Source organism: Streptomyces sp. NPDC037083, assembly GCF_055606485.1.
In genome coordinates, this window is sequence record NZ_JBVJSQ010000004.1 from 378,647 (window position 1) to 435,967 (window position 57,321).

Annotated in this window: 46 protein-coding genes, 1 tRNA gene and 2 pseudogenes (2 of these 49 only partly in view); 28 read left to right on the forward strand and 21 right to left on the reverse strand. The window is 71.3% G+C overall.

The genetic code is table 11. The features are described 5' to 3' along the window. Positions 1-1,189, forward strand: the 3' portion of a protein-coding gene (gene dnaK, locus ACZ7DE_RS13790; protein WP_470760695.1) for a molecular chaperone DnaK. 713 nt of this gene lie to the left of the window's left edge; 1,189 of the gene's 1,902 nt are visible here — the last part of the coding sequence; its start codon lies off the left edge, out of view; it ends in the stop codon at positions 1,187-1,189. 195 nt (positions 1,190-1,384) lie between these two features. Here the strand turns inward: dnaK and ACZ7DE_RS13795 are convergent, their stop codons facing one another. From ACZ7DE_RS13795 to ACZ7DE_RS13825, 7 genes are all read right to left on the reverse strand, one after another. After that, complete coding sequence (locus ACZ7DE_RS13795; RefSeq protein WP_470760697.1) at positions 1,385-1,792, reverse strand: hypothetical protein; 408 nt, start codon at positions 1,790-1,792, stop codon at positions 1,385-1,387. Further along, entirely contained in the window at positions 1,789-3,507 is a 1,719-nt protein-coding gene (locus ACZ7DE_RS13800; RefSeq protein ID WP_470760699.1) for a right-handed parallel beta-helix repeat-containing protein, read from the reverse strand. Before ACZ7DE_RS13800 ends, ACZ7DE_RS13795 begins: the two co-directional genes overlap by 4 nt. Before the next feature lie 189 nt (positions 3,508-3,696). Continuing rightward, entirely contained in the window at positions 3,697-4,773 is a 1,077-nt protein-coding gene (locus ACZ7DE_RS13805) for a M12 family metallopeptidase (protein WP_470760701.1), read from the reverse strand. A 131-nt stretch (positions 4,774-4,904) separates the two neighbouring features. After that, positions 4,905-5,135, reverse strand: coding sequence for a hypothetical protein (locus ACZ7DE_RS13810; protein ID WP_470760702.1), 231 nt, complete (start codon positions 5,133-5,135; stop codon positions 4,905-4,907). 87 nt (positions 5,136-5,222) lie between these two features. Continuing rightward, a complete protein-coding gene (locus ACZ7DE_RS13815) occupies positions 5,223-6,155 on the reverse strand; it encodes a trypsin-like serine peptidase (RefSeq protein ID WP_470760704.1) in 933 nt (310 codons plus the stop codon). Positions 6,156-6,635: 480 nt separating this feature from the next. Next, complete coding sequence (locus ACZ7DE_RS13820; RefSeq protein ID WP_470760706.1) at positions 6,636-7,499, reverse strand: helix-turn-helix domain-containing protein; 864 nt, start codon at positions 7,497-7,499, stop codon at positions 6,636-6,638. Between the two features lie 111 nt (positions 7,500-7,610). After that, on the reverse strand, positions 7,611-8,444 hold the full coding sequence (locus ACZ7DE_RS13825) for a helix-turn-helix domain-containing protein (protein WP_470760709.1): 834 nt from the start codon (positions 8,442-8,444) through the stop codon (positions 7,611-7,613). Positions 8,445-8,809: 365 nt separating this feature from the next. Between ACZ7DE_RS13825 and ACZ7DE_RS13830 the strand changes: the two genes are divergently transcribed. The 3 genes from ACZ7DE_RS13830 to ACZ7DE_RS13840 all read left to right on the forward strand — a co-directional run bounded on the left by ACZ7DE_RS13830 (position 8,810) and on the right by ACZ7DE_RS13840 (position 12,068). Then, positions 8,810-9,115: a 4a-hydroxytetrahydrobiopterin dehydratase gene (locus ACZ7DE_RS13830; RefSeq protein WP_470760711.1), complete on the forward strand. Its 306-nt coding sequence runs from the start codon at positions 8,810-8,812 to the stop codon at positions 9,113-9,115. A 107-nt stretch (positions 9,116-9,222) separates the two neighbouring features. After that, positions 9,223-9,987 carry a class I SAM-dependent methyltransferase gene (locus ACZ7DE_RS13835; protein WP_470760713.1) on the forward strand — a complete coding sequence of 255 codons (765 nt, stop codon included), beginning with the start codon at positions 9,223-9,225 and terminating at the stop codon, positions 9,985-9,987. Between the two features lie 197 nt (positions 9,988-10,184). Then, positions 10,185-12,068 (forward strand): rhamnogalacturonan lyase, encoded by a 1,884-nt coding sequence (locus tag ACZ7DE_RS13840; RefSeq protein ID WP_470760715.1) that lies wholly within the window; start codon positions 10,185-10,187, stop codon positions 12,066-12,068. Positions 12,069-12,113: 45 nt separating this feature from the next. On the opposite strand, the gene ACZ7DE_RS13845 is transcribed toward ACZ7DE_RS13840, so the two are convergent. Further along, complete coding sequence (locus tag ACZ7DE_RS13845) at positions 12,114-14,783, reverse strand: cellulose binding domain-containing protein (RefSeq protein ID WP_470760717.1); 2,670 nt, start codon at positions 14,781-14,783, stop codon at positions 12,114-12,116. Between the two features lie 297 nt (positions 14,784-15,080). Continuing rightward, positions 15,081-17,996 (reverse strand): glycoside hydrolase family 48 protein, encoded by a 2,916-nt coding sequence (locus tag ACZ7DE_RS13850; RefSeq protein WP_470760718.1) that lies wholly within the window; start codon positions 17,994-17,996, stop codon positions 15,081-15,083. Positions 17,997-18,364: 368 nt separating this feature from the next. Between ACZ7DE_RS13850 and ACZ7DE_RS13855 the strand changes: the two are divergent. From ACZ7DE_RS13855 to ACZ7DE_RS13870, 4 genes and pseudogenes are all read left to right on the forward strand, one after another. After that, a pseudogene (locus ACZ7DE_RS13855) lies at positions 18,365-18,653 on the forward strand (cellulose-binding protein); the annotation flags it as partial. Positions 18,654-18,866: 213 nt separating this feature from the next. Further along, positions 18,867-20,603 (forward strand): glycoside hydrolase family 6 protein, encoded by a 1,737-nt coding sequence (locus tag ACZ7DE_RS13860; protein WP_470760720.1) that lies wholly within the window; start codon positions 18,867-18,869, stop codon positions 20,601-20,603. A gap of 506 nt (positions 20,604-21,109) precedes the next feature. Next, positions 21,110-22,036: a class I SAM-dependent methyltransferase gene (locus ACZ7DE_RS13865; protein WP_470760722.1), complete on the forward strand. Its 927-nt coding sequence runs from the start codon at positions 21,110-21,112 to the stop codon at positions 22,034-22,036. A gap of 150 nt (positions 22,037-22,186) precedes the next feature. After that, complete coding sequence (locus tag ACZ7DE_RS13870) at positions 22,187-22,906, forward strand: SDR family oxidoreductase (RefSeq protein WP_470760724.1); 720 nt, start codon at positions 22,187-22,189, stop codon at positions 22,904-22,906. A gap of 79 nt (positions 22,907-22,985) precedes the next feature. On the opposite strand, the gene ACZ7DE_RS13875 is transcribed toward ACZ7DE_RS13870, so the two are convergent. The 3 genes from ACZ7DE_RS13875 to ACZ7DE_RS13885 all read right to left on the reverse strand — a co-directional run bounded on the left by ACZ7DE_RS13875 (position 22,986) and on the right by ACZ7DE_RS13885 (position 27,061). Next, a complete protein-coding gene (locus ACZ7DE_RS13875; RefSeq protein WP_470760726.1) occupies positions 22,986-23,822 on the reverse strand; it encodes an aldo/keto reductase in 837 nt (278 codons plus the stop codon). Positions 23,823-23,979: 157 nt separating this feature from the next. Further along, positions 23,980-25,806: an AMP-dependent synthetase/ligase gene (locus tag ACZ7DE_RS13880; RefSeq protein ID WP_470760728.1), complete on the reverse strand. Its 1,827-nt coding sequence runs from the start codon at positions 25,804-25,806 to the stop codon at positions 23,980-23,982. Positions 25,807-26,128: 322 nt separating this feature from the next. Next, positions 26,129-27,061: a LysR substrate-binding domain-containing protein gene (locus tag ACZ7DE_RS13885; protein ID WP_470760730.1), complete on the reverse strand. Its 933-nt coding sequence runs from the start codon at positions 27,059-27,061 to the stop codon at positions 26,129-26,131. 140 nt (positions 27,062-27,201) lie between these two features. Between ACZ7DE_RS13885 and ACZ7DE_RS13890 the strand changes: the two genes are divergently transcribed. Next, on the forward strand, positions 27,202-28,218 hold the full coding sequence (locus tag ACZ7DE_RS13890) for a bile acid:sodium symporter family protein (RefSeq protein ID WP_470760732.1): 1,017 nt from the start codon (positions 27,202-27,204) through the stop codon (positions 28,216-28,218). Between the two features lie 90 nt (positions 28,219-28,308). On the opposite strand, the gene ACZ7DE_RS13895 is transcribed toward ACZ7DE_RS13890, so the two are convergent. Further along, positions 28,309-29,226 carry a quinone oxidoreductase family protein gene (locus tag ACZ7DE_RS13895; RefSeq protein ID WP_470760734.1) on the reverse strand — a complete coding sequence of 306 codons (918 nt, stop codon included), beginning with the start codon at positions 29,224-29,226 and terminating at the stop codon, positions 28,309-28,311. 83 nt (positions 29,227-29,309) lie between these two features. Here ACZ7DE_RS13895 and ACZ7DE_RS13900 point away from each other — a divergent pair, with 83 nt between their 5' ends. Continuing rightward, positions 29,310-29,747, forward strand: a complete 438-nt coding sequence (locus tag ACZ7DE_RS13900) for a MarR family winged helix-turn-helix transcriptional regulator (RefSeq protein ID WP_470760736.1) — start codon at positions 29,310-29,312, stop codon at positions 29,745-29,747. Positions 29,748-29,766: 19 nt separating this feature from the next. Continuing rightward, positions 29,767-30,294, forward strand: coding sequence for an isochorismatase family protein (locus ACZ7DE_RS13905; protein ID WP_470760738.1), 528 nt, complete (start codon positions 29,767-29,769; stop codon positions 30,292-30,294). Between the two features lie 119 nt (positions 30,295-30,413). On the opposite strand, the gene fdhD is transcribed toward ACZ7DE_RS13905, so the two are convergent. Then, complete coding sequence (gene fdhD / locus ACZ7DE_RS13910; RefSeq protein WP_470760740.1) at positions 30,414-31,262, reverse strand: formate dehydrogenase accessory sulfurtransferase FdhD; 849 nt, start codon at positions 31,260-31,262, stop codon at positions 30,414-30,416. A gap of 323 nt (positions 31,263-31,585) precedes the next feature. Here fdhD and ACZ7DE_RS13915 point away from each other — a divergent pair, with 323 nt between their 5' ends. The 10 genes from ACZ7DE_RS13915 (at position 31,586) to ACZ7DE_RS13960 (ending at position 42,792) form a co-directional block, all read left to right on the forward strand. After that, positions 31,586-32,920 carry an OFA family MFS transporter gene (locus tag ACZ7DE_RS13915; protein ID WP_470760741.1) on the forward strand — a complete coding sequence of 445 codons (1,335 nt, stop codon included), beginning with the start codon at positions 31,586-31,588 and terminating at the stop codon, positions 32,918-32,920. Further along, complete coding sequence (locus tag ACZ7DE_RS13920; protein ID WP_470760743.1) at positions 32,886-33,023, forward strand: MFS transporter small subunit; 138 nt, start codon at positions 32,886-32,888, stop codon at positions 33,021-33,023. The genes ACZ7DE_RS13915 and ACZ7DE_RS13920 overlap by 35 nt, the downstream gene beginning before the upstream one ends. Positions 33,024-33,204: 181 nt before the next feature. After that, positions 33,205-34,152 (forward strand): beta-ketoacyl-ACP synthase III, encoded by a 948-nt coding sequence (locus ACZ7DE_RS13925; RefSeq protein ID WP_470760745.1) that lies wholly within the window; start codon positions 33,205-33,207, stop codon positions 34,150-34,152. A 286-nt stretch (positions 34,153-34,438) separates the two neighbouring features. Then, positions 34,439-35,116, forward strand: coding sequence for a GntR family transcriptional regulator (locus ACZ7DE_RS13930; protein WP_470760747.1), 678 nt, complete (start codon positions 34,439-34,441; stop codon positions 35,114-35,116). A gap of 184 nt (positions 35,117-35,300) precedes the next feature. Then, the gene (locus tag ACZ7DE_RS13935) at positions 35,301-36,482 is read left to right on the forward strand and encodes an ROK family transcriptional regulator (protein WP_470760750.1); all 1,182 of its coding nucleotides are present in this window, start codon (positions 35,301-35,303) and stop codon (positions 36,480-36,482) included. Positions 36,483-36,799: 317 nt separating this feature from the next. Beyond that, complete coding sequence (locus tag ACZ7DE_RS13940) at positions 36,800-38,290, forward strand: sugar ABC transporter ATP-binding protein (RefSeq protein WP_470760752.1); 1,491 nt, start codon at positions 36,800-36,802, stop codon at positions 38,288-38,290. Then, positions 38,287-39,306, forward strand: coding sequence for an ABC transporter permease (locus tag ACZ7DE_RS13945; protein WP_470760754.1), 1,020 nt, complete (start codon positions 38,287-38,289; stop codon positions 39,304-39,306). The genes ACZ7DE_RS13940 and ACZ7DE_RS13945 overlap by 4 nt, the downstream gene beginning before the upstream one ends. Positions 39,307-39,323: 17 nt before the next feature. Beyond that, positions 39,324-40,385: a substrate-binding domain-containing protein gene (locus tag ACZ7DE_RS13950; RefSeq protein ID WP_470760756.1), complete on the forward strand. Its 1,062-nt coding sequence runs from the start codon at positions 39,324-39,326 to the stop codon at positions 40,383-40,385. A gap of 178 nt (positions 40,386-40,563) precedes the next feature. Then, positions 40,564-41,772 carry a Gfo/Idh/MocA family protein gene (locus tag ACZ7DE_RS13955; RefSeq protein WP_470760758.1) on the forward strand — a complete coding sequence of 403 codons (1,209 nt, stop codon included), beginning with the start codon at positions 40,564-40,566 and terminating at the stop codon, positions 41,770-41,772. A 21-nt stretch (positions 41,773-41,793) separates the two neighbouring features. Beyond that, positions 41,794-42,792, forward strand: coding sequence for a sugar phosphate isomerase/epimerase family protein (locus ACZ7DE_RS13960; protein WP_470760760.1), 999 nt, complete (start codon positions 41,794-41,796; stop codon positions 42,790-42,792). A gap of 223 nt (positions 42,793-43,015) precedes the next feature. Here the strand turns inward: ACZ7DE_RS13960 and ACZ7DE_RS13965 are convergent, their stop codons facing one another. Next, the gene (locus tag ACZ7DE_RS13965; protein WP_470761096.1) at positions 43,016-44,272 is read right to left on the reverse strand and encodes an OFA family MFS transporter; all 1,257 of its coding nucleotides are present in this window, start codon (positions 44,270-44,272) and stop codon (positions 43,016-43,018) included. Beyond that, positions 44,246-45,215, reverse strand: a pseudogene (locus tag ACZ7DE_RS13970) (thiamine pyrophosphate-binding protein); the annotation flags it as partial. The pseudogene ACZ7DE_RS13970 and the gene ACZ7DE_RS13965, both read right to left, overlap by 27 nt. 310 nt (positions 45,216-45,525) lie before the next feature. Between ACZ7DE_RS13970 and ACZ7DE_RS13975 the strand changes: the two are divergent. From ACZ7DE_RS13975 to ACZ7DE_RS14005, 7 genes are all read left to right on the forward strand, one after another. After that, positions 45,526-45,610: transfer RNA gene (locus ACZ7DE_RS13975), tRNA-Leu, on the forward strand. Between the two features lie 431 nt (positions 45,611-46,041). Continuing rightward, positions 46,042-47,214, forward strand: a complete 1,173-nt coding sequence (locus tag ACZ7DE_RS13980) for an ATP-binding protein (protein ID WP_470761098.1) — start codon at positions 46,042-46,044, stop codon at positions 47,212-47,214. Then, positions 47,211-47,612 (forward strand): roadblock/LC7 domain-containing protein, encoded by a 402-nt coding sequence (locus ACZ7DE_RS13985; RefSeq protein ID WP_470760762.1) that lies wholly within the window; start codon positions 47,211-47,213, stop codon positions 47,610-47,612. The genes ACZ7DE_RS13980 and ACZ7DE_RS13985 overlap by 4 nt, the downstream gene beginning before the upstream one ends. Continuing rightward, the gene (locus ACZ7DE_RS13990; RefSeq protein WP_470760764.1) at positions 47,609-47,986 is read left to right on the forward strand and encodes a DUF742 domain-containing protein; all 378 of its coding nucleotides are present in this window, start codon (positions 47,609-47,611) and stop codon (positions 47,984-47,986) included. Before ACZ7DE_RS13985 ends, ACZ7DE_RS13990 begins: the two co-directional genes overlap by 4 nt. Then, on the forward strand, positions 47,961-48,554 hold the full coding sequence (locus ACZ7DE_RS13995; protein WP_470760766.1) for a GTP-binding protein: 594 nt from the start codon (positions 47,961-47,963) through the stop codon (positions 48,552-48,554). Before ACZ7DE_RS13990 ends, ACZ7DE_RS13995 begins: the two co-directional genes overlap by 26 nt. 9 nt (positions 48,555-48,563) lie before the next feature. Further along, entirely contained in the window at positions 48,564-49,910 is a 1,347-nt protein-coding gene (locus tag ACZ7DE_RS14000) for a cytochrome P450 (RefSeq protein WP_470760768.1), read from the forward strand. 222 nt (positions 49,911-50,132) lie between these two features. Beyond that, positions 50,133-51,422, forward strand: a complete 1,290-nt coding sequence (locus tag ACZ7DE_RS14005) for a tryptophan dimethylallyltransferase family protein (RefSeq protein ID WP_470760770.1) — start codon at positions 50,133-50,135, stop codon at positions 51,420-51,422. A 418-nt stretch (positions 51,423-51,840) separates the two neighbouring features. On the opposite strand, the gene ACZ7DE_RS14010 is transcribed toward ACZ7DE_RS14005, so the two are convergent. The 5 genes from ACZ7DE_RS14010 to ACZ7DE_RS14030 form a co-directional block, all read right to left on the reverse strand. Continuing rightward, positions 51,841-53,127 carry a flavin-containing monooxygenase gene (locus ACZ7DE_RS14010; RefSeq protein WP_470761100.1) on the reverse strand — a complete coding sequence of 429 codons (1,287 nt, stop codon included), beginning with the start codon at positions 53,125-53,127 and terminating at the stop codon, positions 51,841-51,843. A 153-nt stretch (positions 53,128-53,280) separates the two neighbouring features. Then, positions 53,281-54,063 carry a GntR family transcriptional regulator gene (locus ACZ7DE_RS14015; protein ID WP_470760771.1) on the reverse strand — a complete coding sequence of 261 codons (783 nt, stop codon included), beginning with the start codon at positions 54,061-54,063 and terminating at the stop codon, positions 53,281-53,283. A gap of 102 nt (positions 54,064-54,165) precedes the next feature. Continuing rightward, positions 54,166-55,167, reverse strand: a complete 1,002-nt coding sequence (locus ACZ7DE_RS14020) for a proline racemase family protein (protein WP_470760773.1) — start codon at positions 55,165-55,167, stop codon at positions 54,166-54,168. 66 nt (positions 55,168-55,233) lie between these two features. Further along, positions 55,234-56,181: a dihydrodipicolinate synthase family protein gene (locus ACZ7DE_RS14025; protein WP_470760775.1), complete on the reverse strand. Its 948-nt coding sequence runs from the start codon at positions 56,179-56,181 to the stop codon at positions 55,234-55,236. Positions 56,182-56,257: 76 nt separating this feature from the next. After that, a protein-coding gene (locus ACZ7DE_RS14030; RefSeq protein WP_470760777.1) for an FAD/NAD(P)-dependent oxidoreductase crosses the window boundary here: on the reverse strand, positions 56,258-57,321 show its 3' portion. It continues 349 nt past the right edge of the window; the window shows 1,064 of its 1,413 coding nt (coding positions 350-1,413); the start codon falls outside the window, past its right edge; its stop codon occupies positions 56,258-56,260.

The window sequence follows — 57,321 nt, forward strand, 5'->3', positions numbered from 1 at the left end:
GCAACGGCTGCGCGAGGCCGCCGAGAAGGCGAAGATCGAGCTGTCGTCCTCCTCCGAGACGAGCATCAACCTCCCCTACGTCACCGCCTCCGCCGAGGGGCCGCTCCACCTCGACGAGAAGCTGACCCGCACTCAGTTCCAGGAGCTCACCGCCGACTTGCTGGACCGGTGCAGGACTCCCTTCGACCAGGCGGTCAAGGACGCGAAGGTGAAGCTGTCCGCCATCGACCACGTCATCCTCGTCGGCGGCTCGACCCGGATGCCCGCGGTGACCGAGCTGGTGCGGGAGCTGACCGGCAAGGACCCCCACAAGGGCGTGAACCCCGACGAGGTCGTGGCCGTCGGCGCGGCACTCCAGGCCGGAGTGATCCGGGGTGACGTCAAGGACGTCCTGCTGCTCGACGTCACCCCGCTGTCCCTGGGCATCGAGACCAAGGGCGGCATCATGACCAAGCTCATCGAGCGCAACACCACGATCCCCACCCGGCGTTCGGAGATCTTCACCACGGCCGCCGACAACCAGCCCTCGGTCGGCATCCAGGTCTACCAGGGCGAACGAGAGATCGCCGCGTACAACAAGAAGCTCGGTGTCTTCGATCTCACGGGGCTTCCGCCGGCCCCGCGCGGGGTCCCGCAGATCGAGGTGGCCTTCGACATCGACGCCAACGGGATCATGCACGTCTCGGCGAAGGACCTGGCGACCGGGCGCGAGCAGAAGATGACCGTGACCGGGGGCTCGGCGCTGCCCAAGGACGACATCGACCGCATGATGCGGGACGCCGAGCAGTACGCGGAGGAGGACCACCGGCGCAGGGAGGCGGCCGAGACCCGCAACCAGGCTGAGCAACTCGTCTACCAGACCGAGAAGTTCGTCCGGGACAACGAGGAGCGGGTGCCGGCGGAGACCCGTGCGGAGGTGGGGTCGGCGGTCGCGGAGCTCAAGGCCCTGCTGGAGCAGGACGCCGACACGGGCGCGCTGCGCGAGGGCGTGGAGAAGCTCGCCTCGGTCAGCCAGCAGATGGGCCAGGCCATGTACGCCCAGGCCCAGCAGCCGCCGACCGGGCCGGCCGCCGGGGAGCACACCTCGTCGGACAGCTCTGCCGACGCCTCGGGGCGGGACGACGAGCAGGTCGTCGACGCGGAGATCGTCGACGACGACGAACGGGACGCGAAGGGCGGAGCGGCCTGAGCCCGGCCGCGGCGCATCCGGTCCGCGGCGGATCCGGTCCGCGGCGGATCGGACGGGTCGGACCAGGCCGGTCGGACGGGGTCGGTCGGACGGGGTCGGTCGGATCGGCCGGGGGGCTCGGGCTCGGGCGGGGGCGCGGTGGAGGCGGGGTCGCCGAGGTCGCGGAAGGGGGCGGGGCGCCGGAGGGGGGCGGGTTCAAACCAGGCCGGTCAGGCCCCTGATCGCGTCCTGGGCCCACTCCTGCGCCCCCACCGCCGTTCCGGCGGCGATGCCGGTGGCCACCGGGGCCAGGGCTCCCCTGAGCCCGTTCAGGGCACGGCGCAGCCTGCCCGGCTCGGGGTCCCGCGGCCCGGTGATCTCCGTCAGCACGTCACGGGCGGCTGCCTCGGCGTCCTCGCGCTCGCGATCGGCGAGACCGGCCCCGGGCAGCTGCCGCAGCAGGTCGCCCACCAGCGTCGCGAGCGCTTCGTAGCCCGGCGCGACGGTGTTGTTGAGCTGCTGGTTCTGGGTGACGTTCTCGTTGTTCCAGGCGAACTGGGAGCCCGACACGGAGTGGTTGAACACCGGACCGTCGTAGTTGTTCACCTGCTGGGGGTCGTTCATCGACCGACTCCGTCCTCGTCGCTGTGGTGGGTCTGCTGCTGGACGACGTTGCTGTTGTTCCAGGCCAGTTGGGCATGGTGGACCGCGTCGTGGAAGACCGGCCCGTAGAAGTTGTTGACGACGGACGTCGGCTGCGGGGCCGGTTCGGCGATCCGCACGACGGGCAGGGACGTGCGCAGCGAGGCCAGGTCGACCCGGCCGTTGTGCTGCACGGCCGTGGCCCCCGTCCCCGTCACCGAGCACTCCACCAGCCGGCCGCCGCCCGAGCCGTCGAAGCGCATGCCCGTGGCCCCGCAGTCGTCGAAGCGGCTGTGCGCGACGTCGAGGAACGCCGAGCCCGTCACGCACACGCCGAACGACTGGGCGCCGGTGACCGTGAGGTGTGCGAGCACGAGTCGCGACGTGCCGTGCGCGAGGGCCCCGCCGGTGCTCACCGCCGAGACCTCGCAGTCGCGCACATGCAGCTGGGCCTCCTCGCCGGCGCTGAAGCCCAGCAGCCCGCGCTCCGCGGAAACCCCTTTCAGCGTCGCCCGGGACTGTCCGACGGCGGCCACGGCGGCCATGTCGAAGTCGACGATCCGGGCGTCGGTGAGCTCGGCCGTCGTGCCGCCGTTGCCCCGGGTCTCCAGGCCGAACGGACAGCGCTCGACGCGGACCTGCTCGAAGACGGCCTTGCTCTCGTCCCAGACCCGCAGTGCGACGCCGGTGAGGTCGACGACGTCGGCGCGGACGAAGCGGCCCCGGGCCTTGTCGGTGACGGCGATGCCGACGTTGCCGCCCGATACGCGGCAGCCGTTCACGAGCGGGGCGCCGCCGCGCGTCGACAGCACCCCGATGTTCCCGGCGCCGTGGATCTCGCAGTCCTCGAACGTGCCCCGGCCCGAGTCCTGGACGTGGATGCCGGTGTCCCGGCAGCCGGCGAACACGCAGCCGTGCACCCACGGGTCGGCGCCGCTCGCCACCAGGATCCCGTTCTCGGCGTCGGTGACACGCGTGCCGCGGACCGCGCCCCGGGACTGCTCGATGAACGCCAGCGCCGCCATCTGCACGGCGTGCACCGTGCAGTCCTCCACGGTCAACTCGGCCCGGGTGTCCGCCATGACGGCCGCCTTCCCGGTCCCGGTGACCTCGCAGCCGGCGAGGTGGGCCCACGCGTCGCTGACGCGCACGCCGTGGATCCGGCTGCCGTCGACACGGCTGTCCCGGGCCGTGACCCGAGCGCTCTCGATCACCGCGATCGCGTTGTCGGCGGCGTCGACGAACCGGCACCGTTCGACGTGCCCGGCCGAACCGGCGAAGACGACCCGGCCATACCGGAAATGACTGTCCGTCAGCGTAGCTGCCGTGTGCGGTCGTACATGCACGCAGACCGCGTCGTGCGCCCGGACCTCCACCCGGTCCAGGACGAGGGTGCCCGCCCGGCAGTCGACGACGCCCGCGTCGGCGTCCCGGCCGATCAGCACGAGGCCCCTGACCACGGCGGATCCGAGGATCTCGAGCACGGTGCCGCGGGGCCGGCTCACCACCACGGAGCCGGGCTCGCCGAGTGCGACCAGCTCGACCTCGCCCCGGACGGTGAGCTGTTCCTGGTAGTGGCCGGGCGAGATCTCCACCCGTGCGGCCCGGCCCCGGGCGGCCGCGGCGCGCAGCGCGGACCCGATGTCGGGATGGGCGCCACGACCCCCCTGCGGCGCGACGACGTACTTCTTGACCATGCCCGCTTCCCCCGCCGCGCCCGCCCGTGAAGGTTCGTCGACTCCCGGGGGCCGATGCTACCGGAGCGGGCCCGGGGGCCGGGGGTGCGGCGAGAGGCCTTCACACACCCCCGACTCCCCGTGATCCCCCGTCCGTTCCAGGCCCGGCGGCCGACGACGCGTACGAGGGATCACAGCTGCGCCACGCGGTCACCAGACCATGAGCGCGGCCTTCCCGGGGCCCCAGGCCGAGTAGAGCCGGGTGCGGAGCACATAGCGGCGTCCCTCGAAGAGCCTGACCTTCAGCCGGGCGTTCTTGTCGTCGCCGCTGTCGTCCTCGGCGGTGAAGTAGCGCAGTTCGCCGTCGACCTCCTCGAACAGCACCATGACGACGTCGGTGTCGCCGAGCGTGCCGATCTCGTACATCCGCGTCTCCGACGGGACGATGGCGAAGTCCGACTGCTCACCGGCGGCCAGGTCCAGCTCGACCGACTGGAACGGGCGGATCTCGGCCGGCTTGTCCTCCAGGGCCGGGTACCACCGCTTGACGTACGTCCTGTCCTGCTCGGAGATGGTCAGGGGATCCGGGATGCCGTCCCGGTGGTACTGCTCCGGCCGGAGGATCAGGCCGGGAGGGAAGGAGTACTCCATGATCGATGTCGGGTCCCAGGTGGATCCCTCGACCTCGCTGGTGGAGAGCTTGCGCAGGATGTTGTGGAAGGTCTGCTCCCGCGGCCAGTTGTTCGGGGGGCCGGCGAGTGTGGCGTAGACCTTCTCCTCGTCCCACTCGATGCCCGCGAACGGGTTCTGGTGTTCGTGGGCGAAGCCGATCGCGTGCCCGATCTCGTGCCTGGACGTGGCCTTGCCGTGCGGACTGGTCAGGTCCCAGCCGAAGTTCATCGTGCGCTCGCGCGTGCTGATGCCCAGCGCGTCCCGGCCCACGTAGGACCAGGAACCGTCGCCCTGGTGGAAGCCGATGCGGATCTCGGATTCCGAGGGCTGGTCCACCTCGCGGAACTTCAGCCCGATCCCGATGTCCATCCAGTCCTGGAAGGCCTGGCGGACCTCGTCGAGCTGCTCGGCGGGGGCGCCGTCCTCGCCGTCGAGGAAGCAGTAGCGCAGTTCCGTGCCGTTCACCCACTTGGTCCGGCTCAGCAGTATGGCACTGAGCCGGTCGGGGCTGAGGTCCGGGCGCAGAACCGGTTCGGTCACCGCGGGTTGTGCGCAGTAGTAGGGGGCTGTTCCCTCTGCCTCGCTCGTAGGCGCCTCGTTGTGGGTGACTGCCATGACTGTTCCCTTCCTATGGGTGCCGGGGGGCACACGTCGTCGGTTTCCTCGGGTGTGCTGAGGTCTCGGCGTCGGGGCCGCGTCGGGGGAGGGCTCGCCGTTGCCGCACGCCGGGTCGCCGGGGCACGGGCTCAGATCCGCAGGCGCACCCGCGTCGGCCGGTCGCCCCGTGCTGTCACCGCTGCCTCGGCGACCCCGCCGTCCGGTGTCGTGCTCCGAAGGATGTAGGCGCCCTCGTCGCGGACGGAGAGGGCGAAGCTCCCGTCGGCCGCGGACAGCGCGGCGACGTCGGGAAACGGGCCCGGTCCGGCGGTCAGGTACACGGTGGCGTCCGGTACGGGCCTGCCGTTGACGTCCTCCACGACTCCGGTGATCAGGCACGGAGGGTCACCTTGCGGCACCGGCGTCCTCACCGCCTTCGGCGACAGGGCGGCAGCCCGCGGAGAGCGTCACGCTCTCCAGGCCACCAGGTTGTCGTAGACGGGACGGGTGATCCTGGTCCCGGAGTTGGCAGTCGCCCCGCCGTAGGCGTGGACCGCGACCGCGTACCGGCCGCCGTCGACGATGCGGCACACGGCGCTGCCGCTCTGTCCGCCGGCGGTGTCGATGTCGTAGTACACCTTCAGCGCGTTCACCGAGCTGATGCCGCGGGCGTCGTACCACTGGGTGCCGGGGGGCTTGTCGCCCGGGTACCCGGAGATGTTGCCGGTGGTCTTGAGCAGGTCGGCGTCCGGCCACGCGCCGAACCCGAACCATCCGGTGGTGGAGCCCAGTTCGGTGGGGATGATGATCGCCCCGTAGTCGTAGTTCTCGTCGCCGGAGTTGATCCAGCCCGTCACCGAGCGGAAGTTGGTGCTGGTGACGGAGCCGTAGGGCAGCACCGTGTCGTCGCGACCGGGCATGACCTGGATGCTCTTGACCCATCCGTCGCGCCCGGGCACCCCGCTGTTCTTGATGTGCACCACATGGCCCGCGGTCACCAGCGTGTGGGGTCCGATGAACCACCCGGTCCCGATCCACCGGGAGTTGTCCGCGGCGGTGATGAGCAGCGACGCGTGAACCCGCCACGGATAGGCCGCCGTGTTCGTGATCCTGACCCGGTCGTCCACTCCGTGAACGGTCTCGGCCACGGGGGGCAGTGGGCCGAACGACGCCTCGCCGACGTCGCGCAGGTCCGCGGTGGGCGCCGTCCACACTTCAGCCGAGAGACGTTCGTATTCCGGACGCTGATAGTCGTCGACCTGCTCCATACCGTCGGAGCCGGGCTGACTCGCCAGTCCTTCCACCCCCTCCGACGGTCCCGTGACCGGAGCCTGCTCCGCTGCGAGGGCGGCCTGTTCTTCGGGCTGGTTCGAGACGCCCGTGTGCTGATCGCGTGTCATTTCCCTGAACCTTCCGATCTACTGGCAACACCGCAACGCCAAGAAGGAGTTGGACCTTGTGCCACGTGCTGACCACAGGGGCGGACCGCGTCTGCGGATGACGGTCTCGGCGGAGCCCGGCCCGGCGCTTGCGCCCTCCCGCGATCAGGCCTTGTGCCGCGGGAAAGGGCTGCGATCCTGCGCCCCGACGCGTGTCGCGCGGTGGGGAATGCGCACCAACGGCGCCCCCGAGGGAGTCAGCCGGTGCCACAACCCCTTACGTGCATATTCATCACGATACGGCCACCCGTGTCCTCCGGCATCAGGAGGAACGCCGCCGCCGACAACCGCACGGGAAGCCCGGCACACGATCTTGTCGAGGCGCCGCGGCCGGGGGTGGCCGGTGATTCCCGAAGGTCGAGAGGGAGGGACGGGAGGGAAGGGAGGAGGGACGCGGGCGTCGGGCCGGGCCAGGACGGGCCGGGCTCCGGCCGGGTCCGGCTAGAGGCTGCCGCGGACGTCGCGCAGGATCTTCTTCGTGCGCAGGGCGGACGCGGCGTGCGTCGTCATGTGGTCGAGGACCTCCAGATGCGCGGAGACCTCCTTGCGGTCGTCGAGGTACAGGGCGCCGGTCAGATACTCGGTGACGACCATGTCGGGCAGCTCGGGCTCGGCGAAACGGAACAGCGAGAACGGCGCGGACGTCCCCGGGTGCGGACCGGCCGCGAACTCGGAGACCTGCAGGGTGACCCGGTCGCGCTCGGCGAACTCCACGAGCTTGTCGAGCTGTTCGGCCATCACGGCGGCGTCCACGCTCACCGGGCGACGCAACACCGTCTCGTCCATCACCACCCACAGGTGGGGCGGGTCCTCGCTCTCCAGCAGCCGCTGGCGTGCCATGCGCAGCGACACGTGCCGCTCGATCGACTGCGGCGTCGTCCGCCCCACCGTGCCCGCCTCCAGCACGGCGTGCGCGTAGGCCTCCGTCTGCAGCAGCCCGGGCACGAAGTGCGGCTCGTACGAGCGGATCAGCCGGGCCGAGCCCTCCAGGCTCACGTACAGGCTGAACCACTCCGGCAGCACGTCGTGGTAGCGCTGCCACCAGCCCGGACGGTTGGCCTCCTCGGTGAGTGAGACGAACGCCTCGGTCTCGGCCTCGGGGACGCCGTACGCCTCCAGGAGCACCTGTACGTAGGGAACCTTGAGCGCCACGTCGGCCGTCTCCATGCGCCGTACGGTCGCCTGGGCCACACGCAGGGCGCGGGCCGCCTCCTCGCGGCTGAGGCCGGCCGCCTCGCGCAGCTCCTGCAGTCGCCTGCCGAGCACCACCTGGCCCACCGTGGGTGCGGGCCGCCGTTCACTCACGCCACGTCTCCCCTACGCGTTCGGGCACGCGGGCCAGTGTGTCACGTTCCGGCGTCGGTTCTCACGGTAACGGAGTCGAACATTCATCGGAGTCTGTGAACTGATGCACCATCAGCCGAGCAGTGACTGCAGGTACTTGACCGTCGCCGGGTCGGCGGGGAGGAACGTCTCGACGGCGAGCTCGGCGACGGTCACGTCCATGGGGGTGTTGAAGGTGGACACGGACGAGATGAAGGAGAGGATCCGCCCCTCGTGCTCGATCCGCATCGGCAGCGCGAAGTACGGCGCGGGTTCCGTCTGCTCCGCCTGATCGACCGCCTCGGCGGCGACCGGGTACGCGGCCACCTCTTCGTACAACTCCCTCAGCGGCGCGGAGCGGTCCAGGGCGATCTGGCGTTCCATCTGCGCCAGCAGGTGGCCGCGCCACTCGCGCAGGTTGCGGATGCGCGGTGCGAGACCCTGCGGGTGCAGCGTGAGGCGCATCGCGTTGAGCGGCGGCGCGAGCAGGGACTCCGGGACGCCGTCCAACAGCATCGTGATGCCCCGGTTGGCCGCCACCACGTCGTAGCGCACGTCCATCACCAGCGCCGGATACGGCTCGTAGCCCTGGATCAGCCGCTCCAGGCCCGTGCGCAGCGCGTCCAGCGCGGGGTCGTCCAGCGGGGTGTGCGGGTAGCGCGGAGCGTAACCGGCCGCGAGGAGCAGCGCGTTGCGCTCCCGCACCGGCACGTCCAGGCACTCGGCGAGCCGCAGCACCATCTCCTCGCTGGGCCGGGAGCGGCCCGTCTCGACGAAGCTGACGTGCCGCGCCGAGGACCCGGCGCTCAGCGCCAGCTCGAGCTGACTCATCCGCCGGCGCTCCCGCCAGGCCCGCAACAGCGGGCCGACGCCCCTCTCGACGGGGACGGCGGACTCGGCGTTCGTACCGGTTGGGACAATGGCCATACACGAAACCGTAGTTGAGGAGTGAGCGCAGGGACGACCGGTCGAAGACCTCCCTCGAACAGCCACTCCGGCGACGGCGGGGCCGGCGTGGGTGGAGGGCCGGGCCGCGATGGTCGTACCGGCGGACGACCTGGCGGCGGAGACCACCTGTCGAGGGGGGACGCCCCTCACTGACCACCGGGGGCCCTTCCGACCACCTGGAGCCCTTCTGATCACGACGTGCTCTTCCGAGCGACGAGTCCTGCTGACCACGGAGAGCCCCGCTGACCACGGGCGGCCCACGGGCAGCCCTTCTGACCAGGGCCGCCGCGGCCTTCCTGTGGCACGCTGGACAGGTACGCGACACCCAGGAAGGGAGCCGGGTCATGGCCGTCGAACCGCTGTCGCAGAAGGAGATCGAGGAACGACTGTCCGAGCTGCCCGGCTGGGCCCTGGACGGCGGGCGGCTCACCCGCTCCTACCGGCTCGCCTCCCACTTCGCCGCGACCGCCCTGGTCGTCCACGTCGCGCGGATCCAGGAGGAGCTCGACCACCATTCGGAGCTCACCCTCGGCTACAACACGGTGTCCCTCGCCGTGCACACGCACAGCGCGGGCGGCGCCGTCACCGACCTCGACGTCGAGCTCGCCCGCCGTGTGGAGGAAGCGGCCCCTGCGCACGGGGCACGCTGACCCGCCCGGCGCCCGCGGGCGGGGCGGCACGGGCGCGAGACGGAACACCGGTACGGAGACGGGTGCGGGCAGGCCGGGGTACGGCGACCGGGCAACGGGGAGGGCGCGTGCTGGACTACGACAAGGAAGCCGAACGCTACGACGCCTCGCGCGGCGGAGAGCCCAGGGCGGCAGCCGCCGCACAGGGCGTCCTGAGCCTCGTGCCGGCCCGGGCGCGCAGTCTGCTGGACGTCGCCTGCGGCACGGGCATCGTGACCCGGCGGCTGGCGGACGGGCGGGAGGGGCTGCGCGTGACGGGCGTGGACCGGGCGCCCGCCATGGCCAGGCACGCGGCCGTCCGGCTGCCCGGCGCCGTCCTCCTCGCAGACGGCCGCCGACTCCCCTTCCGTGACGGCCAGTTCGACGCCGTGAGCAGCGTGTGGCTGTTGCATCTGGTGGAGGATCCCGCGGACGCGCGGCGGATCGTCGCCGAGTGCGCGCGCGTGCTGCGGCCCGGCGGGACGTACGTCACCACGGTCGACAAGGGCGCCTCGCACAACGTGGGCAGCGACATCGATGTCGTCCTGGCCTCACGCCCGCGCCGGCCGGCCTCGGACACCGCCGGGACCGTGGAGTCCTACGCCCTCGGCTGCGGTCTGGTCCCGGCCGGGGAGGCACGCTTCCCGGGGCGGGGGCAGGGCCGCAGTCCGCGACGGGCGATAGCCGACCTGCGGCGCGGCTGGTTCGTCACCCTGCCGCCCGGCCACCCCCTCGCCGACGGCTTCGCCGCCCGCCTCGCGTCACTGCCCGACCAGGACCGGCCCCGAGCCGACCCCGTGTTCACCCTCAGGGCGTTCCGGAAACCGGTCCCCGATCCGATTCCGCAGGCGTGACGCCGGACCCGGGACGCCCGGAGGCATGACGCCCCCGACCCGGTCGGCCGGCCAGGTCTCGCCACCGTCCGACGAGAAGACCCCGCGCGCGGATCACGAGGACGGCGGCACAACCGGCCGCCGGACGCGGCAACTCCGCGATCGGCGGCGGCAACTGAGAGGACGGAACCCGTCCGTCCTTCCGGGAGGTACGTCTCGTGCAGCACTCGCACCCGCACCCGCCCAGGCCCCGCAGACGAAGGGTCGTCCTCTCCGCGCTGACCGTCACCGCGGCCCTGGTCGGCGCCGGACTGACGACGCTCGGCGCCGGCACGGCCGAGGCCGCCACGGCCCGCCAGGTCGAAGCCCTCGACCGGGGCGTCGTCAGCGTGCACACCGACAGCGGCAACCTGGTCAGCTGGCGCTGGCTCGGCACCGACCCCGACAGCGTCTCCTTCAACGTCTACCGGGCCGGCGTCAAGGTCAACGCGTCCCCGGTCACCGGCCCCACGAACTACTTCCACTCCGGCGCCCCCGCCCAGGCCGACTACACCGTCCGCGCGATCGTGGGCGGCGTCGAGCAGGCCGACTCGGTTCACGCGATCCAGATGCGCACGGGCTACAAGGACGTCCCGATCAGCCCGCCGGCAGGCGGCACGACCCCCGACGGCGTCGCCTACACCTACGAGGCGAACGACGCCTCCGTCGGCGACCTGGACGGCGACGGCGCCCTGGACATCGTCCTGAAGTGGCAGCCGACCAATGCCAAGGACAACTCCCAGTCCGGCTACACCGGCAACACGGTCCTCGACGGCCTCCGGCTCGACGGGACCCGCCTGTGGCGGATCGACCTGGGCCGCAACGTCCGCTCCGGCGCCCACTACACCCAGTTCCAGGTGTACGACTACGACGGCGACCGCAGGGCCGAGGTCGCCGTGAAGACGGCCGACGGCACGGTGGACGGTACCGGCGCGGTGATCGGCAGCTCCTCCGCAGACCACCGCAACTCCAGCGGCTACGTGCTGTCCGGCCCCGAGTACCTGACCATGTTCGACGGCCGCAGTGGCAAGGCGATGCAGTCCGTCGACTACGTTCCGGCCCGCGGCACGGTCTCGTCCTGGGGGGACGCGTACGGAAACCGCGTCGACCGCTTCCTCGCCGGAACCGCCTACCTGGACGGTTCCCGCCCCTCGCTGATCATGGCGCGCGGCTACTACACGCGTACCGTCATCGCCGCCTGGGACTGGCGAGGCGGCGCCTTCACCCGTCGCTGGACCTTCGACACCAATGCCTCCGCCAACACCGGCAGGGGCTACGACGGCCAGGGCTCCCACAGCCTCTCCGTCGGGGACGTCGACGGCGACGGCAGGGACGAGGTCGTCTACGGCGCGATGGCGGTCGACGACAACGGCAGCGGCCTGTGGACGACGAAGACCGGGCACGGCGACGCCCAGCACCTCGGCGACCTGGACCCCTCACACGCGGGCCTGGAGTACTTCAAGGTCTCGGAGTCGGCCAGTCAGCCCGCCGAGCTGTACATCGACCCGGCGAAGGGAACGGTCAACTGGAAACTGGCGGCCTGCTGCGACAACGGCCGCGGAGTCGCCGCCGACATCTGGGCGGGCAACGCCGGCGCCGAGGTCTGGTCGGCCTCCGACACCTCGATCCGTGACGAGGCGGGCGCGGCCAAGGGCCGGGAACCGTCCTCTGCCAACTTCCTGTCCTGGTGGGACGCCGACCCCGTCCGCGAACTCCTCGACGGCACCCACATCGACAAGTACGGCACGTCCTCCGACACCCGCCTGCTGACCGGCTCGGGCGTCCACTCCAACAACGGCACCAAGGCGACGCCGTCCCTGTCGGGCGACATCCTGGGCGACTGGCGGGAGGAGGTCGTCTGGCCGACCGGCGACAACACGGCCCTGCGCATCTACTCGACGCCGTACGAGACGACGACGCGGATCACCACCCTGCTCCACGACACGATGTACCGCACCGGCCTGGCCTGGCAGAACACCGCATACAACCAACCGCCGCACCCGAGCTACTTCCTCGGCGACGGAATGGCGGCGGCGCCGCGCCCGACGGTCCACACGCCCTGAGCGAGCGGGTGCGCGTCCCGTCCCCGGGGCGCGCACCCACGGTCGTCAGCGCACCGCGCAGCTCTGCTCACCCAGTTTGAACGCCGCCGGTTTCGCGTTCGACCCCGACCAGCTGCCCGTGAAGCCGAAGCTCACGGACGACCCGGCCGCCACGTTGGCGTTCCAGCTCACGTTCTTCGCCGTCACCGTCGAACCCGACTGCGTGTAGTCGGCGTTCCACAGCTGCGAGACGGTCTGCCCGTTCGGGAAGGCCCAGCTGAGGTTCCAGCCGGACCAGGCGCTCATGCCCGTGTTGGTGAGCCTGACGTCCGCCTGGAATCCCCCCGACCACTGGTTGGTGATGGCGTACGTCACCGCGCAGGCCCCGGTCGGCGTGGGGTCCGTCGGGTCGGTGGGATCCGTACCCCCGCCTCCGCCGCCGGTGTCCGAGGTGTCGCCGTAGACGACGCCCCGGCCGTTCGTCGACACGTACACCCGCCCGTACACCCTCGGGTCGCCCGTGATCGCCGCGCCCGTCCAGCCCCACTGGTGGGCGTCGTCGTTGACGCGGGTCCAGGTCGCGCCCTTGTCCGTGGAGCGGAAGATGCCACGGACACCGGCGATCTTCGCACTGGTGTAGAGGGTCTGGTACGACGCCCCCGTCGCCGCCTTGCCGAACCCGATCGTGTCGGCCTGCTCGACGTTCGACAGCTTGGCGAAGGTGGCGCCGCCGTCGGTGGAGTGCCACAGCCCGTACGCGCCGTCGCTCGCGCCGCCCGCCAGCCAGACGTCGCCCTTCGTGCCGGGCAATGCCTTGAAGCGCACGCTGTCGCCGCTGGGCAGACCGCTTGCCGCGGACGCGGTGAACGTCGCGCCGCCGTCCGAACTCACGTAGAACCTGCCGGACTTGAACCCGTAGAAGACCTTGGGGTCGACCCGGTCCGACTCGACGGCCGCACCGGCCGGGATCCCGCTCGAGGCCTGCCACGACGTGCCGAAACCGGTGGTGTACTGCACCGCGGCGCCCGCCGGACTCCACACGAACCGGGCGCCGTCCGCCGCCGCGGCGACCGTTCCCCCGCCGCTGACCCCCGAAGGGTCCGCCCCCGCGAACCAGTTGGCGCCGTTGTCCGTGGAGAAGGCCACATGCGGGCCGGAGTCCAGGTCCCCGACCCGCACCACCGTGTTCGGGTTCGCCTCGGCGAAGTCCAGGCCGGTCGTCGTCGTGAAGTTCGGCGAGGCGAACATCATCGACGGCACCTTCGTCAGATCCGTGTGGCGGAAGCCGCCGACGTCGCCGAGCGCGCTGAGCAGGGGCGCGCCGGACGGGGGAGAGGCGAGGTCGTTGACCGCCGTCTCCTCCAGCCCCTGCACCATAGGCTTGACGGTGAACCGGCCCCCGCTGTCCCAGTCGGCCAGGTTCTCCGTGCCGTAGATCGTCGCGCCCGTCCCGTACATCATCCGGCTGGAGTTGAACGGGTCGATCTCCAACGCCTCGGTCATCCAGCCGAGTTTGGGTGCCTGCTCGGGCGGCGACGGGTTGGCGCCCCAGGTCAGCCACGGCGACGAGGAGACGTCCATCGTGTACCGGTTCGCGCGGTCGGGGTACGACGTGTAGTCCCACGCCTTCGTCCAGGTGCCGCCGCTGTCCGTGGAGCGGAAGATCTGGGTGTCCGGCCACCAGGAGCTGTACGCCGTGGCCATGACGGTGCCGGGCTTCTGGCGGTCGACGGTCAGTCCGCTGAAGCCGTAGTACGTGTCGGCCTCCGCCACCGGACTGATGTCCGTCCAGGTCCCGGTCGCCGTCGCGTACCCCCACAGCCGGCCCTTGCCGCCGTCGTAGGGGCCGCCCTTGTCGCTGTACGCGATGTACAGATGGCCGTTGACGGCGTCCAGCACGCCCTTGTGCGCCAGGTATCCCGTCGGCTGTCCGGCCAGCCGCGTCCAGGTCGCCCCCGCGTCGGTGGAGCGGTAGACCGCGTTGTCCTTGTCCGCCACGCCGACGTAGAGGGTCTTCGTCGCCGTGCCCGAGGCGCCGGTCGACTCGTCGAAGGTGACCCACACGATGCCCTGGTTGTCGGAGGCGTAGCCGCTCGTGTCGGCCGGATCCTGCCGGTAGTCGCCGACGTTGGGGAAGTTCGTCACCTGCGACCAGGTGACGCCCGCGTCCGTCGACCGCCACAGGCCCCGGCCGCTCGGCGCGCCCAGGTACAGCACGCTGTTCCGGTTCGGGTCGACCGCGAGCCGCTCGCCCATGCCGCGGCCGGGCATGTTGCCGCCCAGCTTGAACGGCAGATCCGTCCTCTGCCAGCTCGCGCCCCGGTCGGCGGAGCGCAGCACGGCCCCGTTGCCCGGGTCCCAGCTGTTGGTGTAGGTGCCGACGGCCGCGTACACCCGGTCCGGGTCGACGGAGTCGGAGGCCAGGCTCACCACGCCGGTGTGTCCCCAGTCCGTCCAGCCGACCGAGTCCAGCAGCGGCGTCCAGGTCCTGCTCGGCTCCTGCCAGCGGTACGCGCCGCCGATGTCGGTGCGCGCGTAGGCGAGGTTCTTCTCCTTGCGGTTGAAGACGATGCCCGGCACGAAGCCGCCGCCGTCGATCCGGGCGTTCTTCCAGGTGTACGACTCGGCGGCGAGCGTCGCTTTCGGGTTGCCGTCCGCGGCCAGGGCGGGCGGGCCGCCCGCGAGCAGACCGGCGGCGAGCACCAGCGCGGCCGTGAGGATGCGGGTTCTTCGCACGGTGGGGGTCCTTCCTCGCGAATAGCCAGGGGGAGGAGTTCGGCGCGGGGGGAGGGGCGGGACGTGCGGTCGCGGGACGTGCGACTGCCGGGCGGCCCCCTGTGCGGGTGGGGGCCGCCCGGCCGGGGCCCCGTCGTCAGGTGACGGGGCCACGTACGCGGAACCTTCGAGCGACTCCGGCGACGGGCGGTGCCGACCCGCGCCCCGCAGGGGTGCGAGGGACGCGGGGGACCGCGCGACCGCCACGTCCGGCCCGCCGAGGGGTACCGTCCGACGCGCGGAGCCGCTCGGCGGGGGCTATTCCAGAAGCTCCGCGTACGAGCCCATGGCCAGGGCGATGTCCGCCTGGGCCCAGAACCGGTGGTACGTGAACACGGGCGCGGCGCCGCCCGCGAGATAGCTCTCGATCTTCGACCAGGCCGGGTCGCTCTTGTAGAAGGACCTCAGCGAGGCGAAGGTCGAGGAGGAGTTGATCGTGTCGCCGTTCGGCATCCTGCCGCTCCAGCCGCTCGGGACGTACACGCCGTCGTCGAAGCGGTTGTAGTCGGCGCGGGTCTCCGGGACCGCGATGCCCAGGGCGTCCTGGTTGTTCGCCCACATCCCGTCCAGGAGCGCCTTGGCGGTCGTCTTCGCCTCCGTGTCACCGGACTTGGCGGCGTAGTACGTCAGGGTCTTGGCGTACGCGGCGGCCACGCCGACGTCGTCGGTGTAGTCGGCGACGGTGACGTGAAGTCCCGTGTTGGCGCCGGGACTCGACGCGTTCCAGGTGTCGGGCTGGCCCGACCACTGGAGCGTGGAGGGGATCCGGAAGGTGCCGTCGGGGTTGATCGTGGTCTTGGACAGAGCCCAGTCGACCCACTTGTCGAGGACCGCCTTGGCGCTCGCGTTCCCCGTCTGCTGGTAGTACTCGGCGACCCGCTCCATCGACCACGCCTGGAAGCCGAACCACTGGTTGGACGGCGGGTCGTGGTAGACGGGCTGCTGGTCGTAGTACATGCCGTAGAAGGTCGACGTGCCGGCCGGGGGAGTCGCGTAGCGGCCCGCCCAACTGTTCGTCGCCCCGCCCGCGATGGCGCCCTCGCTGGACTGCAGCCAGCGGTAGAACTCCAGCTGCCGGCCCAACGACTTCGCCCAGTCCGCCTGGCCCGTCGACGACTTGGGCTTCAGGTCGGCGTAGCTGCTGAGCGCGTAGGCGGCCAGGGGGTTCTGGTAGCCGCCGTGGGTGTGACTGGAGCCGATGCGCCAGGCCCAGCCCGCGCTGGTGTCCGTGGCGCCGCCCCAGGCGTAGTACCAGGACAGCAGGTAGTGCGAGGCGTCCTTGCCGGTGCCGGCCGGGCAGGCGGTCGGTCCGACGCAGTTGCCGATCTTCTTGAAGTACTTGTCGTACATCGCGTAGCGCAGGTAGTCGCCCATCTTCGCGGCCTTGCCGACGGTCGTGGAGACGTCGCCGCCCTTGCCCTGCGCCGTGGCCCAGACGTCCGCCCAGTACGCGGCCTGCACCGCGCGCGCGTCGGCGTCCGGCGCGTTGGTGAACTTCCACTGCTTGGCGTAGGAGGAGTCGCCGGTGAACAGGTCCAGGTATCCGTTCGTGCCGCCGTACTTGAAGGCGTCGCAGGTCGGCTGCGGCACGGTCTCCCACACCGACTCCTGCGCGCCGCGCTGGAAGGTGTTGATGTAGGACGGGCCGGTGTCCGACGGTCCGGCCTCGCACTTGCCGGGGGCGTTGCCGTAGCCGTAGGTGTTGTCGACGTCCTGCAGCCAGTGCATGCCGTACACGTCGTCCGTGCCGTAGGCCGTCTTCAGCTCACCGGCTATCGGGTCCGATCCCACGGACACGCCGGAGTCCAGCTTCGCCGGATACTCGTTCGGGGTGTCCAGCTCGGGCGCGTACGTCGCCGGCTTGGATGCGTTGTAGAACGAGTTGGTCGGCTGGTCGGCGTGGGTGGGGATCATGTACTTCTCCATGATGTCCCAGGCGCCGTTGAACTTGGTCCAGTCGCCGGTGATCTTCCCGTACATCGCCTGGAGCCAGAGGAGGTAGCTGTAGGCCTCCGAGGTGGTCTCGTGGCCGTGGTCCGGGGCCTCGACGATCAGCGTCTCGACCGAGTGGTAGGGGATGCCCTCGGGGGAGAAGTAGCCGTTCGCGGGGTTGGTGATCTTGCCGTAGAGGTCGAGGAACCGGGCGTCGTACGCCTTGGCGCCCGCGATCTCGGTGGCGGTGACCGAGGCCTTCGCGTGTCCGGTGGCCGTCGACTCGAAGGTCGCCGCGCCGGTGCCGGAGGCGTTGGCGGTGATGGTCACGTTCTGGGCGGTGCTCCAGTTCGACGGCGTGAAGGTGAGGCTCGCGCCACCCGTCACCGTCAGGCCCGTGTTGCCGGTCGTCCGCGCGGTCGTGACGGTCACGTTGGCCGGCGGCCGAGTCGACAGCTTCAGTGAGTAGGAGCCCGTCTTGCCCTGCTGCACGGCCAGTTGGTTGGTGGAGGCGACCACGGCCGGTCCCGAGGCGACCGTGATGCCCACCGGCGTCGAGGACGCCGACGCGCCCAGGCTGTCGTAGGCCTTGGCGACCAGCGAATGACTGCCCACGGACAACCCGGAGGCGGACAGGGAGTACGGGGAGCTCGTGTCCGTGCCCAGCAGGGTCGTGTCGTCGTAGAACTCGATCTTGGTGATGGTGGCGTTGTCGGCGGCCGCGGCGGTCGCCGCGAGCGGCACGGCGTCGCCCTGGGTGTAGACGGCGCCCGCGGTCGGACTGGTCAGCACGGTGACCGGCGGCTGGTGCGCGCCGGCACAGGTGGTGCCGTTGACCGCGAAGCTCGAGGGAGCGGCGTTCGCGCCGCTGTAGGTGAACTGCGCGCCCGTGCTGACCGCGGCCCCGGCGGCGACGGTCCCGTTGTACGAGGCGTTGTTCACCGTGATCTTCTGGCCGGACTGGGCCCAGCTGCCGTTCCAGCCGTTCGAGAGCTTCTGGTTGCCCGCGTAGGAGTACGTCAGGGTCCAGCCGTTGATCGGATCGGTGCCCCGGTTGGTGAGGGTCAGATCCGCGGTGAACCCGGAGCCCCAGTCATTGGTCTTGTAGTCGACGCTGCACTGAAGTGCCGCCGCCTGGGCGGGGGTTGTGCTCGTGCTCAGCATGGCGAGGGGAAGCGCGAGGGCCGCCACGGCGGCGGTCCACAGCCGCCGCGCCCCGCGGCGTCTGCGTGAGGGATCCATGTGCTGGTTCCTCCTTGCGGCTCGGAGAAGTGGGGGGAGGAGCAACAAGCCTTGAACCAGTGGGAGCGCTCCCATAGTGGGGATGGGGGTGAACGCGGTCAAGGTGCTTGAAGAGTCGAAAACATTCGACGCGGCAAGTTGAGGGAAAGTCAGCAACCCCTCTGTTCTTTGCCAGCGCTTGGAGCTAACTTCGAGACACCAGTGGGAGCGGTTCCATCAGTCGACGCGTTCGTCGCGACGCGCCTGAGCTGCAAGGAGTCGCTCATGCGGCACCCCCCGCGTTCCGTGCTCACAGCCGTGTCCGGCTCGGTCGCCCCGTCGCGATCGCCCTGCTGCCGGTCGTCACGGCGCGGGGAGCCGCGTACGTCTTCAAGCGCAACGGCACGACCCGCGACGTCGACTCGGAACCCGCGCCGACGCCCACCCCACCACACCGCCCTCGACCGATCCGCCGGTCACCGGTGACGGCCCGCCCGTGTCGCGCGTCTCGGGGAACCGAGTCGTGGACGCCGACGGGAGGAGCCGCCGGCTGCTCGGCGTGAACCGGTCCGGCGGCGGTCCATGTGCGCGCGTTGCGTACCGGGCCGAGGCGACCGGGACGGGCCCGTCGCGGCCGCCGTCGAGGCGATCGCCGACTGGAACGTCGACACCGTCCGGAACCGCTCCTTCGGTCCGTCCCTGATCTCGGGCCGCGACGGCACGCCCGCGGTCCGGGGCGCCCGCCTGGGCGACCGCCTGCGCGCACCCGACGGGCAGGCGCCGTCCGGCTCCACCGCACCGAACCACCGGTCAGCACCACCGCACCGCACACCGATCGGAACCATCGAAGAAACGGACAACTCCCCGCAACCAAGAAGGAAACCCGCACTCATGAGCCGTAGCAGAACAGCGGTACTCGCCGCGCTGGCGCTGGTCGCCGGCGCCTCCGGGACGGCGCTCGCGGTCGTCCCCGGCGATCCGGGCATCGCCGCCATCCCGTGCAGCGTCGACTACAAGGTGCAGAACGACTGGGGCAGCGGCTTCACCGCCGCCGTCACCGTGACCAACAACTCGGCGGCCAAGTCGAGTTGGGCGGTGAAGTGGGCGTACGCCGGCAGCCAGAAGGTCACCAACGCCTGGAACGCCAAGGTGACCCAGTCCGGTACGGCCGTCACCGCCGCCAACGAGACCTACAACGGGACGCTGGCGAGCGGCGGTTCGGTCAGCTTCGGATTCCAGGGCACCTACAGCGGCACCAACGCGATCCCGTCGTCCTTCACCCTCGACGGCGTGACCTGCAACGTCGACAGCGGTACCGGCGGCCCCACCGATCCCGGCCCGACCGATCCCGGCCCGACCGACCCCGGCACCCCGTCCACCAAGGTCGACAACCCCTACGCCGGCGCCAAGGTGTACGTGAACCCCGAATGGTCGGCGCACGCCGCAGCGGAGCCGGGCGGCAGCCGTGTCTCCAACCAGCCCACCGGTGTCTGGCTCGACCGCATCGCCGCCATCAACGGCGCGAACGGCGGCATGGGTCTGCGCGCCCACCTCGACGCGGCCCTCGCACAGAAGGGCAGCGGCGAGGAAGTCGTCCAGCTGGTCGTCTACGACCTTCCCGGACGGGACTGCTCGGCCCTCGCGTCCAACGGCGAGCTGGGCCCGACGGAGATCGACAAGTACAAGACGCAGTTCATCGACCCGATCGCCGCGATCCTCTCCGACAGCAAGTACGCGGGCCTGCGGATCGTCACCACCGTCGAGATCGACTCCCTGCCGAACCTCGTCACCAACACCGGCGGCAAGGCCACCGCCACCCCGGCCTGCGACACCATGAAGGCCAACGGCAACTACGTGAAGGGCGTCGGCTACGCGCTGAAGAAACTCGGCGCGATCCCCAACGTCTACAACTACATCGACGCCGGTCACCACGGCTGGCTGGGCTGGGACGACAACTTCGTCCCCTCCGCCCAGATCATGTACCAGGCCGCCACCGCCGAGGGCGCCACCGTGGACGACGTCCACGGCTTCATCACCAACACGGCGAACTACAGCGCCCTGAAGGAGAACAACTTCACCATCAACGACTCGGTGGGCGGCAAGTCGGTCCGTGAGTCCAAGTGGGTGGACTGGAACCGCTACGTCGACGAGCTGTCGTACGCCCAGGCCTTCCGCAACCAGCTGGTGTCGACCGGCTTCAGGTCGAACATCGGCATGCTGATCGACACCTCCCGCAACGGCTGGGGAGGCGCCGCCCGGCCCACCGGACCGGGCGCCACGACCAGCGTGGACACCTATGTCAACGGCGGCCGCTACGACCGTCGCATCCACGTCGGCAACTGGTGCAACCAGTCCGGCGCCGGCCTCGGGGAGCGCCCGAAGGCGGCACCGGCCGCCGGGATCGACGCCTACGTGTGGATGAAGCCGCCGGGTGAGTCCGACGGCGCCAGCTCCGCCATCGCCAACGACGAGGGCAAGGGCTTCGACCGGATGTGCGACCCGACCTACACGGGCAACCCCCGCAACGGCAACAGCATGTCGGGCGCCCTGCCGAACGCCCCGCTGTCCGGGCACTGGTTCTCGGCCCAGTTCCAGCAGCTGATGCAGAACGCCTACCCGCCGCTGTAGGACGTTGCGCGGATCCGCGCGCGGTGAGGCGAGCGTGATCCGCGCGCGGTGAGCCGACGGTGATCCGCCGGGGCGTTGTGCCCTCCCGGGCACGGCCCCGGCGGAGCGCGAACCCGACCGCGGTGCGGTCCCCCTCCGGCCGCCCCGGCACGTCCGGGGCGGCCGGGCACTGCGTTGGCCGGGGACGTGAGAGCGGGCGCGGTCGCCGTGGTGCGGCCGCGCCGCGTGCGGCGGTGACAGGTCACCCCAGGTCGCCCAGGGCGCAGGCTGCCGGGGCCGTCCGGTGGCGTACCCGACCGGACGACGCCACGCAGACATTCCCCCGACGGGGAGCGGGCGCGGGCCCACGCGCTCGGACGGTGCCGCAGGCATCCCCCGGACGGGGGATCCGGCGGCGAACCGGCTTGCCGTCCGCATCGCGTTTTTTGCCGTCCCGGCAACAGGAGTGGCCGTGGCCCGGTGCGTCGGAGCACGCTGACGGCACACCGGACGAGAGGCTGACCACCATGGCGCACCCACCGCACGCATCCCACGGCGACCAGCACACCCCCGAGCACGGCAGTGCCCACGGACACGGACACGCGCACGACACCGACATCGACTGGGCCGAGATGGCCCCGCACCTCGAAGCGCAGGCCGAACTGTTCACGCCCCTGTACGAGCGGGCCCTGTCCTGGCTCGGAAAGGAGGTGACCGAGCCGGGGCTGATCGTGGACGTCGGCAGCGGCCCGGGCGTCGTCTCCTGTCTGTTCGCCGAGACGTTCCCCGGTGCGCGGGTCATGGCGGTCGACGGTTCCGCTCCGCTGCTGGAGCGGGCGCAGCAGCGGGCCGGATGGCTCGGCCACGGCGACCGCTTCGGCACGCTGGCCGGTGAACTGCCGGGAGTCCTGCAGGAGTTGGACTATCCGGCCGACCTGCTGTGGGCCGGTCGCAGTCTGCATCACCTGGGCGACCAGCGCGCCGCCCTGACCGCCTTCGCGGAGCGGCTCGCCCCCGGCGGAACGTTGGCGATCATGGAGGGCGGCCTGCCGTCCCGGTTTCTGCCGCGCGACCTCGGCTTCGGGCGGCCCGGGCTGGAGGCGCGGTTCGACGCGCTGCAGGAGGAGTGGTTCGCGCGGATGCGGGCCGGCCTGCCCGGCTCCGTGGACGAGACCGAGGACTGGGCGGCGCTGCTCGGCGCGGCCGGCCTGAAGCACGCCCGCAGCCGCAGTTTCCTGCTCGACCTGCCCGCACCCGCTTCCGACCGGGCCCGCGCCTACATCGCCGCGTCCCTGTCCCGGCTGCGGGACGTCTTCGGCGACGCCCTCGACTCCGACGACCGCGCCACGCTGGACCGGCTGCTCGACCCACAGGACCCGGCGGGCGTGCACCGCAGGGCGGACGTGTTCGTGCTCGCGGCACACACGGTGCACACGGCCGTGAAGCCGGTCTAGCGGCGGCCTCGACTCCACCCCATGACAGCAACTCCACCTGTTTCAGCTTGACTTGGAGAGCGCTCCAAGTGATGGACTGCACGCCGTGCGTCGCCCGTACAGCGGGGCGACGCGGCGCAGGCGGCACAGTCAACGTCATGGGGGCACGTCATGAGCAACACTTCCGGCACTGCGGACGCACCGGTCGCACTGATCACCGGCGGCGGCAGCGGCATCGGCGCAGCCGTCGCCCGGCAGCTGCTGGACGCCGGACACCGGGTCACCGTCACCGGCCGCGGCGAGGAGCGGCTGCGCGCCTTCGCCGCGGAACTCGGCGAACCGGAGGGGCTGTTGACGATCGCCGGGAACACCGCCGACTACGACAGCGTCCAGTCGGCGGTCGACCGCACCCTGAAGGAGTTCGGCCGGCTGGACACGGTCGTCGCCAACGCCGGGACCGCCACCCACGACTCGGTCGCCGAGGGCGACCCGGCCGGCTGGACCGACATGGTGCTGACCAACGTGCTCGGCCCCGCCCTGCTCATCCGCGCCTCGATCGACGCCCTCAAGGAGACCCGGGGACGGATCGTCCTCGTCGGCAGCGTCGCCGGGTTCGTGCCCACACCGGGCAACGTCTACGGGGCGACGAAGTGGGCGGTGACGGGTCTCGCGGAGAACACCCGCCGCCAGGTCACCGAGTGGGGCGTCGGCGTGACGCTGATCGCGCCCGGCCGGGTGGAGACCCCGTTCTGGGACAGCTACGGCACTCTGCCCCCCGGGCATCTGCTGACCGCCGACCAGATCGCCGACTCCGTCGTGTGGGCGATCCGCCAGCCCGCCGGCGTCGACGTCAACACCGTCGTCGTCCGCCCCATCGGGCAGCCCAACTGACGAGCCGACGCGTCGAGGGCGCCCCCCGACCGGGGAGCGCCCTCGACGCGTGTGCGGGGGAGTGCACCCCCGTTCGTGCTCAGACGACGTCGAACGTCCCCGGGTCGGGGCCGATGCGCCGGTCCTCGTTCAGGGCGCTGATCGCCGCCAGGTCCTCGGCGTCGAGGCTGAAGTCGAACACGTCGATGTTCTCCTTGATCCGCGACGGCGTCACGGACTTGGGGATCACGACGTTGCCGAGCTGGAGGTGCCAGCGCAGCACGACCTGGGCCGCGGTGCGCTCGTGCTTGCGCGCGATGGCCACGATCGCCGGGACCTCCAGGAGGCCCTTGCCCTGACCGAGCGGGGACCAGGCCTCGGTGGCGATGCCGTGCTCCGCGTGGTGGTCGCGGAGGGCCTGCTGCTGCAGGTGCGGGTGCAGCTCGATCTGGTTGACCGCCGGAACGACCGAGGTCTCGCCGATCAGCCGCTCCAGGTGCTCCGGCAGGAAGTTGGAGACGCCGATGGCCCGTGCGCGGCCGTCCGCGAGGAGCTTCTCGAACGCCTTGTACGTGTCGACATAGGTGTCACGGGCCGGAAGCGGCCAGTGGATGAGGTACAGGTCCACGTAGTCCAGGCCGAGCTTGTCCAGGGAGGTGTCGAACGCGCGGAGCGTCGAGTCGTACCCCTGGTCGGCGTTCCAGAGCTTGGTGGTGACGAAGATGTCCTCGCGGGGCACGCCGGAGGAGGTGATGGCCTTGCCGGTGCCCTCCTCGTTGCCGTAGATCGCCGCTGTGTCGATGCTGCGGTACCCGGCCTCCAGCGCGGTGGAGACCGCCTGCTCGGCCTCGTCGTCCGGCACCTGCCAGACACCGAAGCCCAGCTGGGGCATCTCGACGCCGTTGTTGAGGGTGATCTGGGGGACCTTGCTGCTCACGAGCTCTTGATCCTTCGGTTGTCCGTCAAAGTGAGTACTCCCATCGTCAACGATCAGGGCGGGCTCAGCATTCCTGCCCCTCGGATCCGTTGCCCGGGAGTCTGCCGGAAACCCGTCTCATGTCCGTCGGGAATCCGTCTCACCGCCATCGGCGACTTCATGTCCGGTAGAGCGCGTCGACTTCGTTCGCGTAGGCGTTCTCGATCGCCTTGCGCTTCAGCTTCAGCGACGGGGTCAGCAGCCCGTGCTCCTCCGTGAACGGCTGGGCGAGGATACGGAAGGTGCGGATCGACTCGGCCTGTGACACCAGTGTGTTCGCCGCCACGACGGCCCGGCGCACCTCGGCCTCCAGGTCCGGGTCGCGCACCAGCTCGACGGGCGTCAGCTGCGGTTTGTTGCGCATCTGAAGCCAGTGCTCGACGGCCTCCGGGTCGAGGGTGACCAGGGCGGCCACGAACGGCCGGTCGTTGCCGACGACGATGCACTGGTTGACCAGCGGATGGTCGCGCACCCGCTCCTCCAGCAGCCCGGGTGAGACGCTCTTGCCGCCGGAGGTGACCAGGATCTCCTTCTTGCGGCCGGTGATGGTGAGGTAGCCGTCCTCGTCGAGGGAGCCGAGGTCGCCGGTGGCGAGCCAGCCGTCGTGCAGGGTCTCGTCGGTCGCCTTGGGATTGTTGAGGTACCCCTGGAAGACGTTCTGGCCGCGCAGCCAGATCTCGCCGTCGTCCGCGATGTGCACGGTCATGCCGGGGATGGCCTGGCCGACCGTGCCGTACCGCGTCAGTTCGGGCGGGTTGGCGGTCGCGGCGGCCGTCGTCTCGGTCAGGCCGTAGCCCTCGTAGATCTGCACGCCCGCACCGGCGAAGAACAGGCCGAGTCTGCGGTCCATGGCCGAGCCGCCGGACATGGCGTGCCGGACGCGGCCGCCCATGGCCCCGCGGACCTTGGCGTAGACGAGCTTGTCGAACAGCTGGTGCTGCATCCGCAGACCGGCCGAGGGGCCGGGGCCGGTGCCCCACGCCTTCGCCTCGACGGCCTCGGCGTAGTTCACCGCCACCTCGACGGCCTTCTCGAAGGGCCCGGCCCTGCCCTCCCGCTCCGCCTTGCGGCGGGCCGCGTTGAAGACCTTCTCGAAGATGTAGGGCACGGCGAGGAAGAACGTGGGTCTGAAGGCGGCCAGGTCGGGGAGCAGGGCGGCCGCGTGCAGCTGGGGCTGATGGCCGAAGCGGACCCTGCCGCGGATCGCGGCGATCTGCACCATCCGCCCGAAGACGTGTGCGAGCGGCAGGAACAGCAGGGTCGCCGCCTCGTCGCCCTTCCTGGAGTGGAACACCGGCTGCCACCGCTCGATGACGGTGTCCGCCTCGAACATGAAGTTGCCGTGCGAGATGAGACAGCCCTTCGGCCGGCCCGTCGTTCCGGAGGTGTAGATGATCGTCGCGGTCGAGTCCGGAGTGACGGCTTCCCGGTGCCGGTGGACCACCTCGTCCTCGATCGGGGCGCCGGCGTCGTACAGCTCCTGCACGCAGCCCGAGTCCAGCTGCCACAGCTGCCGCAGCCGGGGGAGGCGGTCGATGACGGTGGCGATCGTCATCGAGTGATCCTCGTGCTCGACGACCGCGGCCGTGCACTCGGCGTCGTAGAGCATCCAGAAGCACTGCTCGGCGGAGGAGGTCGGGTACACCGGCACCACCTGCGCGCCGATCGTCCACAGGGCGAAGTCGAACAGGGTCCACTCGTAGCGGGTGCGGGACATGATCGCGACGCGGTCGCCGAAGCGGATGCCCTGGGCCAGCAGGCCCTTGGCCAGGGCGAGGACCTCGTCGCGGAACTCCGCGGAGGTGACGTCGCGCCACTCGCCGTGCTCGTCCTTGCGGCCGAGGGCGATGAGGTGGGGGTCGTCCTGGGCGTGCTGGAAGACGACGTCGGCCAGACCGCCGACGGGCGGTGCCAACGCCAACGGAGGGTTGGTGAACTCGCGCAAACCCGCACCCCGCTTCTCATGGCCGCACAGCGCCGTGAAAGCTACCCCACCCGACGACGGGGCGGGAGGGGCACGGAAAGCGAGTGATGCTCTCGTCTGCGCTGGTCGGTACCGGAAAATGGGCTCACATGGGGAAGGGTCGGACAGAAACCTGACGGTCGAGTAAGTTTCGGCACCGTAATCTCCACCGAATCTGCCCGTACCGCTTACGCCGTCCGACCCCTCCCCGGGCCCGTCACGGCCCGCACCGCCCGGCCCCTTCCCCGCGAGTCCGGCGCGGGGGGTCGCCTCTCCTCCGACAGCGTCGGAGCCGCTGATTCCGTTACTCCCGTCCCGGCCGCGCGCCGCCCTGACCAGGGCGAGGGCCGTCCCGGCGGGCCGGACCCGCCGCCGCGCGCCGGTGCAGACGGTCGCCGCCGGCCAGGATCGCCGCCGCCAGCGCGTCGGCCGTGCCCCGCGCCGACGTCCTCCTGCGTCCGTGCACCAGCACGAAGTCGACCCGCCCCAGCTCCGGTAGCCCCACCCGCTCCGGGATCCTCACCAGACCCGGCGGGATCAGGCCGCGCGAGTGCGCCATCACGCCCAGGCCCGCGCGCGCCGCCGCGATGAGGCCGTTGAGGCTGCCGCTCGTGCAGACGATCCGCCAGGCCCGCCCCTGCCGCTCCAGCGCCTCCAGCGCCAGCGCGCGGGTGATGCCGGGCGGCGGGAAGACGATCAGGGGTACCGGACGGCCGGCGTCCAGGCGCAGCCGCTCGGCCCCGATCCACGCCAGCTCGTCGTGCCACACCAGCTCGCCGCGCGGATCCTCCGGGCGCCGCTTGGCGAGCACGAGGTCCAGCTTCCCGGCGGCCAGCTGTTCGTGCAGGGTCCCCGACAGCTCCACGGTGAGTTCCAGGTCGACCTCGGGATGGTCGTGGCGGAAACCCTCCAGGATCTCCGGCAGCCGGGTCAGCACGAAGTCCTCCGAGGCGCCGAAGCGCAGTCGCCCGCGCAGCCGGGTGCCGGTGAAGAACGCCGTGGCCTGCTCGTGGACGTCCAGGATGCGGCGGGCGAATCCGAGCATCGCCTCGCCGTCCTCGGTCAGTTCCACGGAGTGGGTGTCCCGGGTGAACAGGGCCCGGCCGGTCGCGTCCTCCAGTCGGCGCACGTGCTGGCTGACGGTGGACTGGCGCAGCCCGAGCCGGCGCGCGGCCTGCGTGAAACTCAGCGCCTGGGCCACGGCGAGGAAGGTCCGCAGCTGGGAGGGGTCGTACACACCCACCACGGTAGCGCTGTCATCGCGATACGCGATGACAGTGAGAGTGGTGTACGGGATTCCCGATCACGGTGCCGAGGAGGACGATGGAGGGGGCCTTCCGGGCCCGACGCACACCGCCGAACCGCACGTGGAGCACCGTGAAACGCCTGCACTGGCCGAGTCGGATGCCGGTCGACCCCTACGTCCTGCTACTGCTCGGGACCGTCGGGCTGGCGGCGCTGTTCCCGGCCCGCGGCACCGCCGCCGACGTGGCCTCGGGCGCCTCCACCGCCGCGATCGCCTTCCTCTTCTTCCTGTACGGCGCCCGTCTGTCCACCCGTGAGGCGATGGACGGACTGAAGCACTGGCGGCTCCACGTGACCGTCCTGGCCTGCACTTTCGTGGTCTTCCCGCTGTTGGGCCTGGCCGCGCGCGGTCTCGTCCCGGTCTTCCTCACCCAGCCGCTCTACCAGGGGCTGCTCTTCCTCACCCTGGTCCCGTCGACCGTCCAGTCGTCGATCGCCTTCACCTCCATAGCCCGCGGCAACGTGCCCGCCGCGATCTGCGCGGGGTCCTTCTCCTCGCTGGTCGGGATCGTCGTCACCCCGCTGCTGGCCGCCGCCGTGCTCGGCAGCAGCGGCGGCGGGTTCTCCGCGGACTCGCTCGTCGAGATCGTGCTGCAGCTGCTCGTGCCGTTCGTCGCGGGACAACTGCTGCGCCGGTGGATCGGCGGATTCGTCACCCGGCACAAGAAGGTGCTGGCACTGGTCGACCGCGGTTCGATCCTCCTGGTCGTCTACACCGCCTTCAGCGAGGGCATGGTCCAGGGCATCTGGCACCGGGTGAGCGCCGTACGACTGGGCGGGCTGCTCGTCGTCGAGGCCGTCCTGCTCGCGCTGATGCTCGCCCTGACCTGGTACGGCGCGAAGGCGCTGCGGTTCGGCCGCGAGGACCGCATCGCCATCCAGTTCGCGGGCTCCAAGAAGTCGCTGGCCTCCGGTCTGCCCATGGCGAGCGTCCTGTTCGGCGCGCACGCCTCCCTCGCGGTGCTGCCGCTGATGCTCTTCCACCAGATGCAGCTCATGGTGTGCGCGGTGATCGCCAAGCGCCGCGCGCGGGATCCGCTGGAGCCGTCGAGGGAACAGTCCGGCGAGCGGGCACCCGCTCGCGCGTGAGGCGCCTCGGCGGTGGCCGGCGCGGTGGTCGGCGCGGTGGTCGGCGCCCGGAGACCGCCTGCGTCGTCGTGTGGCCGGCCTCCGTCCGCGTCACGGCACCAGCACCACCTTCCCCAGATTCCCCCGTGACTCGATCGCCGCGTGCGCCTCGGCGGCGTCCCCCAGGCCGAACCGCCCGTGCACGGCCGGCCTCAGCGCCCCCTGCGCGAAGAGCCGCCACAGTTCCTCGCGCCATCGCCGGTACAGGTCCGGCCTGTCGCGCGTGATCCGGGCCATCTGGAAGCCGATCACGGATGTGGCGCCCACCAGCAGGTCGTACGCCTGGACGGTTCCGCCGCCCGAGCTGTACGCGACGAGCCGCCCGCCCGGCGCGAGGGCCGCGACGGCCGGGGTGAGCAGCTCACCGCCCACCGCGTCCAGGACGTAGTCGGCGGGGGCGCCCCAGTCGTCCGCGTCGTAGGTGACGACGTCGTCGGCGCCCAGCGCGCGCACGAAGCCGGACTTCGCCGGGTCGGAGACGGCGCCCAGCACGCGGGCCGCCCCTCGCGTCCGGGCCAGCTGCACCGCGAGGTGGCCGACCCCGCTCGCCGCGGCGGTGACGAGCGCCGTCTCGCCGGGTTCGGGGCGCGCGGCCGTGAGGGCGCCCAGCGCGACCAGCCCGCTGCGCACCAGGGCGACCGCGTCGACCGGACCGGCGTCGTCGGGGACGGGCGAGGCCATCGTCTCGTGCAGCAGCGCGAAGTCGGCGTACCCGTGGCCGAAGCAGAGGCCCGTCACGCGCTCGCCGACCCGGAATCCGCCGACGCCCGCCCCGACGGCCACCACCTCCCCGGCGATCTCGCCGCCGAGCGGAACCGGTTCCGCGGCCTCGGTGACCTTGCGGACGACGGGCAGGGTCACGCCGATCGCCTCGCACCGCAGCAGGAGCTCTCCCGGCCCCGGCTCGGGGACGGGCGCCTCCTCCAGGAACAGCGGCCCGCCGGGTGACTCGTACCGCACGCGACGCATCGCACCTCCAGAATTCATGGGGAGCCCCAACGGTATCCGTGAATTCATGGGGAGGTCCAACGAATTACGGGTAGGCTGTGACCGTGTCCGAAGCACCCCTTTCCGCGATCCGCTCCCTCCCCAGCTGGCTGCTCGGCCGGGCCGCCGCACGAGGCCGCTCCCTGGTCGCCGACGCCCTCGCCGTCGAGGGCCTCAAGATGTGGCACCACGTCGTGCTCTCCGCCGTACGCGACCTCGCCCCCGTGGCCCAGGCCGACCTCGGCCGCGCCGTCGGCCTGGATCCGAAGGACCTGGTCGGCGTCCTCAACGACCTGCAGTCCGCGGGTCTGGCCGTGCGCGAGCCGGACCCGAACGACCGGCGGAAGAACGCCGTGTCGCTGACCGCACCGGGGGAGCGTCTGCTGCGGAGGTGCGAGAAGGCCGCCCGGGAAGCCAACGACGCGCTGCTCGCCCCGCTCACAGCGGCCGAACGCGATCAGTTCATGGGTTTGTTGGCCCGGATTTCCGGTACGGACCGCTGACGGTGGATAACGTTCCGTCATGACCGCACTCCGCCCGCTCGATCCCGCGCGCACCGCCCTCGTTCTCGTCGATCTGATGGACCGCATCGTCGCGCTGCCCCTCGAACCCCGCAAGGGCACCGAAGTGCTGCTCGTCGCCGAGGAGTTGGCGGCGGCATGCCGCTCGGCCGGTGCTCTCGTCGTCCTCGTCCGCGTCGAACGACCGGGGGTCGCCGAGCAGCCGCCCGGCAGCGGTCTGGTGCAAGGCCTCCTCAGGGAAGGCGACGTGGAGATCGTCAAGCGGACCATCGGCGCCTTCCACGCCACCGGCCTGGATGACCGGCTGCGCGAACGCGGCGTCACCACCCTCCTGTTCGGCGGTATCGCCACCAACCTCGGGGTCGAGTCCACCGCCCGCGCGGCCGGCGACCTCGGCTACGACCTGGTCTTCGTCGAGGACGCGATGGCCGCCCTGACCGGCGCCGAGCACGAGGCGTCGGTGAAGCTGGACTTCCCCCGGCTCGGAACCGTGGCGCGCGCGGCCGACGTGCGCTTCACGACCGGATGACGACGAGGCCGAGGCCGAGGCCGGGGACACAGCCCGGGCGCGGGGCTGAACGGGGCCCAGCGGCGCAGGGGGCGCTCCCCGCCGTTCGGGGCCCCGCCGCCGTGCCGCGGGGGAGCCCGTCAGTCCCGGGCGGCCGCGGCCCGCAGGGCGATGCGGTCCTCACCCGCGTACACGTTCATGGAGCTGCCCCGCAGGAAGCCGACCAGCGTCAGCCCGGTCTCCGCGGCCAGATCCACGGCCAGCGAGGAGGGGGCCGAGACCGCCGCGAGCATCGGGATGCCCGCCATCACGGCCTTCTGCACCAGTTCGAACGAGGCCCGGCCCGAGACCAGCAGAATCGCCCGGGACAACGGCAGGTCGTCGTTCTGCAGAGCCCGGCCGACCAGCTTGTCGACCGCGTTGTGACGGCCCACGTCCTCCCGCACGTCGAGCAGCTCGCCGTCCTCGGAGAACAGGGCCGCCGCGTGGAGTCCCCCGGTACGGTCGAACACCCGCTGGGCCGCGCGCAGCCGGTCGGGAAGGCTCGTGAGCAGCTCGGGCTCGATCCGGAGCGGGGGAGTGTCGGCGACGGGCCAACGGGTCGTCGTACGGACCGCGTCCAGGCTCGCCTTGCCGCACAGACCGCAGGACGAGGTCGTGTAGACGTTCCGCTCCAGGCTGATGTCGGGGATCTCCACGCCGGGGGCCGTGCGCACGTCCACCACGTTGTAGGTGTTGGTCCCGTCGGCGGTCGCGCCCGCGCAGTAGACGATGTTCTGCAGATCGGACGCCGAGGCCAGCACTCCTTCGCTGACCAGGAAACCGACGGCGAGCGCGAAGTCGTCACCGGGCGTGCGCATGGTGATGGCGAGCGGCTTGCCGTTGAGCCGGATCTCCATCGGCTCCTCGGCCACGAGGGTGTCCGGCCTGGCGGTGACCGCCCCCTCCCTGACGCGGATCACCTTGCGGCGTTCGGTGACTCGTCCCATGTCGTGATCAGCCCCGGTTCTGTACGCGCTGGTAGCCGAAGCGGCTCTTGATGCAGCGATTTCATTGTCCTGCACATGGAGCGTGAGACGGCAGCCCACCCCGCGGTGCACGACCCCGAGCTGGGAGGCCGGGCATCGTGCTCGACGGCGATCCGGACGTCGGAACCGCGGCCGCGGCCGAGAAAGGGCTGGGCAGCGGGCTCGCAAGCGGTTGCGGAAGCCGGTCGATCCGACCGTTCGGCGCAGCCCGCATACCGTTCGGCGCATACCGGCGCCGTGCCGCCTTCTCAACTTCCCCTACAGGTTCCTACCGTTCAGGATTCATGAGTCCCCCTGTCGCGCCTCCCGGCTGGAGCCGATGGCTCGTCCCCCCTGCCGCCCTCTCCGTCCACCTCTCCATCGGCCAGGCCTACGCGTGGTCCGTGTTCAAGCCGCCCCTCGAGTCCGCACTCGACCTCAGCGGCACGCAGAGCGCGCTGCCGTTCCAGCTCGCCATCGTCATGCTCGGTCTCTCCGCGGCGTTCGGCGGCACCCTGGTGGAGCGCAACGGGCCGCGGTGGGCGATGACCGTCGCCCTGGTCTGCTTCTCGTCCGGCTTCCTGATCTCCGCGCTCGGCGCCGCCACCGAGCAGTACTGGCTGATCGTCCTCGGCTACGGCTTCGTCGGCGGAATCGGTCTCGGCATCGGTTACATCTCCCCCGTCTCGACACTGATCAAGTGGTTCCCGGACCGCCCCGGTATGGCCACCGGCATCGCCATCATGGGCTTCGGCGGGGGCGCTCTCATCGCCTCCCCCTGGTCGGCCCGGATGCTGGAGTCGTTCGGGTCCGACAGCTCGGGGATCGCACTCGCGTTTCTCGTGCACGGGCTCTCGTACGCGGTGTTCATGACGCTCGGCGTCCTGCTGGTGCGGGTCCCGCGCGGCGAGCAGCCGGCCGCGGGCCGGCCGAGCGCCGTGCGGGGCGTGCAGGTGTCGGCGCGCAGTGCGGTGCGCACCCCGCAGTTCTGGTGCCTGTGGGTCGTGCTCTGCATGAACGTCACCGCCGGCATCGGCATCCTGGAGAAGGCCGCCCCGATGATCGGGGACTTCTTCGCGGACACCGCCACCCCGGTCTCGGTGTCGGCGGCCGCCGGCTTCGTCGCCCTGCTGTCCGCGGCGAACATGGCCGGCCGGATCGGCTGGTCGTCGTCCTCCGACCTCGTCGGACGCAAGAACGTCTACCGGGTCTACCTGGGCGTCGGCGCCCTGATGTACGCCCTGATCGCACTGATCGGCGACTCGTCGAAACCCCTGTTCGTCCTGTGCGCGCTGGTGATCCTCTCCTTCTACGGCGGCGGCTTCGCGACGATCCCCGCCTACCTCAAGGACCTCTTCGGCACGTATCAGGTCGGTGCGATCCACGGCCGGCTGCTCACCGCATGGTCCACGGCCGGCGTGCTCGGCCCGCTCATCGTGAACTGGATCGCCGACCGGCAGGAGGAGGCCGGAAGACACGGCTCGTCCCTCTACACCCTCTCCCTGTTCATCATGATCGGGCTGCTCGCCGTCGGCTTCGTCGCCAACGAACTCGTCCGGCCCGTCCACGCCCGCCACCACGTCCCCGCCCAGAGGGAGGCCGCCGATGCCGAACGACAGCAGCCCGAGTCCGCGGCCTGACCGACGGACGCTGATCGCCTTCGCCTGGCTGTGGGTGGGCGCGCCGCTCGCCTACGGGCTGTACGAACTCGTGCGGAAGGCGACGCAGCTGTTCACCGGGTAGCGGCGGGCGCGGGGCGAACGGCCGACGCGTGGACGTTCGCCCCGCTGCTCGGGCACCCGAGGGTGGGGGGAAGCCGACAACCAGCGAACCGGTTTCCTGTCGCTTCACGCGCCCTCGTACCCGTGAGTCACTGATCAGACTGGTGGATCCCGCTACCCAAGGCAACGAGGGGGACCCACCAATGAACGGCTCGCGCATCGCCGCCGTCGGCCACTACCAGCCCGCCAAGGTGCTCACCAACGAGGACCTGGCGGGCCTGGTCGACACCAGTGACGAGTGGATCAGGAGCCGGGTGGGCATCCGCACGCGCCACATCGCCGGCCCCGACGAGCCCGTGGACGAGCTGGCCGCGCACGCCGCCGCCAAGGCTCTCGCCGCGGCGGGCATGACACCGGACGACATCGACCTGGTGCTGGTCGCGACCTCCACGGCCGTCGACCGCTCGCCCAACATGGCCGCACGGGTCGCGGCCCGCCTCGGCGTCCCGCGGCCGGCCGCGATGGACGTGAACGTGGTCTGCGCCGGTTTCACCCACGGGCTGGCCACCGCCGACCACACGGTCCGCGCCGGCGCCGCGACCCGGGCCCTGGTGATCGGCGCCGACAAGATGTCCGAGGTGACCGACTGGAGCGACCGCACCACGTGCGTCCTCGTCGGCGACGGAGCGGGCGCCGCCGTGATCGAGGCCTGTCCCGACGGTGTCGAGCCCGGCATCGGGCCCGTGCTGTGGGGTTCGGTGCCCGAGATGGGGCACGCGGTGCGCATCGAGGGGCAGCCGGCCCGGTTCGCCCAGGAGGGGCAGAGCGTCTACCGCTGGGCCACGACCCAGCTGCCGCCGCTCGCACGGCAGGCATGCGAGCGGGCGGGTCTCACTCCCGAGGACCTCGCCGCCGTCGTCCTGCACCAGGCGAACCTGCGCATCATCGAACCCCTCGCGCAGAAGATCGGCGCCGTCAACGCCGTGGTCGCGCGTGACGTCACCGAATCCGGCAACACCTCCGCCGCGAGCATCCCGCTCGCCTTCTCGAAGCTCGTCGAGCGGGGCGCCGTCTCCACCGGGGACCCGGTGCTGCTGTTCGGCTTCGGCGGCAATCTGTCGTACGCGGGACAGGTCGTGCGCTGCCCCTGAACGAGAGCGGCACCGGGCGCGGGACTCTTCGCGGGACCGGTGCGCAGGCGGGTCGCCGGGGTGCGGCGCGGGGACGGCCCGCGCCGCCGGGCCACGGCCCGGTGTGAAGCGATCGACCGCCCCCGGCCCTGGTCACGTGCGCCGTGGACTGTAGACGAAAGACAATCGATACTCGGCTGAGGACAGTGCACCGGCGGTGGACCGGCTCCGAACCGCCGAGCACGTCGTTCGACACGTGGCTTTCGGGGTGCAGGCGCCCGGTGTTGCCCAGGAGGGGGACGGACCGATGTTGTCGACAGGACTGCCGCAGGGCGCGGTGCCCAAGCTCGAACGGCCCGGCCCACTGCGCGACCGCGTCTACGAGGCACTGCTCGAACTCATCACCACCCGCGCCCTCCGGCCCGGCCAGCACCTCGTCGAAAGTGAACTCGCCACGCACCTCGGCGTCTCCCGGCAGCCGGTGCGCGAGGCGCTGCAGCGGCTGAACACCGAGGGGTGGGTCGACCTCAGGCCCGCCCAGGGCGCGTTCGTGCACGAGCCGACCGAGGAGGAGGCGGACCAACTCCTCACCGTCCGCACGCTGCTGGAGGCCGAAGCCGCACGGCTCGCCGCCACGCACGCGGACCCGGCGGGCATCGAGGCCCTGGAGGAGATCCTGGCGCTGGGAATGCAGGCCGTGGCCGACGACGACGTGGACGCCGCGGTCGCCCTCAACGCCCGCTTCCACACGAAGGTCATCGAGATGGCGGGCAACGCGGTCCTCGCCGAACTCGCGGCCCAGGTCGACCGTCGCGTGCGGTGGTACTACACGCCGATCGCACGGCAGCGCGGCCACCAGTCCTGGATCGAGCACCGCGACCTGATCGCCGCGATCGCCGCCCACGACGAGCAGTCGGCCACCCGGCTGATGCGTGAGCACACCGAGCACACCCGGCGCTCGTACCACGCCCGCACCGAGTCCTGAGCCCGGCGCAGGCCCGCCCCTCACCGGCGGACGGAATCGTGCGGTAGATCTTTGTCCTGTGAGTGGAGAAAGTCGACGGCAATCCGCGCACAACTTCTTCCCAGGTTCGGCGGCCGCTGCTACGTTCCCCTCGAAAGCCCGGAACCAGCGGCCGAAACAAGGCGGGGAGGGGTCTGTGAGACGCATGACGGCACGGCCCGCGAACGCTCATCAGGCCCGTCTGCTCAAGCTGTTGAGGGACAGCGGCCCCAACTCCCGTGCTCAGCTCGGTGATCGGGTGGACCTGTCCCGTTCCAAGCTGGCCGTGGAGGTCGACCGGCTCCTGGAGACGGGGCTCGTCGTGGCCGACGGACTCGCCGCCTCCCGCGGCGGCCGCCGCTCCCACAACGTCCGCCTCAACCCGGCACTGCGTTTCCTCGGCGTCGACATCGGCGCCACCTCGGTCGACGTCGCCGTCACCAACGCCGAACTGGAAACCCTCGGACATCTCGACCAGCCCCTCGACGTACGTGAGGGACCGGTCGCCGTCTTCGAGCAAGTCCTTTCCCTGGCAGCGAAGTTGAGGGCGGCCGGACTCGCCGAGGGCTTCGACGGCGCCGGCATCGGCGTACCCGGTCCGGTCCGTTTCCCCGAGGGCGTGCCGGTCGCCCCGCCGATCATGCCGGGCTGGGACGGCTTCCCCGTGCGGGAGGCGCTCAGCCAGGAGCTCGGCTGCCCGGTCATGGTCGACAACGACGTGAACCTCATGGCGATGGGGGAGCAGCACGCGGGCGTCGCCCGCACCGTCGCCGACTACCTCTGCGTCAAGATCGGCACCGGTATCGGCTGCGGCATCGTCGTAGGCGGCCAGGTCTACCGCGGGACGACCGGCAGCGCGGGCGACATCGGGCACATCCAGGCCGTGCCCGACGGCCGACTCTGCGCCTGCGGCAACCGGGGCTGTCTGGAAGCCCATTTCAGCGGTGCGGCCCTGGCCCGTGACGCACTGGACGCGGCTCAGCAGGGGCTCTCGGCGGAACTCGCGTCACGCTGGGAGGCGAACGGCGCGCTCACCGCCGTGGACGTGGGCGCGGCGGCCGCCGCCGGTGACGCCGCCTGCCTGGAGCTGATCCGGCAGGGCGGCAACCGGGTCGGCCAGGTCATCGCCGGACTCGTCTCGTTCTTCAACCCGGGCCTGGTGGTGATCGGCGGCGGGGTGACCGGCCTCGGCCACACCCTCCTCGCCGCGATCCGCACCCAGGTGTACCGCCAGTCGCTGCCACTGGCGACCGGCAACCTGCCCATCGTCCTGGGCGAGTTGGGCCCCGCCGCCGGGGTGACCGGCGCGGCCCGGCTGATCAGCGACCACCTGTTCTCACCCGCATAGGCCCGCCATCCGGCAGGGCCCCCGACACGTCCCCGGCACGTCCCTCACTGACACGATTCACCAGCACAGCGCCCTGTCCCGTCATGCCCTCTCCCGTCCTGCCCTGCACCGCCTCGCACCGCACTGCCTCGCACCGCACTGCCTCGCACCGCCCTGCTGTCTCGTGGCCTGTTCTGTCGTGGCCTGATCTGCGCCGATCCTCCCTGCGCCGATCCGCTCTGCATCACTCCGCTCCGAGAACGACGACCCGTCCGCCCTGACTCCGGCCCGCACGCCCGCCGAGGGGAACCCACATGGCGTCACCACCGTTGCTCAGCATGTCCGGCATCACCAAGTCCTTCCCCGGCGTACGGGCGCTGGACGGCGTCGACCTCGACGTCCAAGCCGGCGAAGTGCACTGTCTGCTCGGCCAGAACGGTGCCGGGAAGTCCACCCTCATCAAGGTGCTGGCCGGCGCCCACCAGCCCGACACGGGCAGCATCCGCTGGCGCGGCGAGGACGTCACGCTCCGCTCCCCGATCGCCGCCATGCGCCTCGGCATCGCCACGATCTACCAGGAACTCGACCTGGTGGAGCACCTGTCCGTGGCGGAGAACGTCCACCTCGGCCATGAACCCACGGCCGCCGGGTTCGTCGTACGGGGCAAGGCGGCGCGAGCTTCAACTGCCGTTCTGCTGAAGCGACTTGGGCACCCTGAGATCGATCCCGGGCGTCTGGTGGGCGAGCTGTCGGCCGCGCAGCGGCAGATCGTGTCCATGGCGCGGGCGCTCTCGCACGACGTCCGGCTCATCGTGATGGACGAACCGTCCGCCGCCCTCGACCCCGACGAGGTCGACAACCTGTTCCGGATCGTGGGCGACCTCACGGCCGACGGAGTCGCGGTCGTCCACATCTCCCACCGGCTGGAGGAGATCCGCCGCATCGGCGACCGCGTCACCGTGCTCAAGGACGGCCGGGCCGTCGCCGTCGGACTGCCCGCCGAATCGACCCCGACCCGCGAGGTCGTGGCGTTGATGACCGGCCGCAACGTCGAGTACGCCTTCCCCGGACGGCCCGCCTTGGCGCCCGAGCAGGATCCGGTCCTCCAGGTCGAAGGGCTCACCCGGGAGGGCGAGTTCGCACCTCTCGACCTGTGCGTCCGCCCCGGTGAGATCGTGGGGCTGGCCGGACTCGTCGGCTCGGGCCGCTCGGAGATCCTCGAGACGATCTACGGCGCCCGCAGGCCCACCGCCGGGCGGGTCCTGGTCGGCGGACGCGCCCTGCGCCCCGGCAGCGTCCGCGCCGCCGTCCGTGCCGGAGTCGGGCTGGCCCCCGAGGAGCGCAAGGCGCAGGCGCTGCTGATGCTGGAGTCGGTCACCCGAAACGTCTCCGTCTCCTCCCTGTCCCGTTTCTCGCGCGCCGGTTGGATCGACCGGCGCGCCGAACACGGCGCCGCGCGGACCGCGACCCGTGAACTGTCGCTGCGGCCGGACGACCCCGACGTCGCGGTGCGCACCCTGTCCGGCGGCAACCAGCAGAAAGCCGTACTGGCCCGCTGGCTGCTGCGGGGCTGCCGGGTGCTGCTGCTCGACGAACCCACCCGTGGAGTCGACGTCGGCGCCCGCGCCGAGCTCTACGCGGTCGTGCGCCGGCTGGCGGACGAAGGGCTCGCCGTACTCCTGGTCTCCAGCGAGGTCCCCGAGGTGCTCGGCCTCGCCGACCGTGTCCTGGTGCTGCGGGAGGGCCGTGTCGTGCACACCGCGCCCGCCCGCGAGCTGGACGAACACCGCGTACTCGACCTCGTCATGGAAGGAAGCCCGGCGTCATGACGCAGCCCGCCTCCCCGCCCGGGGACAGCGCCGACAAGGTGCCGTCGACGCACGAGGCCCCGGCGTGGCGGTCCCTGGTGTTCCGCGCCGACGTGCGCACCCTCTCCCTGCTCGGTGTGCTCGCCGCCCTGATCGTCATCGGCGGCGTCACCAAGCCCGACGAGTTCCTCGACACCCGCAACCTCCAACTCGTCCTCACCCAGGCCTCGGTGATCGGAGTCGTCACCGTCGGCATGACCTTCGTCATCACCTCCGGCGGCATCGACCTGTCCGTCGGCGCGATCGTCGCCCTCGCCTCGGTGTGGGCGACCACCGTCGCCACCCAGGAGTACGGCTTCGCGGGCATCCTCTTCACCGCGGTGCTCGTCGGCGTGGGCTGCGGCCTGGTCAACGGAGTGCTGATCGCGTACGGCGGGATGGTCCCCTTCATCGCCACCCTCGCCATGCTCGCCTCCGCCCGCGGACTCGCGTTGCAGATCACCGACGGACGCACCCAGATCGTCACCGTCGGCGGCATCCTCGACCTCGGCGAGCGCGACTCCTACGTTCTCGGCGTGCCGCCCCTGGTCATGGTGTTCGCGGTCGTGACGATCATCGGCTGGCTCGTGCTGAACCGCACCACCTTCGGACGCCGCACGGTCGCCGTCGGCGGCAACGCGGAGGCCGCCCGGCTCGCCGGCATCGACGTCCGCCGTCAGCGGCTCTGCCTCTACCTGCTGTCCGGCCTGTGCTGCGGCATCGCCGCCTTCCTGCTGATCATCCTCTCCGGCTCCGGCCAGAACACCAACGGCAACCTCTACGAACTGGACGCCATCGCCGCCGCGATCATCGGCGGCACGCTGCTCACCGGGGGGCGCGGCACCATCACCGGCTCCGTGCTCGGCGTACTGATCTTCACCACGATCACCGACATCTTCGCGCTGAACAACCTGCAGAGCGACGTCCAGCAGATCGCCAAGGGCGCGATCATCGTCGCCGCCGTGCTGGTCCAACGCCGTACCGCGAGCACGACCTGAGGAAAGGGTTCACCGCCATGCCAGAGCCGACGCCCGTCACGAGCCGCTTCACCAGTCGCAGAGGGATTCTCTTCGGAGCCGCCGCCGTATCCGCCGGCGCCTTCCTCGCGGGTTGCACCAGCAACGACGCCCAGGACGAGGAACCGGCCGCGAACGACCGGCCCGCCGCCGACGACAAGCCGGGCAGGAAGGTCACCATCGGCTTCGCCGGACCGCAGGCCGACCACGGCTGGCTCAACGCCATCAACGACAACGCCCAGAGCCGCGCGAAGAAGTACTCGGACGTCACCCTGGAGATCACCGAGGGCTCGAACGACACCGCCCAGCAGATCGGCCAGATCGAGACCCTCATCAACAAGAAGGTCGACGTCCTGGTCGTACTGCCGGCCGACGGCAAGGCCCTCACCCAGGTCGGTCTGAAGGCGATGCGGGCGGGCATTCCCGTCGTCAACCTCGACCGGATCTTCAACACCCCTCAGGCGTACCGCTGTTGGATCGGCGGCGACAACTACGGCATGGGGCTCAACGCGGGCCACTACATCGGGCAGAAGCTCAAGGGCACGTCCGGCGCCCGTGTGATCGAGCTGGCCGGCCTGGACAACCTGGAGCTCACCAAGCAGCGCACCCAGGGCTTCGACGACGCCCTCAGGAACTACCCCAACGTCAAGAAGGTCGCCCGCCAGGCAGCCGAGTTCACCGTGGAGTCGGGTCAGGCCAAGATGGCCCAACTCCTGCAGGCGCAGTCCAGGTTCGACGCGCTGTGGAACCACGACGACGACCAGGGGGTGGGTGCGCTCCGGGCCATCGAGCAGGCCGGGCGCGACGACTTCCTGATGGTCGGCGGGGCGGGGGCGCTGGCCGCGTTCCAGGCGATCAAGCAGGACGACGGCGTGCTGAAGGCAACCGTTCTCTACCCGCCCACCATGGCCGCCTCCGCCATCGACCTCGCCCGCGCCCTCGGCCAGGGCAAGGGGGTCGGCGGCCTCGCCGAGTACGAGATCCCCGCCTCGATCACGCTGTATTCGGCCGTCGTCGACAAGACCAACGTCGATCAGTACATGTCCACCGGCTTCAAGTAGGGGGCCCTGTCGGACGGGAGACCGGCGTCAGCCGTCCGCCGCCGAAGCCGGGGCCCGGCCTGCGTCGCCGGCTCGGGCCGGAACCGGCGGGCGCGGCGCAGGCCCGCCGGGCGTTCCCGTCCCCTGCCTCGGACGGCGATCCACCCCCACCGTGCACCACGACGAGGAGGACAACCGTATGGAACAGCCGCAGCAGTCAGCAGGGCCGGAGGCCGGCAAGCCGCCGCTCCGTGTGGGGATGGTCGGTCCCGGTTTCATGGGTGCGGCCCACTCCCAGGGCTGGCGCACCGTGGGCCGTGTCTTCGACCTGCCTCGCCGCCCGGTCCTCGCCGTGATCTGCGGCCGTGACGCCTCCGCCGTGCGCGCGGCGGCCGACCGGCACGGCTGGGCGGCGACCGAGACGGACTGGCGTGCCCTGGTCGGCCGGGACGACGTCGACCTCGTCGACATCTGCACCCCCGGCGACTCGCACGCGGAGATCGCCGTGGCGGCCCTGGCGGCGGGCAAGCACGTTCTGTGCGAGAAGCCCCTCGCCAACACCGTCGAGGAGGCCGAGGCCATGGCTCGCGCCGCCGAAACGGCCTACACGTCGGGCCGGTTGGCGATGGCGGGTTTCAACTATCGCCGTGTCCCGGCCACCGCCCTGGCCCGGCGGATGGTCGCCGAGCACAGGCTGGGCACGCTGCGACACGTCCGGGTGATCTACCTGCAGGACTGGCTGGTGGACCCGGAGTTCCCGCTGACCTGGCGGCTGCGCAGGGAACGGGCGGGCTCCGGCGCGCTCGGCGACCTGGGCGCGCACATCGTCGACCTCGCGCAGTACCTGGCGGGGGAGCGGCTCGCCGGGGTCTCCGCCCTCACCGAGACCTTCGTGCGACGCCGGCCGCTGCCCGTCGGCGCGACGAGCGGCCTGAGCTCCACGTCCACCGCCGGCGCCGGCGCGGTCACCGTCGACGACGCCGCCCTGTTCACCGGCCGCTTCGCCTCCGGCGCGCTCGCCTCCTTCGAGGCGACCCGCTTCGCCACGGGACGCAAGAACGCCCTGCGGATCGAACTCAACGGCGACCGCGGCTCGTTGGCCTTCGACCTGGAGCGCCTGAACGAACTCTGGTTCCACGACGCCACCGAACCCGGCACGCACGCCGGCTTCCGCCGCATCCTCGTCACCGAACCCGACCATCCCTACCTCGACGCCTGGTGGCCGCCGGGGCACGGCCTGGGATACGAGCACACCTTCGTCCACCAGGCCCGCGACCTGGTCCACGCCCTGGCCGAGGGCCGCCGGCCCGAACCCTCCTTCGCCGACGGACTGCAGGTGCAGCGCGTCCTGGCCGCGGTCGAGGAGAGCGCCGAGAAGAACTCCGTGTACACCCCGATAGCGCACTGAGGACCGAGGAGGGCCTGGAGCATGCCGCGTACGTTCACACTCTTCACCGGCCAGTGGGCGGACCTGCCCCTGGAGGAGGTCTGCCGCCTCGCCCGCGACTTCGGCTACGACGGCCTCGAACTGGCCTGCTGGGGCGACCACTTCGAGGTCGACAAGGCGCTCACGGACCCGGGCTACGTGAAGTCCCGCCGACAGCTCCTCGACACCTACGGTCTGAAGTGCTGGGCCGTCTCCAACCACCTGGTGGGGCAGGCGGTCTGCGACGCCGTCATCGACGAGCGCCACCGTGCCATTCTGCCCGCCCGCGTCTGGGGCGACGGCGAGCCGGAGGGCGTCCGGCGACGGGCCGCGGCCGAGATCGCCGACACCGCGAGGGCCGCGGCCGCCTTCGGCGTCGACACCGTGATCGGCTTCACGGGCTCCGCGATCTGGCACCTGGTCGCCATGTTCCCGCCCGCGTCCGAGGCGATGATCGCGCGCGGATACGAGGACTTCGCCGTGCGCTGGAACCCGATCCTCGACGTCTTCGACGCGCAGGGCGTGCGGTTCGCGCACGAGGTCCACCCCGGCGAGATCGCCTACGACTACTGGACGACCGTGAGCGCGCTGGAGGCGGTCGACCGGCGACCGGCCTTCGGGCTCAACTTCGACCCCAGCCACTTCGTGTGGCAGGACCTCGACCCGGTCGGCTTCCTGTGGGACTTCCGCGACCGCGTCTACCACGTGGACTGCAAGGAGGCCCGCAGGCGTCTCGACGGCCGCAACGGCCGCCTCGGCTCCCACCTGCCGTGGGGCGACCCCCGTCGTGGCTGGGACTTCGTCTCAGCCGGTCACGGTGACGTCCCCTGGGAGGACGTCTTCCGCATGCTGCGCTCCATCGACTACCGGGGCCCGGTCTCCGTGGAATGGGAGGACGCGGGAATGGACCGGCTCCAGGGCGCCCCCGAGGCACTGACCCGCCTCAGGGCCTACGACTTCGAGCCGCCGTCGGCCTCGTTCGACGCGGCGTTCGGCCACTGAACGCGCACGGCCCGGACGGACGCGCCGAGTGCGCTCAGGCGCGTGGGGAGGCCGCCCCCCTGGTTCCCGGGGGTCGGCCCCTCCACGCGCGCGTGTCTCGTCGTCCGGCCGCCGGAGGTCTCGCCGACGCCGCGGACGCGGCGGCGCGCGTCCGTCACTTCGCGGCAGGAGCGGGATGCGGTCGGCGGACGCGCCGTGCGTCACGAGGGGATCCGCTGTCCTGTCAGGCCGATTCCTCGCCGAGCGGCTGGGGGTTGGGGACGATCCTGCGACGCCTGCGCGGCCGCCCCGGGGATTTCAGGAAGAGCGCCGGCACCGCGGACGCCAGGCCGACGGAGCCGGCCAGGACGAACGCGCCCTCGTAGTCCCACGCCCCGACCACGATCGAGCCGACGCCGGAGCCCACCGGGCCCGGGACGAGCTTGGAGCTGTAGACCATGCCGTAGTCGCCGGCGTTGTTGTTCTCGCCGAAGTAGTCCGCCGTCATCGCGGCGAACAGCGGGAAGATCGCGCCGCCGCCGAAGCCGGAGACCATGGAGCACAACAGGAAGAACGGCATGCTGCCCATCCGGCCGGACGCCAGCACCCCGAACTGGGCCGTACCGAGGACGAGGCAGACGACGACCAGGGTGCGGCGGCGGCCGTAACGGTCGGAGACCCAGCCGATGACGCCGCGGCCGGTGCCGTTGACGATCGCCTTCAGGGACATCGCCGTGGCCACGATCCCGCCCGCGAAGCCCATGTCCTTGCCGAACGGCACCTGGAAGGCGATGCCGAAGATGTTGATCCCCGCCGTGCACAGCAGGCAGAACCACATCATCCACAGGACGGGGGTGCGGGCGGCCTCCTTCGGGGTGTACTGCCTCACCGCCGACGGGTTCTTCTCCAGGGCGCGGCGGATCTTCGGGTCGTCGGTGACCCTCAGCGGGTCGACGTGCGCCGGCCACCAGTTCTTCGGCGGGTCCCGGAAGAACCGTCCGGCGAATGCCACGACGGCGCAGCAGACGAGCCCCACCGAGACCAGCACGCCCCTGTGGTTGCCCAGGTCCATGTACGACGTGAACAGGAACACGAAGGGCACCGAGCCGTAGGCGAAACCGCCGTTGACCATGCCGGTCTTGCCGCCCTTGCGCTCCGGATACCACTTGCCCACCATGTTCACGCAGGTCGCGTAGACCAGCCCGGCGCCGATGCCGCTGCACACGCCGAAGCCGAGGTAGGCGACGACGACGTACGGCGCGTACGCCAGGGACAGGTAGCCGAGGACCGTGCCCAGTGCGCCGAGCATCATCGCCTGCCGCGCGGGCGGCCTGCCGCTCTCCCGCAGCTGCCCCGCGGGGAAGGCGACGGCCGCCTGGAAGAACACCCAGACGCCCATCAGCCAGAAGATGTGCCCACTGCTCCACAGGTGGGCCTCGTGCAGTGTGTCCTCGGCCGACGTGAACGCGTACTCCGAGGAGCTGATCCCCAGCATGCCCATCCAGACGAGCGTTTCGAAGTCCCAGCCGGTGAGCGAGAACGCGCCGTCGCCGAAGAGAGCGACGACCTCCTTGTCGGGCCGCGCCTGCTTGGCCGCGAGCACGAAGGGCACGCCGACGCCGAGGGTGCCCAGCGGGCCCGGGTCCATCCAGTGGCCCGGTGACTTGGGCTGCACGACCTGACCGGAGAACGTGACGATGTCGCCGCCGTCGCCGATGTAGATCGAGTCCTCGGTGAGGAAGTCGTTGATCTCGCTGACCAGGCGGTAGGGGGGGGATGGGCGAGGCGTCCGACCTCAGGCTCGGCAGCCGCTTCTCGATCGCCGACTGCTCGGCGGCGCGCAGCTCGTCCAGCCACTCCTTGCGCCTGGACGCCCCGCCGTCGAGGCGCCCGGAGGCGGCCGCGGTCACCGACGTCAGCACCAGGCCCGCGTCGCCGACGATTCCGAGGTCGATGTCGCGGTTCCTGCCGACCGTGCGGTAGTCGTGGTCGACCTGGACGACGGTCGCGTCCGGCGACAGCCGCCTGCCGTAGCCCATGCGGAAGTCGAAGGGCGTGCCGACGATCACGATGACGTCGGCGTTGGCGAAGGCGTGGCGGCGGGAGAGCTGGAAGTGGTGGGGGTCGCCGGGAGGCAGGGTGCCGCGGCCGGCGCCGTTCATGTAGGCCGGGACGTTCAGGGTGCGCACCAGCTCGACGGCGGCCTCGGTGCCCCGGGTCGTCCAGACCTGGCTGCCCAGCAGGACGGCCGGCTTCTGGGCGTGCACCAGCAGGTCGGCGAGGTTTTCGACGGCCTCGGGGTCGCCGGCCGAACGGGTCGAGGCACGGTAGGCGCCCGGTCTCGGCACACGGGCCCTCACCGCCGCCACCTTGGCGTCGAGGACGTCGCGCGGGATCTCCAGGAAGGAGGGGCCGGGCGCGCCGTGGAAGCACTCGCGGAAGGCCTCCCGATGACTTCGGCTGGCGGCTTGCGCAGGCCGACGTGGGCCGTGCCGAACTTCCGGGAATGCCCGCTGGCGCCCTGACCGCACGCCGGGGTCGCCGGACCGCCCGCTGCCTCCGCGCGCATGTGACGAGCCGGCGTCGACCTTCGCGCACCCCGTGGGGTGAACGTGCGATCACCCCACGTGAGACGCGTGCGTCGGCGCCCCGGCACCCGCCCGGCCAGCGGATATGCAGGTGAAACGCACTCCGAAAGCTTGGTATTGTTGTCCATGTCGCCGCGGGGAGCACTCGCGCGGCGGCAGACACCTGGTCCGGGTGGCGGAATGGCAGACGCGCTAGCTTGAGGTGCTAGTGCCCTTTATCGGGCGTGGGGGTTCAAGTCCCCCCTCGGACACTCTCACCCTCCGTGTCGAGCGGATCCCGCTCGGTGATCGATTGATCCCCGCATTCGGCGTTGCGCCGAGTGCGGGTTTTTTGTTGCCTCCGTCTCGCTTGTCGCCCGAATGTCGCGGAAGCCCGTTTATCGGTTGTCCCGGGGCGCTGTTCCGATCCCCGGTGTCGCGGTCATCTGCAGGTCGTCCGCGAGACGCTCGCCGATACGGTTGACGGACCGTCAATGTTCACCTCTGCGCCCAAATTGGCGGTCTGTGGCTGCTTCTTGTGGTGATACGATCACGCTCGCTTGTAGAGCGGGCGGATGGGTGCAAGACGACATCTCCGACTACGGGGACAGTCCGGGCGGTCACCCCGGTGCGGGCGGTCCGCCGGTCCACCCGCATTGACGGGAATTCAGCAACTGGCCGTCAGTCGCCTGAAGAGAGTCTTATGACTGATTACATACAGAACCCGGTACTCTGGGCTCTCCTCGTCGCCGTACTCGTCGCCGTCGCCCTCATTGTTCGCCAGCGTAGGGCGGCGCGGACGTTAAGGCAGGAGTTCGCAGATCTCCGGGCTCGTCACACCGAGCTCGAGAACGGGTACGCGAAATCCGTCGAGGCAGCTCAGGAAAGAGCCGAAGAGGCTACGAAAACGGTCCTCAAGTCCGCTATGCGGACGCTCCAGGGCCTCGCCGCGGAACAGCAGTTGATCGTTTCCCGGCTGCAGAACAAATACGGCGAGTCGGTGATCCTCCAGGACCTCCTGGAGATCGACCACACGAACTCTCAGTTCGGTCGCCGCGCCCAGTCCATCGCCGTGCTCTGCGACGGCTGGCTGGGACGTCAGCGTGATGTCGCGTCCGTCTACGACGTGGTCCGCAGCGCGCAGGGCAGGGTCCGTCACTACCGACGGGTGGAGATTCTCTCGCAGGTCGACTTCGGCATCACCAGCCGGGCCGTCGAACCAGTGGCACTGGCCCTCGCGGAACTCCTCGACAACGCCACGAGCTATTCCAGCCCGGACACCGTTGTCGAAATCAACATTCGTACCGTTCCCAAGGGCATCTGCATCGTCGTGGACGACGCCGGTGTCGGCATGAACGACGAAGAGCGCGCCCGCGCCGAAAGGCTTCTGTCGAGTGACCGGGTCTCGGGTGTTTCCGCACTCGGAAACCCGCCGCAGTTCGGCTTCGCGGTGATCGGCGTGCTCAGCGAGCGCTTCGGTTTCGAGGTGTCCGTGGACTCCACCTCCCCTTACGGAGGCGTCCGGGCGGTCCTCCTCCTGCCGCACGACCTGCTCACCAACGCGCCCGAGCAGAAGGAGCCGGCTCCGGTCGCCCCCGCTGCCCAGGCCGCCCCCACCGGCGGGGGCCCCGAGAACGCGCTGCCCGTGACCACCACCGCCGACGGCCTGCCCAGGCGGCGCCGCAAGCGGCCGATGGCCATCGTGCCCGGCAGTGCGTCGAACGCCCCAGGCCCGTCGCGTTCGGGCGCCGAGACGGCGGCGATCATGGGCGCCTTCCAGCGCGGCACCCGGTCGGGCCGGGCCACGCAGACGGACCCCGCGGAACAGTCGAGCAGCACCCGTGGTGCAAGCAGCGAAGGGCATGAGTTCTCGTGAACGACGACCTGTCATGGATGCTTGACAGCGCCCTGGAGATTCCCGGGGCCCTGCACGCCGTCCTGATCTCAGCCGACGGCCTGCTGATGGCGCGAACGCAGGACTTCGGCAAGGACGACGCGGACCGGGTGGCCGCCGCGATGAGCGGCGTGCAGTCGCTCAGTCGCTCACTCGCCTTCTTCTGCGAGGACGTCACCCAGAAGTGGCGGCAGACGCTGGTCGAGTTCGACGGGGGCTGGGTCTTCCTGATCTCCGCGGGCGAGGGCGCCTACCTCGGAGTCTCCGCGTCGCCGGACGTCGACATGGCGGACATCACCTTCCGGATGCAACAGCTCGTCGGCCAGCTCGGCAAGGCGCTGACCACGCCGCCGCGCGAGAACCTCGGCGTGCGGTCATGACCGGATTCGGCGAACTGGAGCCGCAGAGCGCGGAGTTAGTGCGCCCGTACGTCATCACCAAGGGACGGGGGCTGCCCGACGAGGAGCAGCTCTCCCTGATCACCTTGGTCACGGCGGCCGCCGACCACCAGCAGCGGCCCACCCGTCTGTCCCCCGAGGAACAGAACCTGTTGGAGCTGTGCGAGGCGGGCTACCTCTCGGTCGCCGAGATCGCCGGACACACCCAACTGCCCCTGGGCGTGGTGAAGATCCTCCTCGCCGCCCTCACCGAAGGCGGATACCTCATCACCCGCCCACCGGTGCAGCGGGCGCCCCTCGCCGACCGGGACATTCTGGAGGAGGTGCTGAATGGTCTCAGGGCCAAGTTTGGATGAACAGGCGTACGTCCGAGGCGGCGCGACGCAGACGGCGGTGAAGATCCTCGTCGTGGGCCACTTCGCGGTCGGCAAGACGACGTTCATCGGGGCGATCTCCGAGATCGAGCCGCTGTCCACCGAGGAGACGATGACGCGCGCCGCCGAGTCGGTCGACGACCTCAAGGGAGTCCAGGGCAAGACCACCACCACGGTCGCCATGGACTTCGGCCGGCTGACCATCAGCGACCGCGTCGTGCTCTACCTGTTCGGAACGCCGGGCCAGCAGCGTTTCGTGCAGATGTGGGAGGACATGGCACGCGGCGCGCTCGGCGCGCTGGTGCTCGTCGATCCCGAGCGGCTCGCGGACTCCTTCGCCGTGATCGATCTGATCGAACAGTACGGACTCGACTACGCGATCGCCGTCAACCACTTCGACGGCTCGCCGCTGCGCGACGAGCTGGCCCTGCGCGAGGCGCTGGACCTGCTCGACGACACTCCCGTCGTCACCTGCGACGCACGGGACGAGAAGTCGTCGGCCGATGCCCTCATCACGCTCGTCCGCCACCTGCAGGACCGTGCCCACTAGGGAGCAGAAATGGACCAACCCACCGCACCCGTGCCCCCGCCCGGGTGCCCGGCGCACCAGACCGGCGGCCGAGTGCCGCTGCACGGAGTGGAGTTCGCGGCCGACCCCCAGGCCTACTACTCCTACCTGCGCCACTACGGGCCCACCGCGCCCGTCGAGCTCGCCCCGGGAGTCGAGGCCACCCTCGTCACCGACTACGCCACCGCTCTGCAACTCCTGCAGGACTCGGGCTCGTTCCGCAAGGACGCGCGCCGCTGGCGCGACCTCAACGAAGGCCGGATTCCCCCGGACAGCCCGGTCGCACCCCTGTTGGCGTACCGGCCCAACGCCATGTTCAGCGACGGCGCCGAGCATCTGAGGCTGCGTCAGGCCATCACCGACAGCATGGCCCGCGTCGACCCGCGCAGGCTGAGCCAGAGCACCGAGCAGGTCTCCAACTACCTGATCTCGCAGTTCGGTTCGCGCGGCTCGGCCGACCTGCTCGGCGACTACGCCAAGCAGCTGCCGCTGTTCGTGTTCAACGAACTCTTCGGCTGCACGGCCGACATCGGCGACCGCGTCGTGTTCGGCATCACCGGCATGTTCGACGGGGTGAACGCCGAGCAGGCGGTGGGGGTGATGTTCGGGGCCATCGGCGAGCTGGTGGCGCTCAAGCGGTCCAAGCCCGGCGACGACGTCCCCTCGTGGCTGATGGAGCATCAGGCCAAGCTCACCGACGAGGAACTGGTCCACCAGATCGCCCTGCTGCTGGTGGCGGGCAACGAGCCGCTGCGCAACCTGATAGGCAACACCCTGCACCGCCTGCTCACCCACGACGCGTACGCCAACCAGGGCGGTCTGATCGACGAGGCGATCGACGACACGCTGTGGGAGAACCCGCCCATGCAGAACCTCGCCCCGCACTACCCGGCCTCCGACATGGAGTTCGCCGGACAGAAGCTGCACGCCGGCGATCTGGTGCTGGTCAGCTTCGCCGCGGCCAACACCGGCCCCGCGCTGACCGCCGCGCGCAAGGCCGGCAGCAACCGCGCCCACCTCGCCTGGAGCGCCGGCCCGCACGCGTGCCCGTCCAAGGAGCCCGCCCGGCAGATCACCGTGACGGCCATCGAGAACCTGCTCAACAGGCTCCCGGACGTCGAGCTCGCCGTGCCGACCGAGAGCCTGACCTGGCGGCCCGGCCCCTTCAACCGGGGACTCACCGTGCTGCCCGCCAAGTTCACCCCGGTCCGGACGGCGCCCCGGCCCGCTCCTCAGTCCCGCACCGAGGCGTCACCGCGCCCCGAGCAGGCCGCGACGCGCAGCAGGGGTGAACGCGGGGGCATGTGGAGCCAGTTCCTCAACTGGCTGACGAGGTGATTCACACAACACCCGCCAACTCTGCACGACTGCATGACGATTCAACCTCAGGGGTAGTGAGGAACGCGGCATTCCGTGTTGCTCACGAGACAGAGGAGGTGTCGTGGACCACATATCCGCCGACGCCGTTTTCATACGACGCCCCGTCGTCATGCACCCCCGGATACCCGCCCCACCAGGCGGGTATCTTCTTGCCCGCCCCCTTGCGCGGGGTGAGGTCAGATGACCGCCCACCGGTCCGGTGACACGGACACAGGCGCCGCGCCCACGCTCGGCGGACACGCGGTCCGGCAGTTACTGCGACTGAGTGAGATCGCGGGCCTGTCCTCGGCCGACTCCGACATCTACGCGCGCACACTCGTCGAGGCCCTGGGGCCCGTCGCCGAGCGACCCCTGCGACTGCCCCCGCCCAGCCGCAGCTTCCTCTCCGACGACCACACGCCGGTGGAGTTCTCCCTCTCCTGCGAACCGGGCGCGGCGCCGACCCTGCGGGTACTGCTCGAGCCCGGGGCGGGCGAGAGCGACCTGAGGCACAACGGCCGCACCGGCCTGCGGGTCGTACGCGAACTGGCGGCACGCTGGGGCTTCACGACCGACCGCCTCGACGAACTGGAGGACCTCTTCTTCCCGCCGTCGCCCGAGGGCCCTCTCGCGCTGTGGTGCGCGCTGGAGCTGCGTCCCGGCGGGATCCCCCGCGTCAAGGCCTACCTCAACCCCGCGGCGTCCGGTCAGAGCCATGCCGCCGCGACCGTGCGGAAGGCGCTGGAGCGACTCGGTCACCGCGAGGCGTTCGCGTCGTTGTCCGACAGCGACCGGCACCTGTTCTTCGCCCTGGACCTGGGCGACTGGGCGGAGCCCCGGGTCAAGGTCTACCTCGCGCACGAGGACCTGTCCGCCGCCGAGGCCGGGGCCCTGTCCCGCATGGACGGCGGTCCCGACCGGGCCGAGATCGAGGAGTTCTTCCGCATCGCGGCAGGTCACGCCAGCGACGTCGTGACCGACAGCCCGGGTGCCGGTGCCGGTGCCGGTGCACAGGAAGAGGCAGAGGCAGGGTGGGGGCCACGGGTCGTCCGCCGGCCCGTCCAGACCTGCCATGCCTTCACCGACACGGGCACCGGGAGGCCGACCGGCTTCACCCTCTACGTCCCGGTGCGGGACTACGCCCGTCACGACGGCGAGGCCCTGGACCGGGCGGCGGCACTGCTCGGCCGCTACGGCGTGGACCCCGCCCCGGTGCTGTGCGCCCCGGCCGCCGTCACCGCGCGGCAGCCGGAGGAGGGCGTGGGGCTCGTCGCCTACCTCGGTCTGGCTCACCAGCGGGGCCGTTCGCCCCGGATCATGACGTACATCTCCTCGGAGGCGTACGACGTCCGGCCGCCCGCCGCGGCCCGGTCTGCCGTTCCCTCGCCCGCCGTCCCCGGTGCGGCGCATCTCCTGTCCGCGGACTCCGCACCGGCAGACTCCGCACCCGCGGACCCCTTGGCCGCCGTCCCGCTGTCCGCCGGACCGTGACCGGACCACCGCCCGCGGGCTCCGTCGAGCAGCTGCCCCCGTGGGCCGGCTGGACCCGTGGATCCACCGGATCTGCAGGACAGCTGGACCGGTAGGACAGCACCGCTCGTCACACCAGGGGTGCCACGGCACCTCGGGACAGGTCCCCGAGGGGAGCCGTACGCCGACGTCGTCGAACCGCTCCCTGCGCCCTCGAAGGCACGAACGTGTGGCCGCCCAGACCGCCCGGGCGGCCTCCTCGGCGCCCGGCGGGGGCACCCGCCGCCCCGCCGTCCGCCACCCCACCCGCCTACGTCGCTCACCGTCGCTCACCGTCACTCACCGTCGCGAAGCGACCGAGCAAAGGCTCGGCGGTGAAGCACCTCGCGCAGCGTCCTGTCGGTGAAAGCCCGTACCAGCAGCAGCGGTTGATTTGCCGTCACTCCTGGCGCAGTTCCTCCAGATAGGGCACCACGTCCACCTGGATCGACGCGCCCTGCGTCTGGCCGTACTGCCCGGCGATGCCTCCCAGGTAGGAGGCGATCTCTTTGCGCATGACCTCCGGTTCGGGCAGTGCCGCCTTGCCGGCCGCCACCCGGGCCACCCAGCGCGCCTGCGCCTCGACGAGCCGGGTGATCGACCCGTGCGGACGAACGAGGCCGATGAAGTGCAGACCGGGATGGTCGGGAGCGACGACGCGCTTGTACAGCTCGACCGAGCCTCCCGGGCCGATGGGACAGCCCGGGGGCAGGAAGGGGTACGCCATGCGATACCCGGTGCAGTGGACGATCACGTCGGCGGGTACGGACGTGCCGTCGGTGAAGACCACCCTGCCGCCGTCGAGGTGGTCGATTCCGGGCTTGGGGACGACCCCGCCGTGACGTATACGGGTGAGGATCTCGTCGGAGATGGTCACGGCCGAGGCGAAGATCGGGTGGTCGGGCTCGGGCAGGCCGTAGTCCGAGAGCCTGCCGCGGGCGACGAGCACGGCCTGTTCGATGAACCGGCGCTGCTCCTCCAGGGACATGGACGTCCACCACGGGGCCTCGGCGACGTCGTCCAGGGGCATGCCGAAGAGCTGCTTGGGCAGGATGTGCAGGCCCCGGCGCACGGACAGGACCGTCTGGGCGGCGTGGCGCGAGAGATCGCTCGCGATGTCCACCGCCGAGGCGCCGAGCCCCACGACGACGACGCGCTGTCCGGCGTAGTCGCTGCCGTCGCGGTAGTCGAGCGCATGGAGAATCGTTCCTTCGAAACCTTCGGAGCCGGGCGGCGGATCGGGCAGGACCGGCTCCGTGTTGTGCCCCGAGGCGACGATCACCTGCGTGAAGTCACGGGCGGTGCGGGTGCCGTGGGCGTCGCGGCTGACGACCGTCCACGCACCGTCGGCCGCCGGCCGCACGGACTCGACGGTCGTCTCCAGTTCGATGTGGTCCAGTACGCCGGCCCACTCGGCGAAGGAGCGCAGATAGGCGGCGACTTCGCTGTGCCGGGGGTAGACGGGGTACGACGCCGGCATCGGATGGTCGGCGTAACCCGTGAGCCGCTTGTTGGTGTTGAGGTGGAGTGACAGGTATCCCGGACCGCGCTCGCCCGCCTGCGGCTGCCGCCAGAGCCCGCCGACGTCGGACGCCTGCTCGAGGCAGACGAAGTCGAGCCCCTCGGACTTCAGGGCGTGAGCCATCGCAAGCCCCGACAGACCAGCACCGATCACACACCGGCTCACGCGTTCCCCCACGGAAAAGACACCACCCTTTCGTGCACGGGCAGTTGAATTCCCGTTCCACACTCTCCCCACTCTTCTCACATCAGCGACAAGGATCACAGGCACGATCCCCGGTCCGAGGTGGCGGGGGGCGAAAGGCGGGGTAGGGGCGGGTCACTCGCCAGCGGAGGCCCACAACCCCCTTACATGGCTGGGGTGTCGCGTCATCACCTCGTGCACGGACCGCTCGTCGCGGGCCAGCAGGGCGTCCAGCAGCTCCAGGTGCTCCTCGGCGGAGGCCAGCAGACGGCCCGAGGCGGACAGGGCGGTGAGACCGTACAGCCGCGCCCGGCCGCGCAGTTCGCGGACCACCTCGACGAGGTGCGCGTTACCGGCCAGGGCGAGCAGCCCCAGATGGAAGCGGGTGTCGGCCTCGACATAGGCGATCAGGTCGCCCGCCACCGCGGCCGCGACGATCTCCCGGGCGGCCGGGCGCAGCGCCTCCAGGGTCACGGGATCGGCGGTCGTCGCCAGCGACACCACCGTGGGGATCTCGATGAGTGCGCGGACGTGGGTGTACTCGTCCAGTTGCCGGTCGGAGACGTCGGTGACCCGGAACCCCTTGTTGGGGACGGCGTCGACCAGGCCCTCCTTCGCGAGGTCCAGCATCGCCTCGCGCACCGGGGTCGCCGAGACGCCGAAGCGTGCGGCCAGCGCCGGCGCCGAGTACACCTCGCCGGGCAGCAGTTCACCCGCGATCAGCGCGGCCCGCAGGGCGTCGGCGACCCGCTCGCGGTAGCTGCTCCGCCTGCCCCCCAGCACGGGCAGTGCCGGTGCCGGCACCGGGGCCGGGCCGGACGCGGCTGCGGCGGCCGGCGTGGGCGTGGGCGTGGCCGGGGCGGCCGGTGTCCTTGCTGCCGCGGGTGTCTCGCTGCTGGTGCGCCGGGCGGCGGCCATGGTGGGTCTCCTCGGGAACGAGCGGTGCCATGTCACTGTGAACCAGTGCACTGTGCCATGTCACGTGCCACGAGTTCGTCGCCGACGGTCGCGGGCGACGTGTCACAGCACGAAACCGGCGGGGAACGGGTCGGTCGGATCCAGCAGGTACTGGGCCGTCCCCGTGATCCAGGCGCGGCCGGTGAAGCTGGGCAGTACCGCCGGGCGGCCCGCGACCTCCGTCGTGCCGAGGAGGCGGCCCGTGAAGCGGGTGCCGATGAACGACTCGTTCACGAACTCGGTGTGCAAGGGCAGTTCGCCCCGGGCGTGCAGCTGTGCCATGCGGGCGCTCGTCCCGGTCCCGCAGGGTGAGCGGTCGAACCACCCGGGGTGGATGGCCATCGCGTGCCGGGAGTGGCGGGCGGTGGCGCCGGGAGCGTACAGGTGCACGTGATGGCATCCGCGGATGGACGGGTCCTCGGGATGGACCGGCTCCTCCTCGGCGTTGACCGCCTCCATCAGCGCCAGCCCGGCGCGCAGGATGTCGTCCTTGCGGGAGCGGTCGAAGGGCAGCCCGAACTCCTCCAGCGGCAGGATGGCGTAGAAGTTGCCGCCGTACGCCAGGTCGTACGTCACCGTGCGGCCGTCCGGCAGCGTCGCCCTGCGGTCCAGCCCGACCGTGAAGGAGGGGACGTTGCGCAGGGTCACGGCCGTGGCCGCGCCGTCCTCGACCGCCACCTCCGCGACGACCGGCCCGGCGGGGGTGTCCAGGCGGATGGTGGTGACCGGTTCGACGACCTCGACCATGCCCGTCTCGACGAGCACGGTCGCCACCCCGATCGTGCCGTGCCCGCACATCGGGAGATAGCCGGACACCTCGATGTAGACGACGCCCCAGTCGCAGTCCGGCCGGGTGGGCGGCTGGAGGATCGCGCCGCTCATGGCGGAGTGGCCGCGCGGCTCGTTCATCAGCAACTGCTTGACGTCGTCACGGTGTTCCCTGAAGTACAGCCGTCGCTCGTTCATCGTGGCGCCGGGGATGGCGCCGATCCCGCCGGTGATCACGCGGGTGGGCATTCCCTCGGTGTGCGAGTCGACGGCGTGCAGGACGAGCTTGCTGCGCATGAGGTCCCCTTCTGTGCCGTGTTCCGTGCCGTGCGGACGACTGCCCGGGGTCGGGCGCCGGGTTCGTCACGCCAGGCCGGCGGCGACGGCCTTCTCGGTGGCCGCGCGAACGGCGGCCTCCTGGTCGGGCAGCAGCGGGACCCGCGGCGGGCGGCAGCGGCCTCCATGACGGCCGACGACGTCCATCGATAGCTTGATCGCCTGGACGAACTCGACGCGTGAGTCCCAGCGCAGCAGCGGGTGGAGTCGGCGGTACAGGGGGAGCGCGGCCGTGAGGTCACCGGCGACGGCCGCCCTGTACAGCTCGACCGACGCCCTCGGCAGCGCGTTGGGGTAACCGGCGACCCACCCCTTGGCGCCCGCCACGGCCAACTCCAGCACGACGTCGTCGGCGCCGACCAACAGGTCGAGCTCCGGGGCGAGTTCGGCGATCCGGTAGGCGCGGCGGACGTCGCCCGAGAACTCCTTGACGCCGTGGATGTGCCCCTCGCCGTGCAGCCGGGCCAGCAGTTCGGGCACGAGGTCGACCTTGGTGTCGATCGGGTTGTTGTACGCCACGACCGGCAGCCCCGCCCCGGCGACCTCCGCGTAGTGGGCCACCACGGCACGCTCGTCGGCGCGGTAGGCGTTGGGCGGCAGCAGCATCACCGCCGAGCAGCCGGCCTCGGCTGCCTGCTCCGCCCAGCGCCGGGCCTCCGTCGAACCGTACGCGGCGACGCCGGGCATCACCCTGGCCCCGCCGACCGCGGCCACCGCGGTCTGCACGACCCGGGTCCGTTCCTCGGGTGTCAGCACCTGGTACTCGCCCAGCGAGCCGTTGGGTACGACGCCGTCGCAGCCGTTGGCCACCAGCCAGGCGCAGTGCTCGGCGTACCGGTCGTGGTCGACGCGGAGGCCGTCGTCGAGCGGGAGCGCGGTGGCGACCAGGACACCACGCCAGGGGCGGGACGCGGAGGCCGGGGGAGCCGGGTGGGGGACAGGGCCGGGGGCGGGGGCGGAGTCGGGGGCGTTCATGTGCAGTCCCTTCGCTGGGTGGTGTGTGACATGCCACTGGGTGACCGCGGGCAGGCCGCCGGGGTGCCGCGGGCTGTCACCGGGGTGCCGGGGAGTCGGTCGTCGGGGCGGCGAGCACGCCGAGCGGCACGGGGCGGGCCAGCAGCCGGCGCGCGGGGGTGGGCGCGCAGCCCGCGACGCCGGCCACCCCGGGCTCGCAGACGCGGCCCTGGCACCAGCCCATTCCGGCCCGGGTCAGGAGTTTCACGGTGCGCAGGTCGCCGGCGCCGAGCGTGCCGACGGCCTCGCGGACGGCGCCGGCGGTGACCTCCTCGCAGCGGCACACGACCGTGTCGTCGGTCACCTGCTCCGTCCAACGGGCGGGCCGGTCGCCGTAGGCCCCCGCCAGCGCCTGGAAGAACGCCCGCAGCCGGGCGCGCGCCCGGTCGGCCCGCGCCCACTCCCTCGGGTCGGGGACCGTGCCGGTCAGCCTGGCCGCCGCCGATCGGCCGGCGACATGCCCTTCGGCCAGGGACAGGGCGGCCCCGCCGATGCCGGTGGCCTCGCCCGCCGCCCAGACGCCCGGGACGTCGGTGCGCTGTTCGTCGTCGACCCGGACGCCCGCCTCCTCGACGCGACAGCCGAGCCCCTCCGCGAGGTCGGTGTGCGGCAGCAGACCGTGACTCACGGCGAGGGTGTCGCAGACGAGTCGCCGCCCGGATCCGGGTACCGGTCGGCCGTCGGCGTCCAGCGCGGCGACGGTGACGGACTCCAGACGTTCCACGCCATGGGCCTCCACCACCGTGTGACGGAACGTCAGAGAAGTTCGGTTGAGCAGGAGTCGGGCCGCGTAAGCGGTCCCCTCGACCACCTTCGCGGGGGCCATGCCCCAGGCCCGCACGTGGCGGCCGAAGTCCCTCGGACCGGCCGCCTCGACCAGGGCGACGACCCGAGCGCCCGCTGTCGCGAGCCCGGTCGCGACGGGCAGCAGCAGAGGGCCCGTGCCGGCGACGACCGCCCTGCGGCCGGGCAGCGCGAGCCCGCCCTTCAGCACGGCCTGCGCACCGCCCGCGGTGACCACGCCCGGCAGGGTCCAGCCGGGGAACGGCAGAACCCTCTCGTAGCCGCCGGTCGCCAGCACCACCGCGGCGGCCCGGACGG

What these genes read in the sequence shown, in the direction of transcription:
- ACZ7DE_RS13920 (WP_470760743.1), top strand. Translation starts at nt 32,886, where the DNA reads ATGCCGAACGACAGCAGCCCGAGTCCGCGGCCTGACCGACGGACGCTG.
- ACZ7DE_RS13980 (WP_470761098.1), top strand. Translation starts at nt 46,042, where the DNA reads ATGACTGATTACATACAGAACCCGGTACTCTGGGCTCTCCTCGTCGCC.
- ACZ7DE_RS13800 (WP_470760699.1), bottom strand. Translation starts at nt 3,507, where the DNA reads ATGGTCAAGAAGTACGTCGTCGCGCCGCAGGGGGGTCGTGGCGCCCAT.
- ACZ7DE_RS14025 (WP_470760775.1), bottom strand. Translation starts at nt 56,181, where the DNA reads ATGAACGCCCCCGACTCCGCCCCCGCCCCCGGCCCTGTCCCCCACCCG.
- ACZ7DE_RS13945 (WP_470760754.1), top strand. Translation starts at nt 38,287, where the DNA reads ATGACGCAGCCCGCCTCCCCGCCCGGGGACAGCGCCGACAAGGTGCCG.
- ACZ7DE_RS13805 (WP_470760701.1), bottom strand. Translation starts at nt 4,773, where the DNA reads ATGGCAGTCACCCACAACGAGGCGCCTACGAGCGAGGCAGAGGGAACA.
- fdhD (WP_470760740.1), bottom strand. Translation starts at nt 31,262, where the DNA reads ATGGGACGAGTCACCGAACGCCGCAAGGTGATCCGCGTCAGGGAGGGG.
- ACZ7DE_RS13940 (WP_470760752.1), top strand. Translation starts at nt 36,800, where the DNA reads ATGTCCGGCATCACCAAGTCCTTCCCCGGCGTACGGGCGCTGGACGGC.
- ACZ7DE_RS14000 (WP_470760768.1), top strand. Translation starts at nt 48,564, where the DNA reads ATGGACCAACCCACCGCACCCGTGCCCCCGCCCGGGTGCCCGGCGCAC.
- ACZ7DE_RS13860 (WP_470760720.1), top strand. Translation starts at nt 18,867, where the DNA reads ATGAGCCGTAGCAGAACAGCGGTACTCGCCGCGCTGGCGCTGGTCGCC.
- ACZ7DE_RS13950 (WP_470760756.1), top strand. Translation starts at nt 39,324, where the DNA reads ATGCCAGAGCCGACGCCCGTCACGAGCCGCTTCACCAGTCGCAGAGGG.
- ACZ7DE_RS13815 (WP_470760704.1), bottom strand. Translation starts at nt 6,155, where the DNA reads ATGACACGCGATCAGCACACGGGCGTCTCGAACCAGCCCGAAGAACAG.
- ACZ7DE_RS13915 (WP_470760741.1), top strand. Translation starts at nt 31,586, where the DNA reads ATGAGTCCCCCTGTCGCGCCTCCCGGCTGGAGCCGATGGCTCGTCCCC.
- ACZ7DE_RS13825 (WP_470760709.1), bottom strand. Translation starts at nt 8,444, where the DNA reads ATGGCCATTGTCCCAACCGGTACGAACGCCGAGTCCGCCGTCCCCGTC.
- ACZ7DE_RS13965 (WP_470761096.1), bottom strand. Translation starts at nt 44,272, where the DNA reads ATGGGCATGCTGGGGATCAGCTCCTCGGAGTACGCGTTCACGTCGGCC.
- ACZ7DE_RS14005 (WP_470760770.1), top strand. Translation starts at nt 50,133, where the DNA reads ATGACCGCCCACCGGTCCGGTGACACGGACACAGGCGCCGCGCCCACG.
- ACZ7DE_RS13895 (WP_470760734.1), bottom strand. Translation starts at nt 29,226, where the DNA reads ATGCGTCGCGTGCGGTACGAGTCACCCGGCGGGCCGCTGTTCCTGGAG.
- ACZ7DE_RS14020 (WP_470760773.1), bottom strand. Translation starts at nt 55,167, where the DNA reads ATGCGCAGCAAGCTCGTCCTGCACGCCGTCGACTCGCACACCGAGGGA.
- ACZ7DE_RS13955 (WP_470760758.1), top strand. Translation starts at nt 40,564, where the DNA reads ATGGAACAGCCGCAGCAGTCAGCAGGGCCGGAGGCCGGCAAGCCGCCG.
- ACZ7DE_RS13830 (WP_470760711.1), top strand. Translation starts at nt 8,810, where the DNA reads ATGGCCGTCGAACCGCTGTCGCAGAAGGAGATCGAGGAACGACTGTCC.
- ACZ7DE_RS13990 (WP_470760764.1), top strand. Translation starts at nt 47,609, where the DNA reads ATGACCGGATTCGGCGAACTGGAGCCGCAGAGCGCGGAGTTAGTGCGC.
- ACZ7DE_RS13925 (WP_470760745.1), top strand. Translation starts at nt 33,205, where the DNA reads ATGAACGGCTCGCGCATCGCCGCCGTCGGCCACTACCAGCCCGCCAAG.
- ACZ7DE_RS13865 (WP_470760722.1), top strand. Translation starts at nt 21,110, where the DNA reads ATGGCGCACCCACCGCACGCATCCCACGGCGACCAGCACACCCCCGAG.
- ACZ7DE_RS13850 (WP_470760718.1), bottom strand. Translation starts at nt 17,996, where the DNA reads ATGGATCCCTCACGCAGACGCCGCGGGGCGCGGCGGCTGTGGACCGCC.
- ACZ7DE_RS13960 (WP_470760760.1), top strand. Translation starts at nt 41,794, where the DNA reads ATGCCGCGTACGTTCACACTCTTCACCGGCCAGTGGGCGGACCTGCCC.
- ACZ7DE_RS13935 (WP_470760750.1), top strand. Translation starts at nt 35,301, where the DNA reads ATGACGGCACGGCCCGCGAACGCTCATCAGGCCCGTCTGCTCAAGCTG.
- ACZ7DE_RS13870 (WP_470760724.1), top strand. Translation starts at nt 22,187, where the DNA reads ATGAGCAACACTTCCGGCACTGCGGACGCACCGGTCGCACTGATCACC.
- ACZ7DE_RS13930 (WP_470760747.1), top strand. Translation starts at nt 34,439, where the DNA reads ATGTTGTCGACAGGACTGCCGCAGGGCGCGGTGCCCAAGCTCGAACGG.
- ACZ7DE_RS13995 (WP_470760766.1), top strand. Translation starts at nt 47,961, where the DNA reads ATGGTCTCAGGGCCAAGTTTGGATGAACAGGCGTACGTCCGAGGCGGC.
- ACZ7DE_RS14015 (WP_470760771.1), bottom strand. Translation starts at nt 54,063, where the DNA reads ATGGCCGCCGCCCGGCGCACCAGCAGCGAGACACCCGCGGCAGCAAGG.
- ACZ7DE_RS13795 (WP_470760697.1), bottom strand. Translation starts at nt 1,792, where the DNA reads ATGAACGACCCCCAGCAGGTGAACAACTACGACGGTCCGGTGTTCAAC.
- ACZ7DE_RS13905 (WP_470760738.1), top strand. Translation starts at nt 29,767, where the DNA reads ATGACCGCACTCCGCCCGCTCGATCCCGCGCGCACCGCCCTCGTTCTC.